41 protein-coding genes (2 of these 41 running past the window's edge) are annotated in these 57,671 nt (G+C 42.9%); 25 read left to right on the forward strand and 16 right to left on the reverse strand.

The window, feature by feature from the left end; genetic code table 11:
* Positions 1-1,065 carry the end of a hybrid sensor histidine kinase/response regulator gene (locus NOS7524_RS02660; RefSeq protein ID WP_015136920.1) on the forward strand. It extends 1,902 nt beyond the left edge of the window, so only the last 1,065 of its 2,967 coding nucleotides appear in the window; its start codon lies beyond the left edge, outside the window; its stop codon occupies positions 1,063-1,065.
* 227 nt (positions 1,066-1,292) lie between these two features.
* Positions 1,293-1,562, forward strand: coding sequence for a DUF7219 family protein (locus NOS7524_RS02665; protein WP_015136921.1), 270 nt, complete (start codon positions 1,293-1,295; stop codon positions 1,560-1,562).
* A gap of 65 nt (positions 1,563-1,627) precedes the next feature.
* Here NOS7524_RS02665 and NOS7524_RS02670 read toward each other — a convergent pair whose 3' ends face one another.
* The 3 genes from NOS7524_RS02670 to NOS7524_RS02680 all read right to left on the reverse strand — a co-directional run bounded on the left by NOS7524_RS02670 (position 1,628) and on the right by NOS7524_RS02680 (position 4,101).
* Positions 1,628-2,923, reverse strand: coding sequence for an APC family permease (locus NOS7524_RS02670; protein WP_015136922.1), 1,296 nt, complete (start codon positions 2,921-2,923; stop codon positions 1,628-1,630).
* Between the two features lie 185 nt (positions 2,924-3,108).
* On the reverse strand, positions 3,109-3,393 hold the full coding sequence (locus NOS7524_RS02675; RefSeq protein ID WP_015136923.1) for a DUF427 domain-containing protein: 285 nt from the start codon (positions 3,391-3,393) through the stop codon (positions 3,109-3,111).
* A 66-nt stretch (positions 3,394-3,459) separates the two neighbouring features.
* Positions 3,460-4,101: a Uma2 family endonuclease gene (locus NOS7524_RS02680; protein WP_015136924.1), complete on the reverse strand. Its 642-nt coding sequence runs from the start codon at positions 4,099-4,101 to the stop codon at positions 3,460-3,462.
* Between the two features lie 210 nt (positions 4,102-4,311).
* Between NOS7524_RS02680 and recQ the strand changes: the two genes are divergently transcribed.
* Positions 4,312-6,468: a DNA helicase RecQ gene (recQ, locus tag NOS7524_RS02685; RefSeq protein WP_015136925.1), complete on the forward strand. Its 2,157-nt coding sequence runs from the start codon at positions 4,312-4,314 to the stop codon at positions 6,466-6,468.
* 162 nt (positions 6,469-6,630) lie between these two features.
* Here the strand turns inward: recQ and NOS7524_RS02690 are convergent, their stop codons facing one another.
* Entirely contained in the window at positions 6,631-6,810 is a 180-nt protein-coding gene (locus NOS7524_RS02690) for a hypothetical protein (RefSeq protein WP_015136926.1), read from the reverse strand.
* 668 nt (positions 6,811-7,478) lie between these two features.
* On the opposite strand from NOS7524_RS02690, the gene NOS7524_RS02695 reads away from it, so the two are divergent.
* From NOS7524_RS02695 to NOS7524_RS02705, 3 genes are all read left to right on the forward strand, one after another.
* Positions 7,479-7,679: a hypothetical protein gene (locus NOS7524_RS02695; RefSeq protein ID WP_041555098.1), complete on the forward strand. Its 201-nt coding sequence runs from the start codon at positions 7,479-7,481 to the stop codon at positions 7,677-7,679.
* A gap of 135 nt (positions 7,680-7,814) precedes the next feature.
* On the forward strand, positions 7,815-9,791 hold the full coding sequence (locus NOS7524_RS02700) for an AMP-dependent synthetase/ligase (RefSeq protein ID WP_015136927.1): 1,977 nt from the start codon (positions 7,815-7,817) through the stop codon (positions 9,789-9,791).
* 41 nt (positions 9,792-9,832) lie between these two features.
* Positions 9,833-10,285, forward strand: coding sequence for a YlqD family protein (locus NOS7524_RS02705; RefSeq protein WP_015136928.1), 453 nt, complete (start codon positions 9,833-9,835; stop codon positions 10,283-10,285).
* 22 nt (positions 10,286-10,307) lie between these two features.
* On the opposite strand, the gene NOS7524_RS02710 is transcribed toward NOS7524_RS02705, so the two are convergent.
* On the reverse strand, positions 10,308-10,835 hold the full coding sequence (locus NOS7524_RS02710; protein ID WP_015136929.1) for a hypothetical protein: 528 nt from the start codon (positions 10,833-10,835) through the stop codon (positions 10,308-10,310).
* A 572-nt stretch (positions 10,836-11,407) separates the two neighbouring features.
* Here NOS7524_RS02710 and NOS7524_RS02715 point away from each other — a divergent pair.
* From NOS7524_RS02715 to NOS7524_RS31065, 5 genes are all read left to right on the forward strand, one after another.
* Positions 11,408-12,691: a dihydrolipoamide acetyltransferase family protein gene (locus NOS7524_RS02715; protein ID WP_015136930.1), complete on the forward strand. Its 1,284-nt coding sequence runs from the start codon at positions 11,408-11,410 to the stop codon at positions 12,689-12,691.
* Between the two features lie 426 nt (positions 12,692-13,117).
* On the forward strand, positions 13,118-14,179 hold the full coding sequence (locus NOS7524_RS02720; protein WP_015136931.1) for a serine/threonine-protein kinase: 1,062 nt from the start codon (positions 13,118-13,120) through the stop codon (positions 14,177-14,179).
* A 483-nt stretch (positions 14,180-14,662) separates the two neighbouring features.
* On the forward strand, positions 14,663-16,717 hold the full coding sequence (locus NOS7524_RS02725) for a serine/threonine-protein kinase (RefSeq protein WP_015136932.1): 2,055 nt from the start codon (positions 14,663-14,665) through the stop codon (positions 16,715-16,717).
* 720 nt (positions 16,718-17,437) lie between these two features.
* Positions 17,438-17,566: a hypothetical protein gene (locus NOS7524_RS30900; protein WP_015136933.1), complete on the forward strand. Its 129-nt coding sequence runs from the start codon at positions 17,438-17,440 to the stop codon at positions 17,564-17,566.
* A 130-nt stretch (positions 17,567-17,696) separates the two neighbouring features.
* Positions 17,697-22,748 carry a choice-of-anchor I family protein gene (locus NOS7524_RS31065; protein WP_015136934.1) on the forward strand — a complete coding sequence of 1,684 codons (5,052 nt, stop codon included), beginning with the start codon at positions 17,697-17,699 and terminating at the stop codon, positions 22,746-22,748.
* Between the two features lie 116 nt (positions 22,749-22,864).
* Here NOS7524_RS31065 and NOS7524_RS02735 read toward each other — a convergent pair whose 3' ends face one another.
* Positions 22,865-23,638, reverse strand: a complete 774-nt coding sequence (locus NOS7524_RS02735) for a phosphorylase family protein (RefSeq protein ID WP_015136935.1) — start codon at positions 23,636-23,638, stop codon at positions 22,865-22,867.
* Between the two features lie 88 nt (positions 23,639-23,726).
* Here NOS7524_RS02735 and NOS7524_RS02740 point away from each other — a divergent pair, with 88 nt between their 5' ends.
* From NOS7524_RS02740 to NOS7524_RS02755, 4 genes are all read left to right on the forward strand, one after another.
* A complete protein-coding gene (locus NOS7524_RS02740; protein ID WP_015136936.1) occupies positions 23,727-26,489 on the forward strand; it encodes an efflux RND transporter permease subunit in 2,763 nt (920 codons plus the stop codon).
* Positions 26,489-27,472 carry a hopanoid-associated sugar epimerase gene (hpnA, locus tag NOS7524_RS02745; protein WP_015136937.1) on the forward strand — a complete coding sequence of 328 codons (984 nt, stop codon included), beginning with the start codon at positions 26,489-26,491 and terminating at the stop codon, positions 27,470-27,472. The genes NOS7524_RS02740 and hpnA overlap by 1 nt, the downstream gene beginning before the upstream one ends.
* 73 nt (positions 27,473-27,545) lie before the next feature.
* Positions 27,546-28,562: an adenosyl-hopene transferase HpnH gene (hpnH, locus tag NOS7524_RS02750; RefSeq protein WP_015136938.1), complete on the forward strand. Its 1,017-nt coding sequence runs from the start codon at positions 27,546-27,548 to the stop codon at positions 28,560-28,562.
* A 227-nt stretch (positions 28,563-28,789) separates the two neighbouring features.
* Positions 28,790-29,164, forward strand: a complete 375-nt coding sequence (locus NOS7524_RS02755; RefSeq protein WP_015136939.1) for a DUF2237 family protein — start codon at positions 28,790-28,792, stop codon at positions 29,162-29,164.
* Positions 29,165-29,314: 150 nt separating this feature from the next.
* Here NOS7524_RS02755 and NOS7524_RS02760 read toward each other — a convergent pair whose 3' ends face one another.
* Positions 29,315-30,145: a squalene/phytoene synthase family protein gene (locus tag NOS7524_RS02760; protein ID WP_015136940.1), complete on the reverse strand. Its 831-nt coding sequence runs from the start codon at positions 30,143-30,145 to the stop codon at positions 29,315-29,317.
* A 245-nt stretch (positions 30,146-30,390) separates the two neighbouring features.
* Positions 30,391-31,938: an FAD-dependent oxidoreductase gene (locus tag NOS7524_RS02765; RefSeq protein WP_015136941.1), complete on the reverse strand. Its 1,548-nt coding sequence runs from the start codon at positions 31,936-31,938 to the stop codon at positions 30,391-30,393.
* A 696-nt stretch (positions 31,939-32,634) separates the two neighbouring features.
* Between NOS7524_RS02765 and NOS7524_RS02770 the strand changes: the two genes are divergently transcribed.
* A complete protein-coding gene (locus NOS7524_RS02770; RefSeq protein ID WP_015136942.1) occupies positions 32,635-36,555 on the forward strand; it encodes a hybrid sensor histidine kinase/response regulator in 3,921 nt (1,306 codons plus the stop codon).
* Positions 36,556-36,641: 86 nt separating this feature from the next.
* On the opposite strand, the gene NOS7524_RS02775 is transcribed toward NOS7524_RS02770, so the two are convergent.
* Both NOS7524_RS02775 and holA read right to left on the reverse strand, forming a co-directional pair.
* Positions 36,642-37,103, reverse strand: coding sequence for a DUF4168 domain-containing protein (locus tag NOS7524_RS02775; RefSeq protein WP_015136943.1), 462 nt, complete (start codon positions 37,101-37,103; stop codon positions 36,642-36,644).
* Between the two features lie 102 nt (positions 37,104-37,205).
* Entirely contained in the window at positions 37,206-38,195 is a 990-nt protein-coding gene (gene holA, locus NOS7524_RS02780; protein WP_015136944.1) for a DNA polymerase III subunit delta, read from the reverse strand.
* A 170-nt stretch (positions 38,196-38,365) separates the two neighbouring features.
* Between holA and NOS7524_RS02785 the strand changes: the two genes are divergently transcribed.
* A complete protein-coding gene (locus NOS7524_RS02785) occupies positions 38,366-39,151 on the forward strand; it encodes a DUF1868 domain-containing protein (RefSeq protein ID WP_083882573.1) in 786 nt (261 codons plus the stop codon).
* Between the two features lie 126 nt (positions 39,152-39,277).
* Here the strand turns inward: NOS7524_RS02785 and NOS7524_RS02790 are convergent, their stop codons facing one another.
* Both NOS7524_RS02790 and NOS7524_RS02795 read right to left on the reverse strand, forming a co-directional pair.
* On the reverse strand, positions 39,278-40,075 hold the full coding sequence (locus tag NOS7524_RS02790) for an RDD family protein (RefSeq protein ID WP_015136946.1): 798 nt from the start codon (positions 40,073-40,075) through the stop codon (positions 39,278-39,280).
* A gap of 21 nt (positions 40,076-40,096) precedes the next feature.
* Complete coding sequence (locus NOS7524_RS02795) at positions 40,097-40,951, reverse strand: DUF975 family protein (RefSeq protein ID WP_015136947.1); 855 nt, start codon at positions 40,949-40,951, stop codon at positions 40,097-40,099.
* A gap of 81 nt (positions 40,952-41,032) precedes the next feature.
* Here NOS7524_RS02795 and NOS7524_RS02800 point away from each other — a divergent pair, with 81 nt between their 5' ends.
* From NOS7524_RS02800 to NOS7524_RS02815, 5 genes are all read left to right on the forward strand, one after another.
* A complete protein-coding gene (locus NOS7524_RS02800) occupies positions 41,033-41,998 on the forward strand; it encodes a stage II sporulation protein M (protein WP_015136948.1) in 966 nt (321 codons plus the stop codon).
* Between the two features lie 221 nt (positions 41,999-42,219).
* Complete coding sequence (locus tag NOS7524_RS02805; protein WP_015136949.1) at positions 42,220-42,687, forward strand: Hsp20/alpha crystallin family protein; 468 nt, start codon at positions 42,220-42,222, stop codon at positions 42,685-42,687.
* A 167-nt stretch (positions 42,688-42,854) separates the two neighbouring features.
* Positions 42,855-44,744: a molecular chaperone DnaK gene (gene dnaK, locus NOS7524_RS02810; RefSeq protein WP_015136950.1), complete on the forward strand. Its 1,890-nt coding sequence runs from the start codon at positions 42,855-42,857 to the stop codon at positions 44,742-44,744.
* Positions 44,745-45,257: 513 nt separating this feature from the next.
* Entirely contained in the window at positions 45,258-45,503 is a 246-nt protein-coding gene (locus NOS7524_RS28155) for a hypothetical protein (protein WP_015136951.1), read from the forward strand.
* Between the two features lie 11 nt (positions 45,504-45,514).
* A complete protein-coding gene (locus NOS7524_RS02815; protein ID WP_015136952.1) occupies positions 45,515-46,534 on the forward strand; it encodes a hypothetical protein in 1,020 nt (339 codons plus the stop codon).
* Between the two features lie 182 nt (positions 46,535-46,716).
* On the opposite strand, the gene glpK is transcribed toward NOS7524_RS02815, so the two are convergent.
* The gene (glpK, locus tag NOS7524_RS02820) at positions 46,717-48,234 is read right to left on the reverse strand and encodes a glycerol kinase GlpK (RefSeq protein WP_015136953.1); all 1,518 of its coding nucleotides are present in this window, start codon (positions 48,232-48,234) and stop codon (positions 46,717-46,719) included.
* Between the two features lie 276 nt (positions 48,235-48,510).
* A complete protein-coding gene (gene cax, locus NOS7524_RS02825; protein WP_015136954.1) occupies positions 48,511-49,599 on the reverse strand; it encodes a calcium/proton exchanger in 1,089 nt (362 codons plus the stop codon).
* Between the two features lie 512 nt (positions 49,600-50,111).
* Between cax and NOS7524_RS02830 the strand changes: the two genes are divergently transcribed.
* The gene (locus tag NOS7524_RS02830) at positions 50,112-52,799 is read left to right on the forward strand and encodes a DUF3536 domain-containing protein (protein ID WP_015136955.1); all 2,688 of its coding nucleotides are present in this window, start codon (positions 50,112-50,114) and stop codon (positions 52,797-52,799) included.
* 98 nt (positions 52,800-52,897) lie between these two features.
* On the opposite strand, the gene NOS7524_RS02835 is transcribed toward NOS7524_RS02830, so the two are convergent.
* Together NOS7524_RS02835 and NOS7524_RS02840 are read right to left on the reverse strand one after the other, a co-directional pair.
* Positions 52,898-53,584 (reverse strand): response regulator transcription factor, encoded by a 687-nt coding sequence (locus NOS7524_RS02835; protein WP_015136956.1) that lies wholly within the window; start codon positions 53,582-53,584, stop codon positions 52,898-52,900.
* Between the two features lies 1 nt (position 53,585).
* Positions 53,586-54,689, reverse strand: a complete 1,104-nt coding sequence (locus NOS7524_RS02840) for a sensor histidine kinase (RefSeq protein ID WP_015136957.1) — start codon at positions 54,687-54,689, stop codon at positions 53,586-53,588.
* Between the two features lie 588 nt (positions 54,690-55,277).
* Here NOS7524_RS02840 and kdpA point away from each other — a divergent pair.
* Together kdpA and kdpB are read left to right on the forward strand one after the other, a co-directional pair.
* Positions 55,278-56,963 (forward strand): potassium-transporting ATPase subunit KdpA, encoded by a 1,686-nt coding sequence (gene kdpA / locus NOS7524_RS02850; protein WP_015136958.1) that lies wholly within the window; start codon positions 55,278-55,280, stop codon positions 56,961-56,963.
* 27 nt (positions 56,964-56,990) lie between these two features.
* Positions 56,991-57,671 carry the 5' portion of a potassium-transporting ATPase subunit KdpB gene (kdpB, locus tag NOS7524_RS02855; protein WP_015136959.1) on the forward strand. Its footprint extends 1,389 nt past the window's final position, so only the first 681 of its 2,070 coding nucleotides appear in the window; the start codon lies at positions 56,991-56,993; the stop codon falls past the right edge of the window.

Consider the following 57,671-nt stretch of genomic DNA (forward strand, 5'->3'; position numbering starts at 1 on the left):
ACCTCGGAGCAAGTCACGGCATTATCTGGGCGTGGTGTGGGGATGGACGTAGTACGCAATAACCTGAAATTGGTACGCGGCGATATCAAAGTCGATACAGAAGCAGGGGTTGGTACAACCTTTACCTTATCAGTACCCTTTACCCTCTCCATTGCCAGAGTGCTGTTAGTAGAAAGCAATAAAATGCTGCTGGCATTCCCCACAGATGTAGTCGCAGAACTATTTTTATGGGAAAACGAGGCAGTATTGGCAATGGCAGATAGCGAAGTCATCAACTGGCAAGGAAATATGCTGCCATTGATTCGCCTAGGTAACTACTTAGAATTTAACTGCCCCCGCTACGATAACCCAGAACTAGAAACGCCCCCAGCCATTAATGCCACCAGCATCTTAATCGTTAAAAGTAATCAACCAGTGGCGATACAAGTGGACAGGTGTTGGGGTGAGCAAGAAGTCGCCATTCGCCAAGTTGAGGGTAATATACCCCTACCCACAGGTTTTAGTAATTGCACTATTTTGGGAGATGGGCGAGTAGTATCCTTAGTCAACACCAACGAATTGCTCTATTGGGTTGCTACCCATCAGCGCACCCCTAAAAACAATCAACTACCATCAGCCAGATTGAAAACGCCGTTCCTGTTCTTTCACAGTGCTAAACCAGCCGCCATTGAGCAGAAAGGCACAATTTTAATTATTGATGACTCGATTAACGTCCGCCGCTTCTTGGCATTGACTCTAGAAAAAGGCGGGTATCAAGTAGAACAAGCCAAAGACGGACAAGATGCCTGGGAAAAATTAGAAACAGGTTTACAAGTCCAAGCTGTGATTTGTGATATTGAAATGCCGCGCCTTGACGGTTACGGCTTCTTAGAGAAGATTAACTCTAGCACTGCTACTAAAAATATCCCCGTAATTATGCTGACATCTAGAAGCAGCAATAGACACAAGCAGCTAGCCATGCAATTGGGAGCGCGAGCTTATTTCTCTAAACCCTATAACGAGCAAGAATTACTCCGCACGCTAGAAGAAATCATAGGGAATTTAGCAGAAAAATTAACATCGTAATTGAAATACATTATGTTTCAAGAAAATGTCATCAAAAATACATCTTTTAGCAGTCAGTTTGTTATACAGTAGTCGCCAACCTAGTTGGGAATCCCCTGAGTCTGGCTTAAAAATAACCAAAAGCCTGTACTACTATACCTCCGCTTAATTGTCATCAACTCGAATTGCAGATGGATTCAAGTTATCCATCTGCAAATTCCTTTTAAATTCAACAACTGTAAGTAGCAATGTCAGAACAATCGGATTTTCTCTCTAACCTCTCTGACTTTCTCTATCCCCGTAGTTGCTATCATGGTCAGTTCAAGCCAGAGTATTTAGTATTCAATGCTAATCTGCAAGAATTTTCCCAACGGGTGAGTTATATTACCCACCTGCAAACTAACGGTAAACTTTCACCTCAAGAAGCTTACCATGAAATCAAAAACCTGTGGAAACAGTTAAAAGCAGCTAAAAAGCAACTGGAAATTAACTCTACAAATGATGTTTCTGGTTCTTAGTGTTGGAGGAGGTAGGGGATTGGGGATTGGGATTTTTATTCAGCACTTTCAAGTCAGCCCAAACTCTAATTTTGCTGAAAGAGCGATCGCCTGAGATGATGCCAAATTAACCCTGCTACAATTAATCCTAAACCGACTTGCCAGATAGCAGACTCTACCCAAAAAGCTAGGAATAAACAAGATAACAACCCTATCCAACCAATCCACACCGGATATAGGCGTTCAGATGCAGGGAGTTTTAAAGCCGCAAAGTTGGTGATGGCGTAGTAAATTAAGACGCTAAAGGCACTAAAAGACCAGGTTGTTTTGACATTGCCTAATAATACAAGAAAGGCGATCGCTACCCCAACAACTATCACCGCCCAGTAAGGTGCTGTTTGGCCTTGATTCAGCCGGGCTAGAAATTTGGGGGCATCTGTACGTCTACCCATTGCCAGTAATACGCGTGATAAGCCCAAAATTAAATTTAACAATACTCCTAACATAGCTGCGATCGCACCAATAGCCAAAACGAAAGCCGCACCAGCACCGCCGACACTACGGGCGACAACTTCCAAAGGTGCAGCTTTTGTCTGCCCTGTAGCATCAGCTAAAGTATCTGCACCTACAGCCCCAATACCTACAGTTGCCACTGTTATGTACAGCAACATAGTCAGTACCAAGCAGACAATCATGGCTTTGGGGATAGTTTCTCTCGGAGAACGTGCTTCTTCCCCCATAGTTGCAATCCGGCCATAGCCTGTGTAAGCTACAAACATCAAAGCACTGGCATGAAGTACATCACCCCAAGAACTACTGAAAAAAGGTGTTAAATTATCTACGCCTTGCCCAACAGCATGAGGCAAACAAATCAGAATAAAAAAGCTCAAAGACAGCAACGTTACCGACACAATGACGATGTTAGCTAGATTCGAGCGTTTAATACCACTCAAGACAACTAAAGTCATAATTATGACAGCTAAGACAGCGAGAGGAATCACCCAAGTAGAACTCCCACCCCAGAGATTTAGCAAGTAACCGGCAAAACCCAAAGCAGCCGTCGCCGCCGAAGCTGTCTTAGCAACTAAAAACATCCACCCGGCGGTGAAACCAAAAGCCGGAGTGAGATACTTATAACCATATTCATAAGTGCCGCCACTAACTGGGTGATTAGCTGCCAGTTGGGCGCTGTTAAGTCCATTACAGATAGCCACTACTGCCCCAATCGCTACCGCCAAAATTACCGCCGAGCCAGCAATGCCAGCCGCAATCCCAATACTGACAAATACACCCGTACCGACAATCGAACCCAACCCCATGAGTGTCGCACCAAAAACCCCTAACTCTCGTTTCAGTTGGGGTGGTGAATTGCTGACGGACATTTGAAATATCTCCCTCTTGTAGATGATGAAGATGTAGCTTTCACTTTGAGGATACCATGACAGTTTTGAAAACCTCGTGAGCCTTCCCTTTCCTAGCTCTGCCTCACCCTCTCTCCTACGAAGAAAAGGGAAAAAGTAGAAACGTTAAATGCAACGTCTCCACTTTGTGTTTCTATAAATCAGGACTAAGCTTCGACTTTGACACCTCGCCAAAAAGCAACATAGCCCTCAATATTCTTAGCTTTTTCCTTGGTGCTGGGATAGTACCAAGCAGCATCTTTGTTGACTTGTCCATCAACAGCAATGCTGTAGTAACTGGCAACACCTTTCCACGGGCAAGTAGTGTGAGTATCACTCTCTTGGAAATATTGCTTGTTAATTGCGTCGGGGGGGAAATAATGGTTGCCTTCCACAACAACGGTTTGGTTGCTTTCAGCTACAACAGCCCCATTCCAAATAGCTTTCGCCATAAGTGCGTTTGTTAATAAAGTTTACACATATTATTATGATTTGTAATGCCAGCTTTCTGCTACCAATTAAATCTTAGATTGACCTTGTTCAAATTGATCAATGGCTTCAATATCATCGGAAATCTGGACACATTGTTCTAATAAAGCAATATTTAATTCCGGCAATAATTCACTTACAGTAATCTGTTCGTAGCCGTAAGTATCTAAAAACCTAGATGGTGTTTCTTCCCGTAAATGGTAAAGTCTGACTTTATTAACTTGCCACACCCAAACCTCAGCAACTCCTAAACGACGATAAATTTCTAGCTTGTCAATGCTACCACTGGTAATGATGACTTCAATAGCTAAGTTTGGGATATTTTTCTTCTCACCAATAGAGTAGCATTCATCTGGTTCAACCCCAGCTTGCTTGAGTTGTTTCTTAATAGTAGAACTCCCCATCGGGCTAAATCGAATTCGCTTTAAATAGAGATAGCGTTCTATCAAAATAGCTAAACGTTTTTTCAGATTTTCATGTCTGATAGATGGGGACACAATCTCTAAAATTCCATCTAAGTAGGTAACACGGTAATGAGAGTTATCTTCCAGTTTGGCTAATAATGCTTCATACATTTGCCAGTTTAAGCCACTGGTGACAAATTTTTCCTCTGGGTCATCAATACTAGCTAGTTCTGGGTCGTTTAAGATGTCTTTCAGGCTGCTGACCATTGTTTTCTATCTCCTAGTCGGGTTTGGCTGGGTTACTGAGGTCATGCCTATACACAATTTTAGCTCAGAGATTGTCTTACGCAGAAGCTAGAATTGCAGCTCACGCAAAGGTACAGAGAAAAATCCATGACTTCCAGACGTGAGATTGTTACAATCATCCTGTTATCCTCGTAAATACTTACACAGAACGCCATCAGAAAAGCGATCGCTATGCTTCAGTATCCCAATCTCGAACAGGCGCTAAAATATCACTTCGGTTATGATCAGTTCCGGCCGGGACAACGGCAAATTATCGAAGATGCGCTGCAAAATCGGGATTTATTGGTGGTGATGCCTACAGGTGGCGGTAAGTCTTTGTGCTTTCAGTTACCTGCACTGATGAAGTCAGGACTAACTGTGGTGGTATCACCGTTAATTGCTTTGATGCAAGACCAAGTAGAAGCACTACGAAATAATAATATCTCGGCTACGTTTCTCAATAGTAGTTTGAATCCTTATCAGGTGCGATCGCGTGAAGATGCCATCCTCAACGGTAAGGTAAGATTACTCTACGTCGCTCCAGAACGTTTACTCAGTGAAAGGTTTCTGCCATTCCTCGATTTAGTACACGAAAAAATCGGCATATCTATTTTTGCTATCGATGAAGCCCATTGTGTTTCTGAGTGGGGACACGATTTTCGTCCAGAATATCGTCAGTTGAAATCTTTGCGGAAACGTTATCCTAATGTCCCGATGCTTGCCCTTACCGCCACCGCTACAGATCGCGTCCGGGCTGATATTATTCAACAATTAGGATTAAAGCAGCCTAGTATTCACATCGCTAGCTTTAATCGGCAAAATCTTTATTACGAAGTCCGTGCTAAAAGTAAACAGGCTTACGCGGAATTATTAGAATTAATTCGTGATACTGAAGGTTCAGTGATTATTTATTGTTTAACTCGCAAAAAAGTCGAAGAACTGACTTTTAAACTGCAAAATGATAAGATTGCTGTCTTACCTTATCATGCCGGATTACCTGATGCCGAACGTAGCCAAAATCAAACGCGATTTATTCGGGATGATGTGCGGGTAATGGTGGCGACTATCGCCTTTGGCATGGGAATTAATAAACCCGATGTGCGGTTAGTGGTTCACTTTGATATTCCCCGGAATTTAGAAAGTTACTATCAAGAATCAGGCAGGGCTGGTAGGGATGGCGAACCTTCAAGGTGTACAATCTTTTTCAGTTTTGCTGATATTAAAACTATTGAATGGAGTATAGAACAAAAAACCGAACCTCAAGAGCAATTGATTGCTCGGCAACAACTCCGGCAGATGATAGATTATGCTGAGGGGACAGATTGCCGCCGCACAATTCAACTGGGTTATTTTGGTGAACGTTTTGCTGGTAATTGTGGTAACTGTGATAATTGCCGCTATCCCAAACCTTTAGAAGATTGGACAATTGAAGCCATGAAGTTTTTATCTTGTGTGGCGCGATGTAAAGAAAGATTTGGGATGTTACACATTATTGATGTGTTACGCGGAGCAAAAAAAGAGAAGATTACTCAATACGAACATGATAAACTTTCTACCTACGGCATAGGTAAAGATAGAAGTGTAGATGAGTGGCGAATGTTGGGGCGATCGCTTTTACATCAAGGTTTACTAGAACAAACTAGCGATGGCTATTCTGTTCTCAAATTAAATGCTTTGAGTTGGGAAGTTATGCGCCGCCAACGCCAAGTCTTATTATCTGTTCCTGTGGCGCAGAAGGTGCGGTTAGTAGAAGATCACCCCAAAGCAGAAATAGCAGAAGCATTGTTGCATAGACTGCGATCGCTACGTAAACAATTAGCTGATGAACAGTCTGTACCGCCTTACGTAGTCTTTCATGATTCTACTTTAAAACTGATGGCTCAAGTCCAGCCGAAAAACCTGGCTGAGTTCGGTAAACTTTCTGGTGTAGGTAGCCACAAACTCGCCCAATACGGGGAAAAGTTTCTGTCAGAAATTCGCGCCTACCGTCAAGAACAAAGTTCAACAGATAAACCTGTGAATTCTACACCCTCACTCAGCTTAGTTTCTGGCTCTGAATTACAGACATTACAGTTACATCAACAAGGTTTAAATATTGCTCAAATAGCCCAAAAACGCAACCTGAGTCCATCTACCATTGCTAGTCACTTAGAAAAACTCATTGAAAAAAATCAGCCTGTAGATTTAAATCAATTAGTACCTCTAGAACACCAGCAAAAAATTTGGCAAGTTTTGGAAGTGCTGGGTGATATTGCTTTGACACCAATTAAAGAACAGTTAGGCGACAGTTATACCTTTAATGAGATTCGCCTAGTTCGGGAAAAGTGGCGGCGACAAAATCGTAAGTAGATTAGAAATACTCTTTTCTAGCCTCTAATCTCTAGAATCTAGATGGCGATGATGAGCGATCGCATCAATCAATAAAGCTCACTATTTGTTCAACTTATAGCTTTTTCTCAGTATTTAGGCGATGGGCTGCGCCGCACCGGAAGCGATCGCTGGCTACTTTGATCAAGAAACTACATCTACATAACTAGGGATACTAGCACCAGTATTTTGTGATTCCCTAGCAGGCTGTGATGATACAATACTTTTGGTTTTTGTAGCTAAAACTACAGACAGTACCTTTGGCAGTACAAGACAGACAGCAGTGTTTAACAGAGTCAAGAGGATAACATCCATCGAACTCATAGACCTACCCCTCTTTGCAAATTTTTGAATCAATCTTTATATTACTGTGAATTACAAATTGCATCAGGGATAACATATTTTATTTTTCTTCTAGTATCTATAAGCTTCATCTATATATATTTTTGTTAAGCATTCATATAGTGGGCTTTGGCTACCAAGACCTAGATATAGCAGGTGACAGGTGACAGGTGACAGGTGATACAGCAGATTCGATATTTATGAGGTACAGCAAATAATTGAAAAGTAATGAGTAATAAGTAAATTTTTTACTCATTACTCATTACTCATTACTCATTACTCGTTTACGGGGCTACGGTATAAGTTTAGAAAACGGTGGCTTTACGCATCACGACTCGGAAATTATGCAGAGACTATAACCCTAAAATAGTCCATCAATTCGCAGAACATTTAGAACAGAAATGAGGGCTGAATTTACAAAACTCATTGCCCGTTAATGGGTAAGTCGTGCAGTATGGAAAACTGGTAATTCCTCTGCCTGTTTGTCGCAACTTTGCACCCTTGGGTAATCTGTAATGCCGTTTACTTTTAGGAGGGGACAGAATCAATGATAAAAGCTTGGGTAATCCCAAACAGGCAACAACATTGATCAGCGTTAGCAAGAAAGCGTCTAGTAAAGCTATGGGTAATCACCCCCAGGCAATAATTAGGTGGACACTATTGATACTTGCAAATGGGATTTAGCAGTCAGAATTCCAGCGTCAGACCTATTACCAGTATCGGAAAATTATTTCAATTATGAGTTGCTCAACGATACCAAACGCCGAGCAATCATCAGTTCCGACTTCTGTGTTCTGAATTCCTCTCTCAAAACCATTGATTTTGGTTTATATAAATTAACTTTAGCATAAGTGTAGATCAATCTAAATGTTAAAGTTGCGAAACTGACTACAAAGTGAATGATGTAGATATAGGGAAGCGATATTGTAGCGTAATAAGCAGAATCAATTTAGACATAGCCAATTTTGAAGTTGAGGTGATATGTGATGGTAACTATCCAACCAGGATCTTCTCTTTTAGCCAATATTAGTAAGCAAGAAAGTCTATCAATCCAGCGTTTGGTAGATTACACCAATGTCGAGTCACTACCAGAAATTTGGCCTTTGGCAGCTAAACAATTTGGTGACATTGTGGCACTGCACAACCCCCACGCTCAACCAGAGGTAAAAATTACTTATACTCAGCTAGCAGCAAAAATTCAGCAATTTGCGGCTGGTTTACAAGCCTTGGGAGTGCAAGCAGGCGATCGCATCTCCTTAATAGCAGATAATAGTCCACGCTGGTTTATTGCCGATCAAGGCATCATTACCGCCGGGGGAGTAGACGCAGTACGGAGTTCCCAAGCTGAACGGGAAGAATTACTGTATATTGTGGCTCATAGCGGTAGTACAGCCTTAGTAGTGGAAGATTTAAAGACTTTACACAAACTCCGGGAACGTCTCAACGACTTACCAATTAACTTTGTAGTCTTACTTTCCGAAGAAGCACCACCCGCCGCAGAAACTTTGAGAATCTTAAACTATGAGCAATTACTAGAACTGGGTGCTAATCATAAATTAGTCAAAGTCAAGCTAGCTGCTGACAACCTAGCCACCTTGATTTACACCTCCGGGACTACAGGTAAACCCAAGGGAGTGATGCTATCCCACAGCAACTTGTTGCACCAAGTCAAAACCTTGGGAACAGTGGTACAACCCCAACCAGGGGATATGGTTCTGAGTATTCTTCCCACTTGGCACAGCTACGAACGCAGTGGTGAGTATTTCTTACTTTCCCAAGGTTGTACCCAGGTTTACACTAATTTACGTTCCGTTAAAAAAGATTTAAAAGACTTTAAACCCAATTTCATGATTGCCGTTCCCCGACTGTGGGAATCGATTTATGAAGGTGTGCAGAAGCAATTTCGCGAACAACCCGCCAAAAAGCAACGCCTCATCTATTCCTTACTGGGTGCGAGTGAGAGATACATCAAAGCCAAGAGAATTGCTCAAGGCTTAAGTTTAGATCATCTCCATGTCTCATCTATGGGACGTTTAGGGGCAAGAATCATAGCATCGGCTTTATTTCCCCTCCACGCCCTAGGAGAACGCCTAGTTTATGGTAAAGTCCGGGAAGCTACGGGGGGACGGATCAAGCAAGTAATTAGCGGTGGCGGTGCCTTACCCCGACACATAGATAACTTCTTTGAAATTATTGGCGTAGAAATTTTACAAGGATACGGTTTAACAGAAACTTCTCCCGTAACTAACGCCCGTCGTCCCTGGCACAATTTACGCGGTTCATCCGGACAACCAATACCCGGTACAGAAGTTAAAATCGTAGATCCTGAGACTCGCCAGCCTTTAGCAGCAGGCAAACGAGGCTTGGTGTTATTGCGAGGGCCGCAAGTCATGCAAGGCTATTATCAAAATCCCGAAGCCACAGCCAAAGTCATTGACGCTGAAGGGTGGTTTAATAGCGGTGACTTGGGGTGGATTACACCATATAATGACCTAGTGCTGACAGGCAGGGCAAAAGATACCATTGTCTTAACCAATGGGGAAAATATCGAGCCGCAGCCCATCGAGGATGCCTGCTTGCGATCGCCCTACATTGACCAGATTATGCTAGTTGGACAAGATCAACGCTGTATCGGCGCTTTAATTGTCCCCAACCTAGAAGCTTTGGAAAAATGGGCTGAGGCTCAAAATCGCACTTTAATTACAGAGGATAATAATTTAACCTCTTCATCAGGTGAAACAATTACCCTGGAGAGTAAAATGATCCAGGATTTATTCCGGCAAGAATTGAATCGGGAAGTGCAGAACCGTCCAGGTTATCGCCCAGATGACCGTGTTGGGCCGTTTAGACTGATTCTAGAGCCGTTTTCCATTGAAAATGGCTTAATGACACAAACGCTGAAAATCCGGCGACACGTTGTCATGGAACGCTACCACGATCTCATTGCCGCCATGTTTGCCTAATAATTCCACACTACAAACTATAGAGTGAACGCGAAACTTTTATGACTGATGTCTCCAATCCTCAATTGCTTTTAAAGCGCGTCGTTAACGTCAAAGTTATTGTCACCCCCCTCTGGAAAGAGGAAGTACAACAACAACTGCAAGCACAGATCAACCAACTTGATCAGCAATTGCAACAGTTGGACATGGAAGGACAAAGAGCGATCGCAGCTGTACAAAAGCAAAGTCTCCAGCCACCAGGACCCCAAACCCTCCAACAAATCGATAACATCCAACTGCAAGTCAATCAAAAGAAAAGTGAATTCCTAGAGCAGAAAAACCAAATGCTGCAAAACCTCCAGCAAGTACAATTGCTTGAGTTGGATCAAGAAGTCAATCAATTCCAAATGGAAGGTTTTTTCCGTGTGGAGCGGGGCGATAATTTAATAAGCAAAATGCAAGTTGAAATCGTTCTCCGTGATGGAGTTGTCGAAGACATTCGTGGCGATATTTAAATAAATCAGTGTGAGCGCGTTCCTAATTTTTAATTGGGAATTTTGAATTTTCGTCAAGGGTAGGATTTCCAGTTCGACCTGGAATTTGGGAACCTACCCAAACAATTTGCCAGATTGGCGGTGAACTAACTAAAAGCGATCGCCCAAAAACAGACATCTCCAGACGATATTTAATCACCTCAGATGAATTACCCTGCTTTTGAATTACCGTCACTAAAACTTGATTCGGTTGCGGATAGATAACCTCCACCTGGCGATCGCCCTTAGTTGAAGTCAAATCATCTAAAACATTCATCGCCAGCGTTTGCGGGTCGGTACCTTGTAGAGGGTAGTTGATCTTTTCTAAAGGTATAGTTTGATATTTGGCACGTTCTGGGTGTTCTACAACTTGTTGAGAATGTTGAACTACTGATAATTGTTGTGGTTGCACGTTAGTAGTATCGTCAACAATCAATAATGGTGTCTGGTGTTGAGTCATATAAAAACCAACACTTACAGTAGTAAAGATACTCAGTATCAGAATTAAAAACAATTTCAGCTTTACTGGCATAAAACTAAACAGGTATTTTCAATTGCCCAGGGACTGGGGACTGGGGACTGGGGATTGGGAACTGGGGATTGGGCAGATGAATTCAAAATTCAATATCTTCTGTTCCTCTGTTTGCCTCCCCTAAACTCCTACACACCCCTATCCCCCACTCCCCATTCCCTACTCCCTATTCCCTACTTTCATGGTTTGATTGTGTAGACTTACTTAATTTGAAGTTTAAGGACTAATTACCCTTTATCATCTCCCTTACGAAAGCTTCTAATTTCCGATAATTAGTGATCAGCGATACAAATCTATATGAAAATTGCATCGGACTTGTGAAAAACTCAATGGTATGGAAGCATAGACCCCAAGGTTAGCTGGAGGTTCCAAGAGTTTGCCAGATAAGGGAGAGCAAAGGAACCAGAGGAGAGATTTTCTTTCCCAATCCCCAATCCCCAGTCCCCAATCCCCAATCCCCAATCCCTAACCTAAAATAGAAAAACTCAACCATAAAACCCTCTTGCCAAGATACAATTCGATCTGGCAAAAGCTGATAAAGTCCATAAACCCATTGATTCTAGAACCACCATATGAGCATTCACGAAATATTCATGCCGGCGCTTAGTTCCACCATGACTGAAGGCAAAATTGTCTCCTGGGTAAAATCGCCAGGCGACAAAGTGGAAAAAGGCGAAACAGTGGTGGTTGTCGAGTCAGATAAGGCAGATATGGATGTGGAATCCTTCTATGAGGGATATCTGGCACATATCGTAGTACAAGCCGGTGACAGTGCGCCTGTGGGGGCTGCGATCGCTTATGTTGCAGAAACTGAAGCCGAAATCGAAGCCGCCAAATCTATGGGGAACTCCGGCGGTGCAGTAGCGACTCCTACCTCTGCACCTGAACCAGTTGCAGTTGCAGCCTCAGTAGGAACACCTACCCTAGCATCTCAAAATGGGTCTAACCACAAAGAAGGCAGACTCGTAGCTTCACCAAGGGCCCGCAAATTAGCCAAAGACCTCAAAGTTGATTTGACCTCTCTTAAAGGTAGCGGCCCCTACGGTCGGATTGTCGCTGAGGATGTGGAAGCAGCTACAGGTAAAACTTCTACCCCGCCTGCTCCCATTACTGCCGTCCCAAGCATTACCCCAGTTAAACCAGCTGCACCAACACCCGCACCAGCACCCGCAGCAACTGTCCCCGGTCAAATCGCCCCATTCAATACTCTACAAAATGCCGTCATTCGGAATATGGTCGCTAGCCTAGCAGTACCAGAATTCCGTGTTAGTTACACAATCACCACTGATGGCTTAGACAAACTTTACAAACAAATTAAATCCAAGGGCGTAACAATGACAGCCCTACTGGCAAAAGCCGTAGCGGTGGCATTACAAAAACATCCACTTTTAAATGCTAGCTATTCTGATCAAGGTGTAGTTTACCACTCCGACATTAATATTGCCGTAGCCGTAGCTATGGATGATGGTGGTTTAATTACACCCGTATTAAAAAATGCCGACCAAGTAGACATTTACTCACTCTCACGCAATTGGAAATCTCTTGTAGAGCGCGCTAGAGCTAAACAACTGCAACCCGACGAGTACAACAGTGGTACTTTTACCCTGTCTAACTTGGGGATGTTTGGCGTAGATACATTTGATGCGATTCTACCACCAGGACAAGGTTCGATTTTAGCGATCGGTGCAGCCCGTCCCCAAGTTGTCGCCAGCCCAGACGGTTTGTTTGGTGTGCGTCAACAAATGCAGGTAAATATCACCTGTGACCACCGGATTATTTACGGCGCACACGCTGCGGCGTTTTTACAAGATTTGGCTAAGTTGATTGAGACTGATGCCCAATCTTTAACACTTTAATTGGCATCCGGTTGAGTTAACCATAATTTGGATCAATAAAACCCCGGTTTCTTGAAGAAATCGGGGTTCTATATTTGTAATGCAAGATGATAGCATTAGCATCTCTTCAAGAAAAACCTCGTCGGTGCGCCTTGGCTTTAGAATATTTTGTGGCTAATAGCGAAAGTCAGATATATCTGAACTGTAATCATACTGAGCTATTTGCTAAACAACAGCATGGTACTCAAAATCAATCAAACCCCTACTTTTCCAGCATCTTTTGCTAGTATCCGGATGAATTCATAAGAAATTATTAAAATTTTACGGCGGAATTTGTGGTGATTGTGTAGCAAAAATTATGATTTTGCAAAGTTCCAGTAATGGTACTAGCATAGAAAAAAAATTGTGGTTAGATTAATAACACCACAAAGTAGCGATTGTTGAGCTATGAATCGTTTTTCTGGGAACATTACAAATATTCGTGCGTACAGTTTGGAACAAAATCACCTGGCTCAAATGTGTGGTTCCAAACAGTTATTTCGCGATCGCTATGTCATCTTACGCATTATAGGTAGAGGTGGTTTTGGTATCACTTTTTTGGCGCAAGATGCGGTATTACCCGGAAATCCCTTGTGTGTGATTAAACAACTGTGTCCCAAAGTTACTAGCCCTAGAAGTTGGCAAAGCGCCTGTCAAAGATTTGAAAAGGAAGCTAAAACTTTAGCTAAACTCGGTAGTCATTCTCAAATTCCCATGCTGCTAGACTACTTTGAAGGCAATGGGGAATTATATTTAGTGCAAGAATACATCCGGGGTTGGACTTTAGCGCGAGAAGTCAGACGTAATGGGATAAAAACAGAAGCCGAAGCCAAGCAGTTTTTGCGGGAATTACTACCCGTTTTGCAATATCTTTATCAAAATCAAGTTATCCACCGAGATATTAAACCCCTGAACTTATTGCGCTGTGTAGATGATCAGCGCATAGTGTTGATAGATTTTGGTGCAGTTAAGGAAAACCTAACTGATGTTGGTGCAACCTCACTCAATCACAACATCAATACAAATTTTGTGGGGACAATGGGATTTGCACCACCAGAACAATTTTCTCTACGTCCAGTGTATGCCAGTGATATTTATGCCCTGGGGATGACTTGTATTTATTTATTAACTGGCAAAGGGCCATTAGAAATGGAACATGACAGCCAGACTGGTGAAGTGTGCTGGTATAACTATGTCAATGTTAGCGACAGCTTTACACGCATTTTAAGCAAAATGGTAAAGATTTCCCTCAATGAACGCTTCCAAAAACCTAGTGATGTCATGAGGGCTTTGAACGCAGAAAATGATTTTCCCCATTTGGCACACTGTTTAGCCACCCAACCACTCAACATTCATCCCCCTGCACCAGTAGAAGCTACTGAGGAATATATATCACCCACAGCCAGAACTGCGATCGCTATCCGTCAATGGCAAGCTAAACTCAAAGCTAAACAGTCACATTTATCTTAAGACAGGGGGCAGGAGGCAAATCTTCAGTAGTGGCGTGGCGTGGCAAGGCTAAAATAGTGTATTAGATATAGGTTGGGTTTCGCCTTGCTCAACCCAACCTACAAATTTTTTGCATCATTTTAGTTGTGTCACGCCACTACATTTATTTAGTGCATAAATCCTTTTACCTGATCCTCTAGCCCCTAGACTCTACACCACGGCATTTTCCTGCGGAATATTCTATAATCAAGAGAATAATTAACGAGGTAGAGAGAAATCCATTCAGGAACGTGCTTTTACTTTGTCTCCTACCTCCTTTGCAAATGGCTCTCCTAGTTTTCCATGATTCAGGAAAACTAACTAGCATTTACCAAGATTTACCATCATCAAACCCCACATCCCAACTCAGTGTTATCTACTATAAATACATGAGAGCCACTCTTCATTAAGGGAACGTTGGGGTGAATTTAACATTATTTGTCATGCAGACACGCCTATCAAAAAATGATCTGCTGCTTAAATCCAGACTGTCCAAATCCACTAAATCCCAATGGTAAAAAAGTGTGTCAAACTTGTGGCACTACCTTAATACCATTGTTGAGAAATCGCTTCCGCGTCATCCGAGTGCTTTCCGATGAAGGCGGATTTGGTAGAACCTATTTATCAGAAGATAAAGATAAACTCAATGAACATTGTGTCATCAAACAACTAGCACCGAAATTTCAAGGAACTTGGTCACAAAAAAAAGCGGTGGAATTGTTTGCTGAAGAAGCTAAACGATTACAAGAACTGGGAGAACATCCGCAAATTCCCACATTGTTAGCTTACTTTGAACAAGATAACTGCCTGTATTTAGTGCAGCAGTTTATTAACGGGCATAACTTGTTAAAAGAGTTACAACAGCGTAAAACTTATAGACCAGGGGAAATACAAGCAATCCTACTGGATATAGTACCTGTTCTCAAATTTATTCACGATCGCGGTGTCATTCATCGTGATATCAAACCAGAAAATATTATCCGTTGTCGCAGTAATGGGCGATTAAATCTCATCGATTTTGGCTCTTCTAAGCAATTAACCGCCAAAGCCCAAAATTTTGGCACATCGATTGGTTCACATGGTTACTCTCCACTAGAACAAATCCGCGATGGTAAAGCTTATCCAGCCAGTGATTTGTTTGCTTTGGGGGCTACTTGTTTTCATTTATTAACCGGTGTTTCCCCCTTTCAATTGTGGATGGAACATGGTTATGGTTGGGCAACAAATTGGCGGCAATATCTGCGTAGTCCCTTAACTCCAGAATTGGATTTTGTTCTGGACAAGTTGTTACAAAAAGACTTAAAGCACCGTTACCAATCGGCGGATGATGTCCTCAAAGATATCACCCCCAAACCCACACTCGCACTACCAGCCGCCGGACAGACATCGGGAAAAATTCCCGCAACTCAAATAAATCAGGTAAATCAGCAATGGCATTTACCTATCATCCACGGGCTAATGCGGACTGGGGTTTTAGTGTGTGCTTTGGTCTTATTATTTGGGTTTAGTGAATCTTGGTATAACCAATATCGGCGGATTTACAGCAGTTTATCCTCAAGACTAATTCAGAATCACAAGAGTTCAGCACCTGGGGAAGTAGTTCTAGCACAACCCCAAAGGACAACTTTGGGGGATATGTCCCTAGTTAATACCCTCGCTGGTGATGCCAACACTATTGTTAGTGTTGCTATCAGTCCTGATGGCCAGACTATAGCCAGCAGTGGGGACGATCGCACTGTTAAAATATGGAACATGACCACAGGTGAAGAAATCGCCACCTTAAAAGGACATTTCCGCAAAGTGAATGCAGTAGCCATTAGTCCTGATGGTAAAACTTTAGTCAGTGGTAGCGACGACAACACCATCAAAGTCTGGAACTTCAAAACCCGTCAAGCCCTCAAAACCCTCAGAGGGCATAGTGACGCAGTTCATGCCCTAGCCATTAGTCCTGATGGTAAAACTTTAGTTAGTGGTAGTGATGATCAAACTCTCAAAGTTTGGCATCTCCCAAGTGGTAGACTAATCACCACCCTTACAGGTCATCAATTCTGGGTGCGTTCAGTCGCAATTAGTCCTGATGGTACAACTATCGCCAGTGGTAGTTTTGACAAAACCCTCAAAATTTGGGATTTACAAAATCAATCTCTCATCCGCACCATAGCCAGTAATGGCGAAACAGTCACAGCTATAGCCTTTAGTCCAGATGGTAACACTCTGGCCAGTGCCAGCCGCGATCGCACCATCAAACTCTGGAATTTAGCCAAAGGTACAAGACTGCGGACATTAAGAGGTAGTACCGAAACAGTGACAGCGATCGCCTTTAGTCCAGATGGTAACACTCTGGCTAGTGCCAGTCGCGACCAAACTATCAAACTTTGGCAGCTAGAAACAGGTGAAGAACTGCGTACCCTTACAGGACATGAAAACACTGTCACATCTGTCACTTTTACACCAGACGGTCAAACTCTAGTTAGTGGTGGTGAAGATAACACCATTAGAATTTGGCGCGTTGGTAATTGAGTCGAAAACATATCAAGTTTTGGGACACAACATTGTTATGTCCCTACTTTTGTATGTTGAACAATTGTGTATGGCTATATTGATACGTATTTCAACCGTAAATTAACTATAAATCAAGATATTCAAAATAAATACATCTAATTGCATAAGGGTAATTACTGGTAATTTTTATTATAAAAACTCACTTGCCATTTTTAGATACGCAAGATTATAACTAAGTGGGATTAGTCAAATAACACAAAAGCTTTGATACAAAATCACTTTGTAGGTTAGCATTTGTAAGTTTTTGATTAAATTAACGAGTAAAAAAGGCAGAAGTAATACCAATTCACAATTCGCAATGGAATAACGTCCCGCTTCGCTAACGCAATGGACTAACGTCCCGCTCCGCTAACGCAATGGACTAACGCCCCGCTCCGCTAACGCAATGGGCTAACGCCCCGCTCCGCTCTAAGCGCAGCTATGCCGTAGGCTTTACGCAATTAAAAAAATTAGATGCAGCAAAGCTTTCATGGTTTACATCTGTATCAAGTTTTTCGTGAAATGATATAAAGATAATTTTTTTTGCAAATAGATAGTTATTTCTATCACTTGAAAGCACAGGTTATTTGCCGCTTATCATGATTGATAAGCCGATAACCATAGATTGCTATGCCCAAGCATTAAATTATCTATTTGTATTGATAAAAACTTTTTCAATCAATTGCAATAACTACATCTATGGCATCTATCAATTTGAGTCTAGGCAAGATGGCGATCGCATCAAACACCCAAGTAATTATAGTTCATCCGTTAGCGATCATACTTGAATCACAAGTCATTCAACTTAAATTAGTAGTAATTAATTAGTTAATTATTTATTGATGCAGCACTTTTACGTAACTGATTATCCTTACCGAGTGCTGGATTATTTGTGAGCTAAGTGGCAGTTTGGCTAGTTTTTCAAGAATCTAAAACACACTAAAAAGGTTAAATTTATATGGCTTTAGCAGCAGGTGATATTGCAATCATTGCCTACAACTCTGATGGTATTGATGACTTTGCTTGGGTAACACTGGTAGACATCCCAGCAAACACAACCCTTAATTTTACAGATTCGTCTTGGCAAGATAATGGCTTCCGCACCAGTGAACATTTGGATGCAACTGGGGGAGGTCCTCTCACTTGGAGTCATAGCAACACCGTAACCGCAGGAACAGTGATTAAATGGAGTGGTTCAGCTTGGGATCTGGGTACAAGTAGCGGAACTACCTTAACTTTATCAGCATCAGGCGATCAGATATTTATATATACCGGAACAGTAGCTAATCCAGTTTTTATTTATGGCGCACATTTTGCCACTGCAACAAATTGGTTGTCGAGTGGTAGCAATTCTACTAATACCAGTAATATTCCTCCCGGTCTTTCCACAGCAGTAGGAACAGCGTTTTATGTGGGCAATTTTGATAATGGTTATTACACTGGAACCACAACAGGAACTAAGGCAGAATTACTAGCAGCTATTTCCAATACAACCAACTGGCAAAGAAATGATACAGGACCTTTGTCTCAGTCAAACTGGAAAACTGCTTTTACTCTTGCGGGTGGATTACCCACAGTTAACCTATTAGTTAGTTCCAATACAGGAACAGAAGCAGGACAAACAGCAATCACTGTCACGGCTACTGCTTCTAGTGGAGTTTCTGGCAACCAAACTGTTAACTTAGATATAACTGGAACTGGTATCTTCGTAGAAGATTATACTCTCAGCAATACTACAATTACCATTCCTAATGGACAAACCGAAGGTTCTGTCACCTTCAACATTGTTGATGATGCTTTAATTGAGGGGACAGAAACCGCCACATTAACTATCAGTAATCCTTCTGCTGGAATTACATTAGGCGGTACTACCACCCAAAACATCACTATCACAGATAATGATGTCGCACCTATAGTTAACTTGTCTGTCAGTTCTAACACTGGCACAGAAGCCGAGACAACGGTAATTACTGTTACTGCTACTGCTTCTAGTACGGTTTCCGGTAATCAGACAGTTAACTTAGGTGTATCGGGAACAGGTATTACTACTAGCGATTACTACCTCAGTAATATCACAATTACTATTCCCAACGGACAAACCTCTGGTTCTGTTACCTTCATTGTTGCCGACGATGCCATAGTTGAAGGAACGGAAACCGCTATATTAACTATTTCTAATCCCTCCGCAGGTATTAGTTTAGGTGCTACGACTTCCCAAAACATAACTATCTCTAACAACGACTCCAGTTTTCTAACGAAAATTGGAGGTATCACCAGTGCTAATGGGGCGGAAATACCCGCCTTTGATCCAGAGAGCGATCGCCTGTTTGTAGTAGCTGGCAATACTGTTGAAATTTATACCGTCAGCAATACAGGTTCTCTCGCTGCATCTGGTAGTTTAACTCCCGGAATCACTTCTTCTGCTAATACAGTATTAATTCCCAACAGTGTGGCAGTGAAAAATGGTGTGGTGGCTGTGGCTTATGCAGTGCAAGACACTACAACCAACGCCCAACTAACGGGTAAAGTCGCTTTCTTCAATGCCGCAGATGGTAGCTTTATCAGTGCAGTAGATGTGGGTGCATTGCCTGATATGCTCACTTTTACTCCCGACAGCACAAAGATATTAGTAGCCAACGAAGGCGAACCCAACAGTTACAGCCAAGCCAACTCAGTTGATCCAGAAGGTTCTGTTAGCATCATTAACATTACTAATGGTGTTGCTAATGCCACAGTGCAAACTGCCACCTTCACCAGCTTTAACAGCCAAATTAACTCGCTCAAAGCTGCTGGTGTGAGAATTATCGGGCTGGGTGCGACAGTTGCCCAGGATTTAGAACCAGAATATATTACGGTATCTGGCGATGGTTTAACAGCGCGTATTACTCTACAAGAAAATAATGCGATCGCTATTCTAGATATTGCCAGCGCCACCATTACCCAAATTTTGCCCCTCGGTAGGAAAAATCATAATCTTCCTGGCAATGGCATAGATCCCAGCGATCAGGATGGGGGCATCAATATTCGCAATATGCCTGTGTTTGGACTATATCAACCAGATGCGATCGCTAGTTTTACAGTTAACGGCCAAACCTACTACATCACTGCTAACGAAGGCGATTCACGCAACTATACAGGATTTAATGAAGAAGTTCGGGTTGGTAATAGCAGCTATATTTTAGATCCAACAGTTTTCCCCAATGCCACAACCCTGAAGCAAGATGCTAACCTGGGAAGATTTCAACTAACCAACGCCACAGGTGATACAGACGGAGATGGAGACTTTGATAGCATAGAAGCCTTTGGGGCGCGTTCCTTCTCCATTTGGGATACCAATGGTACTCAGGTATTTGATAGCGGCGATCAACTCGAACAAATCACCGCAACCAAAACTCCAACCCTATTTAACTCTGATGGTAATGCCGTTAGCTTTGACGCTCGCAGCGATAACAAAGGCCCAGAACCTGAAGGCGTTGTAGTCGGTGTGATCAACAACCGTACTTATGTCTTTATTGGTTTAGAACGCACAGGCGATGTCATCGTCTATGATGTCAGCAATCCCAACCAGCCAACATTCGTTCAGTATATCAACACACCCGAAGATATAAGTCCCGAAGGACTAACCTTTATTTCCGCAACAGACAGTCCTACAGGTAAGCCCCTGCTAGTTATCGCCAACGAAGTCAGCAAAACAGTGGCTGTGTTTGAAATCAATCCACCAATTCCCATCAGTTACATTCAAGGTACACCAGGAGTGGACAAACTTCATGGTACTGCTGATGATGATGTCATTGATGGCTTAGATGGCAATGACTACCTCTTTGGCAGAGCAGGTAATGATACCCTTAACGGTGGTAGTGGTACTGATTATGGTTTTGGCGGTGATGGCGATGATAGCATCAGTGGTGGTGATGGCTCCGACTTCCTCTATGGCAACACCGGAAATGATCACCTCTTAGGTGGAGAAGGTGGTGATAACCTCGACGGTGGAGAAGGTGATGATAGTCTTGAGGGTGGAGCAGGTAATGATATTTATACTTTAGATAGTCTAGGCGACCAAGTAATTGAGGTAGCTGATGGGGGTATAGATAAAGTCAACGCTTCAATTAGTTGGGATTTAGGAAATAATGATCATGTAGAAAATCTTACCCTGATGGGTAATATCACCATTAACGGTATTGGGAACACTCTCAATAATCACATCATCGGTAACAATGCAGCTAATACCTTAGATGGTGGTGAAGGTGATGATTGGTTGATGGGTACAGGCGGTGACGACAACCTGATTGGTGGTAATGGCAACGATAGGTTAGATGGTGGTACGGGTTCTGATAGATTAGAGGGTGGAGCAGGTAACGATATTTATGAAGTAGACAGCCTCCAAGATCAGATCATTGAAGCCCCAGATGCAGGTACAGATACGGTAATCTCGATCATTACTTGGACTTTAGATGATAACTTAGAAAACCTGACTTTGGTAGGCAATCAAGCTATTGATGGTACGGGTAATGCTGCTGATAACCGATTGATGGGTAATAGTGCTGATAATATTTTGCAGGGTTTAGAAGGTAATGACCAACTGTTTGGCAATGCAGGCATTGACATACTCAGAGGTGGTCTAGGTAGTGATAGGTTAGAAGGTGGTCGTGGTGCAGATATCTTTGACTTAACTGGTGTTCTTAATGGTGGCTTTGATACGGTGGTTGATTTCAAACCGGGTGAAGATATTATTCATATATCTGCATCTGAGTTTGGATTGAGTGCAGGGACATTAAACCCTGGTTTGTTTGTACTCGGAACAAGTGCGAATACAGATAGCCAACGCTTCATCTACAATCAAGTAAAGGGTGAACTGTTCTTTGATGCTGATGGTAGTGGTAGCAATGCACAGGTGCAAATTGCGCTGTTCTCTAATCGCGTAGCTTTAACATCTGATAGTTTTTTACTCAGTAGCACTGCTGTTCCCCTAGCTAGGGCAGGAAACAGTGATGTGTTTACTATCAGCAGCAGCAATCAGAAAGCAAATTTGACAGTAACTCTAGTAAATACTAACGCGTTCAATGCCAATGGATCTGCTTTTTCTGTCAACGAATTAGGATTGTTTATCGTTGATGATGCTCAAGGTAGAGTTAATGGTTTGCTTCCTGGTGAGGCTGGTTACACCCAAGCCGCTTTAGGTCGCGCTCAGGTACTTTTGTCTGGTGTGCCTAACTTTCCTGGGCAAATGAGTGGCGATCGCCAAAGACTGTTAGAATTAAACTCTGGAGAAAACTTCCGATTCTATCTAGTCCGCAACACTTCATTGGATAACGTTAATCAAGGAACTACTCCTGTTTCTGAGGTGTTATTTGGAACTCCCAGCCATCTACAGATTACAGATTTGGGTTCTAGTGTCTTTTCCATAGCTTGGGAAGATGGTATTGGTGCTAATGACTTCCAAGATTTAGTAGTCACAATTGAGAGTACCAATCAACCTCTAACCCCAGGTACAGAGTTGCAAACCAAACCTCAAGGAGAAGTATTAGATTTACGTGCATTTACTGGAGCAGTAGGGGCTGAATTTACTGTCACCCGTGATAGTCTTTATAATAACTACGTTGGTTTCTATCGAGTAGCTAATGAAAATGGTGGTATTGATACTAATGGGGATGGCGTAGCAGATATATATCCAGGTAGTGCTAACTACATCACAGAAGCAATCAGTAGAAGAGTTTCTGGGATTGATTTAACTTTAGGTGCTACACCAAGTATAGCAATATATCAAGGATCTTTCTTAGGAGATGCAATGTATGCACCGTTTATCATAGCTGATGGTAGACCTAGTGATCTCTTAAATGGGGTTTCTATCGATGATCCGGCGGTTTACTTCCCATATTTGGGAGCTAATGTAGACGGACGAGATCATTTGCGCTTACTAGGTGATAATTACTTTGGTTTTGAAGACTTACCTCTCGGTAATACTGATTTTGACTTCAATGATTTTACCATCAAAGCTAATTTGTTGATTTGATGCAATTATTTACAATTGATAATCTTATCAAAAGAAATGGGACTATTTTGATTTCTGACTAAAATCACGCTACTGTCCACACCAGAGGCGATCAGATCGCTTCTGGTAAGTTAGTTTCACAATGCAACATTACCGTCAGAAAACAGTGATTGTGTCACTTGCTCTAAAACTTTTAATCCTTGTAAAGAACCGCGAATTAGGCGAGTAGCAGCAATAGGTTGAAGCATGAATCTGAGTGCTAAAGATAAAGGTTGGAGTGAACCATCGGGATTGATGGCTGCGGAGATGTCGGGGATATCATGGTGACAATCATCGCTGACTACCCGCAACATGGCTACTTCTACCCCAATTTGATTAAAAAATTCTAGGGCAGCAAAGCCCTCCATATCAACCACATCAACCCCCATCGTTTCACCAAGATAGCGTTTTTCGGTGGCAGAACAAATTACGCGATCGCTTGTCAATGATCTGACACAATAGAGCGGGGCGTTTAGCCAGTGATGTGTTACCGAACTTCTGAGCGGAGGCTTCCTCCGCTCAGAGTTCTCGCTGAGTGCTGAGTGGATCTTTGCGGTGAGTGGATGATTGCATTCTTGTACTTGTTGCTGATAGAGACACTCTTGATACAGCACAATATCCCCAACTTTGTACTGTTGGTTTAAACTACCGCATAAACCCATGACTAAAATCTTGGGTGAAATATGCTGACGAAAGTCCTCTGCCTTTGACCATTGTTGCAAATATTCTTTGACAGGCTGAATACCTATGGGTATCGGCTGCACAATTGGCTGTTTAGCGTTGACTCGCTTTAAGCCACGACACACAGCCATATACTCAGAACCTTGTGGTACTAGAATTTTATCCACCAGTGCCAGATTAGACATTAACATTTATTCCCAATCCCCAATCCCCATTTCCCCATCCCCATTTGTAGTAGCATGACAAATAATTATGTCTTCCGCGTGATGATTTTCCAAGATGGCAAAGCTTAGTGGCTCAAAATCTGCACGAGAGCGTTTTAATATTTCTCGATTAGCCATTGAGTTTTCATGGCTAACGGTGAGTTTCTGGATAGCGGTGGCTGTAGCTGGGTTTCTGGCTTTCAGTTCACTCAAGTATGCTTTGTTTCCAGATATTACCTTTCCGGTAGTAGTAGTAAATGCTACTGCACCCCTGCCAAATGCTGTTGATACTGAAGCGAAGCTAGCCATCCCGATAGAAGAACGCCTGCGTTCTCTAGAAGGATTGGAGGATATTCGCTCATCTAGTTATCCTGGACAAGCGGCTGTGAGTTTGTCGTTTGCTGTGGGTACGAATCTAGAAACATCAACTGGCAATGTTGAAACTGCACTCAAGCAGCTGACTTTACCCCAGGGAGCAAATTATAAAATTATTCCCTTGAACTTAAATGAATCAGCAGCCGTGAGTTATGCCATTGAAAGTTCTACCAAGAATCTCAATGATTTAACGAAACTGGCAAACGACAAGATTATACCAGCGATCGCTAAATTACCAGGAGTTCTGAAAGTCTCACTATTAGGCGCTCCTAGTCCATCGTCTCCCATCAACCCCACAAGTACCACGACGGCTTTGCCTCAAGGGGGAGCGACTTTAGTCAGATTTAATGGTCAAAACGCATTAGCATTTCAAGTCATCAAGCGTGGTGATGCTAATACCTTGGAAGTAGTCAGTCGAGTTGAAAAGGAAGTCCAAACACTCCGCAATAACCTGAAAGATATTAAACTCACCCTAGCGGCTACCCAAGCTGAATATATCCGTGATGCTACCCAGTCAACCATAGATGCGTTGATAGAAGCTATAGTATTGGCAATTGTGGTGATTTTTCCGTTTTTATGGAATTGGCGCGCCACTCTCATTTCTGCCTTAGCAATTCCGACATCTTTGTTGGCGACGTTTATCGTCATGGCGATGTTTGGCTTTAACCTAGAAACGATTACCTTATTAGCTTTAGCCTTAGTTATTGGTAGTGTCATTGATGATGCAATTATTGATGTCGAAAACATCTTGCGGCACATCGAAGAAGGGCAAAGCCCTCGCCAAGCCGCACACCTAGCTACAGATGAAATCGGCTTAACAGTCGTCGCCACCACCGCCACAGCCATAGCGGTTTTCTTACCTATTGGTTTGATGGGTGGAGTCGTTGGACAGTTCTTCAAACCATTCGGGATCACTGTTTCCGCCTCCTATATCGCTTCTACATTGGTGGCTCGGACTTTATCACCAGTCCTATCTATTTACTGGCTAAAACCACCTGCGACAACTTCCCAACGCAGAGAACTAAACATTGGGGCATATTTTACCGAAGCTTATCGCAACTTACTGGCTTGGTCTTTGAACCACCGCACAATAGTTATTGCTTTAGCCGTCCTCAGTTTTGTTGCTGGAATTGCCATAATTCCCTTCATTCCCAAAGGCTTTATCCCTAAATTAGATCGCGGCGAATTCAACATTACCTACACTGCGCCTCTGCCTAAAATTCCTGATTTGGTGGACTTGCAGCAGTTAGCAAGACAAGGGAGCAAGGGAGCAGGGGAGCAAGGGAGCAGGGGAGAAAAAGTTCTGCCCAATCCCCAATCCCCAATCCCCAATCCCCAATCCCCAGTCCCCAATCCCCAATCCCCAATCCCAATCCCCAACCCTCTCAACGAATCCCTGGAGGTGGCGAAAAAACTAGAAGCGGTAGTGAAAACATACCCAGATGTGGAAACGGTGTTTACTACCGTTGGTTCTCGTGAGGGTGAGCCAAATAAAGGGACGCTCTATGTCAAGCTGAAGGAAGACCGCACAATTAAAACGGCGGAATTACAAGACCAATTACGCCAAAATTTACCTAAACTCCCTGGTGTAACTACCAGCGTGGAAGATATTCAATTTGTGGACACTGGCGGACAAAAACCTTTACAGGTAGCACTGCGGGGTAATGACCTGAAAGCTTTAAACGAAACCGCTAAGACCATTAAAGACCGAATTACCAAAATCCCAGGATTTGTGGATGTCACAGTTACAGGCGATACCAATACATCAGACCAAGTTTTTCAGATTGAACGGCTGAATAACGAACGGGTAGCATACATCAGTGCCAATTTAGGTAAGGATTTAACTTTGGGTGATGCTACAGATCAAATCGTCGCGGAAGCAAAATCTGTGTTACCTGCTGGTGTCACTTTAGACTTAGGAGGAGATTCTGCCCGTCAAAATGAAGTTTTTGGGAGTTTTGCTTCAACTTTGGTCTTATCGGCGTTGTGTATCATCGTTGTGTTGATACTACTGTTCAAAAGCTGGGTAGATCCCATAGTCATCGGTGTTTCTCTCCCCTTAGCGGTGGTGGGAGCAATGCTGGCGTTACTCTTTACTAAAAGTGATTTCGGGATGATTTCACTGATTGGCTTTGTGTTCTTATTGGGACTGGCAAACAAAAACGCCATTGTGTTGGTAGATTACATTAATCAATTACGCCAAGCTGGGTTAACACGTACAGAAGCCATCTTGAAAGCGGGGCCAGTCAGACTCAGACCAATTATGATGACCACTGTTTCCACTATCTTAGGGATGCTACCCATTGCTTTGGGTTTTGGTGCGGGTTCAGAATTGCGATCGCCTATGGCTGTAGCTATTGCCGGTGGTTTGGTCACATCTACCATTCTCAGCTTGATTGTTATCCCGGTAGTCTACGCCATTCTAGATGATTGGTTCCCCCGATTTAAAAAGGTGAAAAACTAATGCAAGTATTTGTCACAGGGGGGACTGGTTTCGTTGGCTCTCATGTGGTGCGCTTATTGTTGCAACAGGGATACCAAGTCAAAGCACTGGTACGCCCTAACAGTAACTTGGGCAACCTGCAAGGGTTAAACGTGGAAATTGTCAAGGGTAATCTCAATCATCCTGAATTGTGGCGACAGATGCTTGATTGCAACTATCTATTTCATGTCGCCGCCCATTATTCTCTGTGGCAAAAAGACCGGGATTTACTCTATCGTCACAACGTGGAAGGTACAGAAAATGTGCTAAATGCCGCCCAAAAAGCGGGGATTGAACGCACTGTCTACACCAGTTCCGTTGCAGCGATTGGCGTAGGTGCATCCGGTCAAGCAGTTGATGAGACGCACCAAAGCCCTGTAGAAAAGCTGATGGGGGATTACAAAAAATCTAAATTTCTGGCTGAACAAGTAGCTATCAAAGCCGTAGCCAATGGTCAAGATATCGTGATTGTTAATCCCAGTAGTCCAATTGGTTCATTGGATATCAAACCCACACCCACCGGTGAAATTATCTTGCGGTTTTTGCGACGACAAATGCCCGCCTACGTCAATACAGGACTCAACTTCATTGATGTAAGAGATGTAGCCTGGGGACACTTATTAGCGTTGCAAAAAGGAAAAACAGGCGATCGCTATATTTTAGGTCATCAAAACCTCTCTCTCAAACAATTACTAGAACAACTCGCAGACATCACAGGTATGCCAGCACCCCAAAGGACAGTCCCCTATTGGCTACCTTTCGGTGTCGCTTGGATTGACGAAAAGATCCTCGCTCCCCTAGGCAAAACTCCCTCAGTCCCCTTAGATGGTGTACGGATGGCACAGCAAACTATGTATTACGATGCCTCCAAAGCAGTCAAAGAATTAGGTTTACCCCAATCCCCAATCAATGTTGCCCTCAAAGAAGCGGTGAATTGGTTTGTAGCAAATGGCTATGTCGATTAAAGTTCGTAGTCAGGACTTTAGTCCTGACTACAAACTGTGGTTTGATCTATACAGAGAGGAGTAATTAACACAAATGGCGATTAATCTACAACAAGCTATAGACATTGGTAAGTATCTAGTAACTCAACGTCTTTTAGGACGTAAAAAGTTTCCTTTAGTATTAATGTTAGAACCACTATTTCGCTGTAATTTGGCCTGTTCTGGTTGTGGTAAGATTCAGCATCCAACAGAGATCCTCAAGCAAAACTTAACCCCAGAACAGTGTTTCGCCGCCGTGGAAGAATGCGGCGCACCGGTGGTATCAATTCCAGGAGGCGAACCGCTATTACATCCCCAAATTGACGAAATTGTCAAGGGATTAGTAGAACGCAAAAAGTATGTTTATTTGTGTACCAATGGTTTGTTGTTAGAAAAAAGCCTTGATAAGTTTCAGCCTTCCCCCTACTTAACTTTCAGTGTGCATCTCGATGGGATGCGGGAATGGCATGATCAATGTGTAGACCGTCAAGGGGTTTTTGATATTGCTGTCAAAGCCATCAAAGCCGCTAAAGCCAGAGGTTTTCGCGTCACCACCAACACAACTATTTTTGAAGGTTGTGACCCCAAAGAAATGCAGGAGTTTTTCGACTTTCTGGAAACCCTAAATACAGATGGGATGATGATTTCTCCTGGTTATAGCTATGAATGGGCCCCAGATCAAGACCATTTCCTCAAGCGGGAACAAACTCGCGCTTTGTTCAGAGAAATCCTTGCACCCTACAAATCAGGTCAGAAAAACTGGAATTTCAACCACAACCCCCTATTTATAGACTTTCTCGTTGGGGAAAAAGATTATGAATGTACACCTTGGGGTAGTCCTAGTTACAGTGTTTTAGGTTGGCAAAAACCCTGTTATCTATTAAATGAAGGACATTACACCACCTTTAAGGAATTACTAGAAGCCACCGACTGGAGTCAATACGGTCGCGCCAGTGGTAATCCCAAATGTGCTGATTGTATGGTTCACTGCGGCTATGAACCAACAGCCGCAATGGATGCGATGCAGCCGCAAAACATAGCCCGTTCTCTAGGGACTGTGTTTGGGAAGTAGTGCTGAGTAGGGAATGGGGCATTGGGCATTGGGAATTTTCTAGCTTGTCTGCCTTGTCCCCATTTCCCTGACTTGAAAGAGCAGGGGGAGCAGGGGTAGCAGGGGTAGCAGGGGAGGCAGGGGGAGAAAGACATCTTTCATGTTTGACTGTGAAACTTGCTTCATCGGGACTACCTTGATAAATGAAGAAATAGCAAACAATACCAAGAAAATATAGGTAATTACAAATGGCAGAGGCTAAAAATGTACTCGGTACAGACTTAGAGGTTTGCTGTACTTCTCCGATGACTGGGTTTTACCGTGATGGGTTTTGTTCCACAGGTGCTTATGATATGGGAATGCACGTTGTTTGCGCTCAAGTCACCGCCGAGTTTTTAGAGTTTACCAAATCACGAGGCAACGACCTCAGCACACCTTTTCCTGAGTATAATTTTCCTGGATTAAAGCCGGGCGATCGCTGGTGTTTATGCGCTTCCCGTTGGCAAGAAGCTCTAGAAGCTGGTGTTGCTCCCCCTGTAGTGCTGACTGCTACCCACGCTAGAGCTTTGGAAGTTTGTAATTTAGAGGATTTGAAAAAACACGCCTTCAGTGCTGAGTGCTAAGTGCTGTTAGGAGAAGCGGGGCGTGAGCAGTGTGCTGAGTGGGTAGAAATTCTCCTCTGCTCCTCTAATCCCCCTGCCTCATTGAGGAATGCGTTGGTGAGCTGTAACACTACACCATACGCCTGATAACTGATTACTGATTTAAGTACATCACCCAGCTGTCAAGTTGACAGTGTTGAGTTGCTTCAGTAGTGCTTCTACATCATTGCGACTGAGTTTTTCTTTACCGTTAGCTAAAGCTTCCAAAGTGCCATGTGCTAAAGCTAGGGGAATTTGGCAAAATTGCAACGCTGGGCCATTTGGTAAATTGCTGGTATAAGCATCTGCTAAAGCTAAATTACGCAGGGCATACTCTTGCATATTGGCTACACTCCAACCATCAGGAAAGAAACTTACCCCACGCCCTAAATCTTCAACATGGTTACGGAGAATGTTGACTGCTTGTAAGCCGCGACCAAAGCCAATGGCTTGAGTCCGGTTGGTTTGCGTGCCATCGTACCAAGTCCACAAATCGGAGAGTAATAATCCTACTGCACCCGCCACCCCAAAGGTATAACGGTCTAAGTCAGACTCTGTATGAACTTTCCAGTTAATTTCTGCCCAGTGAGCCATCCGGTCTGACATCGCCGCCGTTGCATCCCAAATGCGTGGTGCGATCGTCTCTGGTGCTAGTAGCGACCATTCTCTAATTCTCAAGGTGACTTCTTCTAAAATATCCTCGTAGCCGCTAAACCCTGCCGTAAAAGCATCTACGGGAAACCCATCCACCCCTGTCTGTAATGTCAAGCTAATCATGTTTAATAGCTTGGCTTTCGTAGAATTGTCTAATTCTGGATGATCCTCAATTTCATCTATGGCACGCATACACAAGTATGCTGATGCAACTGCCTCTTGTAATCCTGGCGGTAAAATACTAATGGGAATATAAAAAGTTCTGCTAGTCTGTTCGAGGATTTGCAAAGCATCACTACGTAAATCCATGTTTTCGCTCCTCTGTTGATTTTTACACCACACACAATTCACACAATTGGCAGTTTTTTTGATGATACTGGATATTGTTTTTACTAAACCTAAAAAAATGTATGTGTATTAGTATTACTTGGCAATTTTAATCTATTTTGGTATCAAAATTAACAAATTATCCAATCATCAAAAAAAGGCAGTCCCAATGAAACAAGTTTCATTGGGACTGCCTTCCGCCTTCTTCAAGCCAGATGCCAGATGCCCTATGTCCTATTGCCTCTCTCCACTACTGACATATCTGCAAGAGCATTAATAGCTGGCCCGTTGATGACTTTACCTTGGGCATCAAAGCGAGAACCGTGACAGGGACAATCCCATGTTTGCTCTGAAGAATTCCAACTCACAATACAATTGAGATGGGTACAAACTGCGGAATGTTGGTGCAATTTACCGCTTTCATCACGATAGGCAGCCATTTTAGTTAAACCACTCCGCACTACTGCGCCTGTACCTGGGGCAATTTTTTCCACAGAATCTACTTCTCCTGGTGTCACCCAATCTAAATATTGAGAAGCAACGTTGATATTTTCCGAGATAAAATCACCAACTGCACCGACTCTAGCCCGTGATGGTTCGTAAACTTCTGCCCAGGTGTTTTTTCTCCCCAAAATCATATCTGATAACAGGATGCCGGCAATTGTACCGTGGGTCATCCCTAAACCAGAATCACCTGTAGCGATGTAGATATTGTCTGCATCAAAAGGATTTTTACCAATATAAGCAATCCCATCATCAGCATTCATTACCTGACCTGACCAGCGAAATAAAATTTCTCCTGCCATTGGGAAGCGTTCTTGTGTCCACTTCTGGAGTTTGGCATAACGTGCATCAGCATCGTCAGCTTGACCTGTTTTGTGGTCTTCACCACCGACAATTAAGACATCATGTTGCTCATCTAAATTTTGCAGGCGCACATAATGATAAGGGTCAAGGGTATCCCAATATAATGCTTGAGTAACGGAACCACGAGGCACTTCTGCACCAATGACAAAGGTAATGTAAGCAGCCTGCTTAAAGTGCATAGTAGCCAAATTACTAATAGGAGAGTTGGTTGCTACGACTACAGCATCAGCAGTTACTACTTGACCATTGCTAGTTTCCACACGGGCAGTTGCACCACCCTGAATTTTTTCGACATGAGTATTGGTATAAATTCTGCCGCCACGACGTTCTATAGCTGCAATCAATCCCGTGAGATACTTCAATGGGTCAAATTGCCCTTGCTGGGGAAAGCGTAGACATACACCTGTGTCAAACCCTTCTAGGGGTGCTTGTTTAACAAGTTCGACACTACTAAGTCCAGCGCGATGGGCAGCTGCTAATTCTTTTTCCATCTCATCCAAGGATTGCAGGTCAGGGGGAAAAAGATAGCCATTTAATCGGGTAAAGTCACAGTCAATATTTTCTTGGGTAGCGATCGCCTCTATAGTATTAATTGCTGTAGTATGACTTTCGGCAATTAATTTGGCACGTTCTTCACCGTGTATTTGTTCTAGTTCATAGTAACGATAACTCAAAACGTTTGATAAATGTGCTGTGGTGCGTTCTGTTTGACCTCCGCCGACAGGGCCATCATCTAGCACTACCACAGATTTACCTGCACGAGATAGCATATAGGCCGTTGACATTCCCGCCATCCCCGCACCAACAATACACACATCTGCATGAGTATTTTCTACCAGCGCAGGTTGGGCTGGTACTGTTGCCGTAGTCATCCAAATTGATATAGTTTTTCCCGAATTACTTTGCATAATTTTTATGATTTTTATAGCGTTTCAATTATTAAGAAAGGCAGAAGGCAGTTTGCAAAAGCGTTGCCACAGGCTAGGAAAAAGGGGTTTAGTTCTAAATTTCCTACTAGGAATGCTCAAGTTTTTCGCCTTTATGCACTTATCACTAGCAAGGTTAAGCCAGACTTAATACTATTTATTTACTGTCACATTTTAGACTGTTATTTTTATTGAATATATCTACAGTTCGATAGAATTAAACAATCTACTTTAATGAAGATGAAAAAGAATTTTGCGCCGCGTGGTGCGCTTCACGCAGCGAAAATGCTATGGGTAGGCACGAACTTGATATTAGGGACTTCCAAGTAAAAAATATTCCATCAGTGTGTCAGCAGAGGAGCAGAGGGAGAAAGTATCTGAAAATTTTCTTCTTTAAACACATACTACAAAATTGCTATTTTAAATTTAAAATTTTATTGGTTTGAAACCGAGATTGTGAATAATTTATAAAGGTTGCCAGAATGCAAACTCGATACTACCAACATTGTAGTGACGAACTTTATTAAAATCAGACTGAGTTATCAACAGAAGTATATATATCGATAGATATAATTTTGCTTAAATAGTAGTATTTTAAAATACGAAAAAACGTATGTTAAATCTAAAACATACTGCCTAACTATTAAAATTTAAACAAATGCGGTTTTAGAGATATCAATGTTAGAGGTCAACCGCTTGCGACTACAAGTAGCACGTAATTCACTGGTGGCAAAAGTTGCGAGTGCGATCGCGGTTTTGGTTGGTAGTTTGGTATTGATTGGCTGGTGGCTTGATATCGAGGCGCTGAAGCTTGTTTTCCTGAATATCCCAGCAACAATGAAACCGAACACGGCACTATGCTTTTTGCTATCAGGAGTTGCATTATGGTTTCTGTCCTGGAGACAAGTACGGGCTGCTTTCAGGAACTTAGAACCAGAAGCAACAACTAAGAATCATAAAGTTAACTACTTACGTCTGTCAGAAGTTTGTGCTGTAGCTGTTATCGTCATTGCCACCCTTACCCTCAGTCAATATATCTTTGGTGGGAATTTAGGTATTGATGAGTTACTTGTGGGTAAATCGTCGATGCCATTGACGACATTGCATCCGGCAAGAATGGGATGGAATACAGCCCTCAATTTTCTCTTGGTAGGTACTGCCCTGGAAATATTAGTTTATGAACAAAATAAACGTAGCTACTGGTATGCTCAACTGCTGAGTTTGATTGCGGCTGTGATTGCTCTACAGGTAATCATTGCCTATGTGTATAAAGTACAAGTTTTTTATAGTCTGACTACCTCTAATATTCCATGTATGAGTTTGTACACAGCAATATTATTTATGGTGCTGTGTATGGGACTTTTGTGGGGATGGGCAGAACAGGGATTGATGAAGATAGTCATCAGCGATACCTACGGCGGCTTAATGGCTAGGCGCTTATTAGTAGGCGCGATCGCTGGGCCTTTGCTGCTAGGGTGGTTGATTGTGGAAGGACAACGAGCCGGACAATATGGCCCGGCTTATGCAGTTTCTATATTTGCAGTGATTTTAATCGTCATTTTTGCCGTTTTGGTATGGCAAAGTGCTGTAATTATAGAACTATTGAGTCAACAACGCGATCGCGCTCAAGCCACAGTCAAAGCCTCTGAACAAAAACTCAGAAGTTTTGTAGATGCCAACGTCATAGGGATTCTCTTTGGCGACATATACGGCGGTATTCAACAGGCAAACGACGCATTTTTAGAGATGGTGGGTTATACCCAAGAAGATTTATTGGCAGGGCGCTTAAAGTGGAATCATATCACACCACCAGAATATCTGACCTTAGATGAGCAAGGTATCGCCGAAGCCCGTGCTAATCCCAAGGGTGCTTGTACACCCTATGAAAAAGAATACATCTGCAAAGATGGTAGTCGTATTCCTGTGTTAGTAGGTTACGTGCTACTGGGAGAATACAAAGAAGAGTCAGTAGTCTTTATTATCAACTTGCAGGAATCGAAACAAGCCCAAGAAAAAATCCTCCAACTCAATAAAGATTTACAGCGTCGCGTTGTAGAGTTACAAACTTTGCTAGAAGTCATCCCCATTGGGATTGGCATAGCGGAAGATCCCCAATGTCACACCATCAAAGTTAATCCCGCCTTTGCCAAGCAATTAGGTATATCACCACAGATAAATGCCTCCCTCAGCGCCCCCCTTGACGAAAAACCGACACAATTCAAAGTTTACCGTCAAGGGAGAGAACTTTTACCAGAAGAACTACCCATGCAGTATGCTGCGGCTCATGGCGTGGAAGTTTTAGATTTTGAAGTCGATGTAGTTCATAAAAATGGGCAAATTACCAAGCTGCTGGAGTATGTAGCCCCATTATTTGACGAAGAAGGTAAGACTAGAGGCTGTATCGGCGCTTTTTTAGATATTACAGAGCGCAAATACACAGAAGAACTGCTAAGAAATCAGCAACAATGGCTAGAAGCAGTGTTAAATTTAATGCCCAGACCATTGTTATTGATTGAACCAGGAACAGCGAGGGTAACTTTTGCCAATCGTGCGGCTGACGAATTAGCTGGGGGCGAATTTCCTAAAGGTGTACCAGCCGCAGAGTATCACACAGCCTATTACTACACAGATGCAGCAGGTAATCGTATTCCTGACGAGCAAATGCCAGGGGTAAGGGTTGCCCGTGGAGAAAGTTTGCATGGACTAGAGATGGACTGGCATACCAAAAATGGTATTCGTTCTTTACTGATATTTGCTGATACCCTGCCGGCTATGCACGACTATCCAGCTACCTGTGTATTAGTATTTCAAGATATTACTAATCTCAAGCAAGCAGAAAAAGCCCGGTTACTCAACTATCAAAGGCTGCAATTACTATTTAGTACCGCTAGTGACTTGTTATCTAGCCAAGAACCTTTGGCACTTATCGATAGTTGCTTTGATAAACTGGCAGAGCAGATCGGATTGGATGTTTACTTCAACTATTTAATAGAACCAGCAAATACTCAGGTAATGCGATTAGCCTCATATAGAGGTTTATCTCCAGAACTAGCAAAAGAAATTGAGTGGTTGTCTTTAGGACAAGCAGTATGCGGTATTGTCGCTCAACAGCGTCAGTCAATCTGTGTAGAAAGTGTACAGCAATTAACTGATACTACAACAGAATTACTGCGCTTAGTCGGTCTAACGGCTTATTACTGTTACCCATTAAAAGCCCAAGGGAAAATTTTAGGAACTTTGGGTTTTGGTAGTCGCACGCGGACTTCCTTCACCGAAAATCAAAAGGGCATGATGCAGGCGGTATGTGATCAAATTGCCATTGCGATGGAACGAGCTGAATTAATTGCTTCCTTGCAACAGCAAACTGAACAGCTCACAGAAGCCAATCGCATGAAAGATGAATTTTTGGCTATCCTATCTCATGAATTGCGATCGCCTCTCAATGCTATCTTAGGCTGGGCGCAGTTATTAAAGTCCCGCAAACTCAATGAAATTCAGACAGCTAAAGGCTTAGAAACTATCGAGCGCAACGCTAAAGCCCAAACCCAGCTAATTGAAGACTTACTTGATATCTCCCGAATGATTAGAGGTAAGTTGCGTCTCAATGTTTGCAGTTGCAATCTGGTATCTATCGTTAAATCAACCATTGAGAATATCAACCTAGCTGCTCAAGCCAAAGATATTGATGTGCAGTTTTCCTTATGCTCTAACTTGGAATCACCGCAACCCCCTTCAGAAAATCTCCAATTCCTAGTTTCCGGTGATCCAGAGCGTTTACAGCAAGTTATCTGGAATTTACTGACAAATGCCATCAAGTTCACACCTAGAGGGGGCAAAGTAGAAATCAAGCTCTCGGAAATCATTGAGAGAGAACCAACGAAACATCACAACAAGGAACTACCAATTACCTACTATGCTCAAATTCAAGTGATGGATACAGGTATTGGTATTAGTCCCAGTTTCTTACCTTACGTGTTTGATCGATTTCGCCAAGCTGATAGTTCCAGTACCAGATCCCACGGTGGCTTGGGTTTAGGTTTAGCAATTGTCAGGCATTTAGTAGAGTTGCATGGTGGTACAGTCCATGTAGACAGCCCAGGCGAAGGGCAAGGAGCAACTTTTACCGTCAAGCTACCACTTCTAGATTGTTGTAAAACAGCTATTGAACCAGCCATGACAACAGCAGACAATTCTACCCCTTTACCAGCTTTTCCCACATTATCAGGAGTGCGGGTGCTGGTGGTAGACGATGAAGCAGATTCTCGTGATTTTGTCAGCACAGTTTTACAACAATGTCAAGCTGAAGTCCGAACTGTGGAGTCAGCACAAGCAGCATTACAGATGATGATCAAGTGGCAACCAGATGTATTAGTCAGTGATATTGGGATGCCCCAGGAAGATGGTTATGCCTTAATTCGTCAAGTGCGATCGCTACCTCCAGAACAAGGAGGCCAAATCCCCGCCGCCGCCCTAACAGCCTATGCTAGAGCCGACGATCGCACACGAGCCATACAAGAAGGGTATCAACTACATTTGCCTAAGCCGATTGAGCCGACTGAGTTGGCTACAGTTGTTGCGAGTTTAATAGGCAATAGGTAATAGGTAATAGGCAATAGGCAATAGGCAATAGGCATTTCTTCTCAATCCCCAATCCCCAGTCCCCAGTACCCAACCCCCAGTCCCTACTAAGAACCTGGTTTCTTCTGTAGCCGGATTAATGTATTGTAAACTTGTCTTTTTAAATTGTTATTACTTTGCAGTTCCATCGTGATCTTATTAAATGTATCAATACTTAGACCATGCTCTTCGACAATTTGCTGAGATTGGTTACAGTAATTAACGGCAATATCTCTAGCCTGACTTGGCAACCCATTCATACTTTTGGGGTCATTACAAACTATCTTGGGAATATCAGCGTTACCAATAACTTTTTTTATTTCCCCAAAAGCTTGCTGACGTGCTGGCTCCATTGCTAACACGGCTTTGGCGTAGTTAGTAATTTCAATATTGTTAACTGAGGTAACTTGAGCATCAACTTTTAAAGTGCTAAAAACCAAACTAGCACTTGTAATCATGCCCACAAATAAAGTTTTGGTAAGTATCTCTTGCATTCTAGTTTGGTAGAACAAATTAGCAATCTTCTTCATAAGGTGTGACACAGCGCGACAGCAGGGATATTGTAATAACTGAGAATTATTTTTGGAGTGAGAAGTTCCAGAGAAACTTACCATCAGTTGTGGTAATTACTGTCAATTGCGTCGGCATACTTGACATAATTCTATGACTTTAGTTTGAAGTGTTGATATTTCCCCAAAGCCTTGTTTGAGACTAAACTCTAACTCTAGTAATAGTGGTAAACAAGACAGAAGTTGCCGTAAAGAAAGAGATTGAACTTCTTGCTGTAAAAAGTAGATCCGCTTAGGATTGCCAACTTCAGCCGCTTGAGCGATCGCCTGGGAATTGCGTTCACCACTTTCCATCATCAGTTTCACCCATAACCAAGTGCGAAATTGACCAATCAAAGTAGCAACTATCCGTAATCCTGGCTCGGCGGCATTGATTAAATCAGCCAAGACAGTCAAAGCTTTTGCCGTGTCCCCAGTTCTAATAGCTGCGGCTAGTTGCAGACTATTCTGGGTATTATTCCTGACTAAAAGTGTAACAGTATCTACTTCGATAGGTTGATTACCATCTTCAGCATAAAGACGTAACTTCTCGATTTCATTGTAAAGTAGTCGTGTATCATTACCTACAGCTTCCGCTAAAACTTCCGCCGCCTTAGCTGTCAGTCTCACCCCCACAGTTTGAGCAGCTTGGTTAACAGCTTGTATGAGTAACTCCGTCTTCCAAGGTGGAATCAGGGGAAACTCCCGGTACTCAGTAGCCAATTGTTTGAACAACTTCGTAGATTTCAAGCGTTCATCTGGTTTGTTGCGGGAAGTCAGTAATAAAACCGAATTTTCAGGGATTACTGACAAAGTACGCGTTAATTCTGCCAACAGATGATCAGGACACTGCTGAAAAACAGTAGTATTATTCAGCCATACCAAACGCCCTCCAGCACCAAAGGGTGGAGTCATAGCTTGATTTAAAGCCGCAATCACCGCATCGCTTTGTTCGGGTGGAAAACCAGTATAGTTAAAACTAATCCAGAGGGGATCGAGGATGCGATCTCGCAACAGCGTCACCGCTTTTTCCAGGGCAAAATCATCCTCACCCCAGTAAACGTAGATGGGCATCGAATAACCTCGGTGGGGAGCAGGGGAGCAGGGGAGCAGGGGAGAATAACTATTGCCTATTGCCCATTGACTATTTTCCGCCTTCTTCCTGTACCCTTAATTTAAACTAACTGTTAACATACTTAAATTTTCCCTAAAATCTATCAAGTGAGAGCGCGAGGCAACGAAGATTGGACGACAATTACCAAACCTATTTAAATCGGGTAGCAAGAATGACGCTACCAGAAGCTTACAGATCCCAAGTTCAACATATCCAAGAATCTTATAAATTTCAGCCGTCTTCAGGATCTAGAAAAGCAGTACCTTTTCCTGGCTATACCCTAATTACTCCAAGTGCAGCAGAAGATGTAGATAACTCAACCTTCTACGCTACTTTAGCAGCTTATCAGCAGGAGCTTTTGCAGTTACCGTTAGGTAAAGATTTGATTGTCCCTGTACCTGCGGCAAGTTTTCATCTGACTTTAGCAGACTTGATTTGGGACAGTGCTTATCGAGATGCTTCTGAGAATAATCCTGACTTTGAGCAACAATTACACTCTTGCATTGCAGAAACATTTCAACAGTATCAACAATCCCTGACACAAGAAAGTCATGGAATTTCTTGGCAAACTTTGGGACTGATAGTAATGCCAAGGGCTATTGGTGTGTGTTTAGTACCTAAAGACGAACGTTGCTATGAGCAGATTATTAAATTCCGTCGCACAGTGTATCAAAATCCCAAACTAATCGCTTTAGGAATTGAACAACATTATCATTTTACAGCCCATGTCACATTGGGTTATTTCGGGGATGTCACACCGGAACTAGACAGAACAAATCTCGGTAATTTACTGACTGAGTTGAATCAAAAATGGCTAGATATGCCAGAAATCCTCATCCGTCGTGTTGAACTGCGGAAGTTCGACGATATGACGCGCTATTATCGTCAAACAGACTGGCCGAGTTTAGAGTTTTAGTTGGGATTGGGGACTGGGGATTGGGGACTGGGGATTGGGGATTGGGCTAGATAAATATCAGTATTCTCCTCTGCTCCTCTGTTCCCCTGCTCCCCTGCTCCCTTGCTCCTCTGCTCCCTTGCTCCCCTACTCCCCACTCCCTACTCCCCACTCCCTATTTCGATATGCCAGATAAACTGCTTCTAAAAGTACATCGGGAGAAACCTTTTCTGGTAGTTGTTGGATGTTGAGAATGGCTTGGAGTTGTTGGGCTAATTTCAAAGCTAGTGCGTTTCTAGCTTTGTGTGACATTGCACTACGTCGTTTTAAATACTCACTAATTACAGCAAAATCATCAGGTAATAGTATTGATAAATCAGTAATTTGTGACAGTTCCTCATAAAATGACTTTGCTTGCTCAGAAATTATAAAGTTTGCTGATGTTGTGGGTATTTCAGCTTGAATGACAATTGTACCGGCAGCTAAATCACCAAGGCGTTTTTCTTGGCGACTAAAAATTATTAAACAAGCTCCAATAAATAAAAATTCGTCAAATGGGCGTAGTAAAGCTCTCAGGGTTGCTTGTTGCAATCCAATTGGTCTACCATCATCACGAACTACGCGAATGTTTGCTGCTCGTTTACCTGGGGTTTGCCCTTGCCATAAAGTTTCAAAAAAGACAAAATAACCAGCATAAATGACAAAGCTAACAATAAATGTAATGGCTATTAACCACAAGCCAACTGTAGAGCCAAAGACTTGCTGCCAAAAATCTGATAACTGTCCGGCAATAATAATCCAGGCAATTAAGAAAATGACCAAAATAGCAGCTAATGCTAAATAATCAATCAATAAAGCCCAAGCACGATTACCAATGCCAGCCAGGGTGAATTCTAACTCTACACTTTCTGGTGTGTGGTATTTAACGCGGTTAAACAGGTGCATAATTTCAAGTAATGCTGGCGGTTAAATTTCGCGATCGCGTAGTTTTAAGCCTAACCCTTCCCGACGACTCCGCAAGTCATAGTAAACCACGGCTTTGATAGTTTGCAACAATGGCACAATCACCGCACCACTACTAAAACTGATAGCGAAGACTAATACAAGATAAGGCAAAAGATATACAGTACCCCCCTCTTGTATCAGGGGTAAGAAAACAAGTTGTAAAATCCTAGTCAAAATTTGCACCACAATTTGGATTGGAATGGTGATTAAAAATCCGACAAAGGAAATCAATAGTATTCGCCAGACGTAACCTTTAGTTAATTCCCAACTGCGACTGATCGCACTCGCACCATCAATGTTATCTTCCACAGCCAAGGGTAAATCTACTAAGTAAAATCTTGTCACTAGCCACAAAACAGCTAACAAAGCGACAATCCCCACCACAAAGGCAATCAAACCTATCACTAGAAACGTAGCAGGATTTCCTTGCTGTCCTATTCCTCCCACTAGCGCCGCCGATAACAACCCTAGTATGGCAAATATAATTACCATCCCTATGACAATACCTATACCCACGAGAAACAATAACAGCATCGCCAACAAAAACTGCCACAGCCGTGAATTGACGAAACGTTTACCCGATGAGATGCTTTCTGGTTGATTCACCAATTCACCAAAAGCCAAGCGGGAAATTAAGGATGTGAGAGCATAAAATTTAGCCCACCCATATACAGGCACCAGTATCCATAGGTAAGCTTGGAGAGCTAGTAAAAAATATTCCTTCAGATGAGAACGATACAATCGCATTCCAGCACTGACAACGTTACCTACACTCAGTGGTTGTATAGGATCAGGAGAACCAAGATTGCCTGCCATAAGGTAGAACTTTCCTTGAAATTACGGGTATGAATTTGAAGCTATCTTAAGCTACGTTAATTGCTAATATGCCCAAAATTTATGAATATTCAACGTTGGATTGCACGACGAGAAGCAAACTGGCAGCGTTTAGATGCTTTGTTAAGGCAAGCAGAGACAAAAGGGTTAAAGTCCCTGAAAGCTGCGGAAATTAGAGAATTAGCAAGTTTATATCGTTCCGTAGCGGCAGATTTAGCCCGCGCCCGCACGCAACAAGTTGGTAATATTTTGATACAAAACTTGCAATTATTGACCACTCGTGCATATACACAAATTTACCAAGGTTCACGACGGCAGGAATGGCAAGCTGTGGTGGAGTTTTACCGATGGGGACTACCAGAGGTGATACAGCAAACATTTCCATATACTGCTACGGCTACAGCTTTGTTTTGTTTGGGAGTGATAGTTGCTTGGTGGTATGCGTGGCAAGATCCGACATTTATGTCCCTCATAGTTCCAGAACAATTAATTTCCCAAGTGCGAGATGAAAATAAATTGTGGATGGGTTCGATTGTGGGGATTGAACCTTTGGCTTCTAGCGGCATTATGATTAACAACATCAAAGTGTCCTTTGGTGCGGTGGCTGGAGGGATGACAGTTGGAGCTTTTACGACCTATATCATGGTATTTAATGGCTTATTAATTGGTGCGATCGCTACTTTGGTAGGTCAAAACAATTTAGCTTATCCTTTTTGGGCTTTTGTCTTTCCCCACGGTGCTTTAGAATTACCCGCTATCTTTTTCGCTGGGGGGGCTGGGTTTTTATTAGCAAAAGCAATTTTATTTCCTGGTCAATATCGCCGGGGAGATGCCTTAAAATTTTATGGTTCTCAAGCAGTACAATTAGTATTTGGCATTGTGCCAATGTTAGTAATTGCCGGGATAATTGAGGGCTTTTTCTCTCCTAATCCTATAGTTCCAGACCCATTAAAGTATCTATTTGGTTTAGGATTATTCATAATTTTAGTCATATACTGTAACCGCAAACGTACATCCGTCAAAAGTTAGAATTTTAAAGATTGAATTTCTCTGTACGGTTATTGCGATCGCCCCTGTTCATAAAACCGAACCTACAGCTATTTAACAGTGATCTAGTGTGTTAGTGAGGAAGCTTGAGATTGAGTTTTTCACCACTAAAGATTAATCGGAAAAATATACTGTCCACCTAGCACTAAAAAGCGTGAAATTAGGCTTCCTAAACCCAAATAGTGGATTGTAGAGGTGATATTATGGCACTCATTAGATGGGAACCATTCCGGGATATTGAACGCTTAGAACCATTCCGAGAAATTGATACTTTGCAACGGCAAATGAACCGTCTGCTGGAAAGATTAATGCCAACAGATGGTGGTGAAAGAACCGGATTGGCATTCATACCTGCGGCTGAACTCGAAGAAACAGATGATGCCGTTCATCTGAGACTAGAAGTACCCGGTTTAGAATCTAAAGATATTAACGTCGAAGCCACTCCTGAATTTATTGTGATTAACGGTGAACGCAAAACTGAAACTAAGACTGAAGAAGGTGGCATGACTCGTTCTGAATTTCGGTACGGTAGATTCCACAGAGAAATACCATTGCCTTGTCAAATTCAAAACGACAAAGTACAAGCTGAATACAAAAACGGCATTCTCCGTCTTACCATGCCGAAAGCAGAATCTGAAAGACAAAAAGTTGTGAAAGTTAATCTCGGTTAATTTGAGGGACTGGGAATTAGGGACTCTAAGGGACTTACAACTAAAAAAATATACAATCGCGAGGGGGAGCAGAGGAGCAGATGGGAAAATCCAATCCCCAATCCCCAGTCCCCAGTCCCCAGTCCCCAGTCCCCAATCCCCTACACCCCTAAACAGAGGAAATTCTTATGGCAAAAGTAGTTGGCATTGATTTAGGGACGACGAACTCTTGTGTTGCTGTTATGGAAGGGGGACAACCAAGCGTCATTGCCAATGCAGAGGGACAACGGATTACTCCCTCTGTTGTTGCATATACCAAAACAGGTGAACGCTTGGTGGGACAGATTGCCAGACGGCAAGCTGTGATGAACCCAGAAAACACTTTTTATTCTGTCAAACGCTTCATTGGACGCAAATTTGATGAAGTTACCCATGAAGCCACAGAGGTTTCTTATCGAATCATCCGTGACAGTAATGAGAATGTCAAATTGGACTGTCCCGCAGTTGGTAAACAATTTGCCCCTGAAGAAATTTCTGCCCAAGTGCTGCGGAAATTGGTAGATGATGCCAGCAAATATTTAGGAGAAAAAGTTACCCAAGCAGTAATTACAGTTCCGGCATACTTTAATGACTCCCAACGTCAAGCTACCAAAGATGCTGGAAAAATTGCTGGTATAGAAGTTCTCCGCATCATCAACGAACCAACAGCCGCCGCCCTCGCCTACGGTTTGGATAAAAAGCAAAATGAAACTATCTTAGTGTTTGACCTTGGGGGTGGAACCTTTGATGTTTCTATTTTGGAAGTAGGTGATGGTGTATTTGAAGTTAAATCCACCAGTGGCGACACCCATTTAGGTGGTGATGATTTTGATAAAAAGATTGTCGATTGGCTAGCTAATGAGTTTCAACACAACGAAGGTGTAGACTTGCGAAAAGATAAGCAAGCACTGCAACGATTAACAGAAGCCGCCGAAAAAGCCAAAATTGAACTTTCCAGTGCGACGCAAACTAATATCAATCTCCCCTTTATCACCGCCACCCAAGCAGGGCCAAAACACCTGGATATGACCCTGACACGGGTGAAATTTGAGGAGATGTGCGCCGATTTATTTGACCGTTGTCGTAAGCCTGTCCAACAAGCATTACAAGACGCTAGACTTTCTAACGCTGAACTGGATGAAGTTGTCTTAGTTGGTGGTTCAACGCGCATTCCTGCGGTGCAAGCATTAGTCCGGCAACTAACAGGGAAAGACCCATGTCAAGGAGTGAACCCAGATGAAGTGGTAGCGGTAGGTGCAGCCATTCAAGCGGGTGTGTTATCAGGCGAAGTCAAAGATATCCTGCTGTTGGATGTCACACCGTTGTCCTTGGGTGTGGAAACTCTGGGTGGTGTGATGACTAAGATTATTGAACGCAACACCACCATCCCGGTGAAGAAATCAGAAACCTTCTCTACCGCCGCCGATGGACAATCAAATGTCGAAATTCACGTCCTCCAAGGAGAACGAGAATTAGCTCAAGATAACAAAAGTTTGGGTAATTTCCGTTTAGATGGCATTCCCCCAGCACCTAGGGGTGTACCACAAATTGAAGTCACCTTTGATATTGATGCTAATGGTATTCTCTCGGTGACGGCAAAAGACCGGGCAACCAGCAAACAGCAATCGATTTCGATTACAGGTGCTTCTACACTGGATAAACGTGATGTGGAACGCATGGTGAGGGATGCAGAAGCCCACGCCGCCGAAGATCGTCAGCGCCGTGAACAAATTGATGCCAAGAACATAGCAGACTCTCTGGTATATCAAGCAGAAAAACAAATGCGTGATTTGGGCGATAAAGTCAACGCCAGCGACAGGAGTCGAGTGGAAGGATTAGTCAACGATTTACGGGAAGCGATTAATCAAGATCATAGCGATCGCATTAAGTCTTTAACCAATGAATTACAACAAGCCCTGATGCAAGTTGGTAGTGCCGTTTATGCCCAAGCCGCAGGAACTACGGGAAGTACAACCCCAGGTGAAGAAAGAGGCGGCGGTGACGATGTGATTGATGCTGATTTTGTCGAAAGTAAATAGTGGCGAGTGCTGTTAGCGGAAGCGGGGCGATGAGCTGCGTAATGAGTGCTGAGTAAAGTATTTTTACTCAGCACTTTCAGTAGATAAACATCGAAAATGTAAACTCCTTACTATTTTGGCAGATGAACAAGTCCACTAAATATAGATCATATTTGATTGCATCCTGCTAAGAGCATAAAACTTGAGTAGCAAAAGTACAATGTGGACACTCTCATTGGTTTGTTATAAATCTTTGTAAAGAAACCCGGAAAATAGTGATTTCCTAAATTGTTCTACTTTTTGTATTTAATACTTCAGAGATATGGAAGTAAATAGTACCTAGATGTTGATAATGAACTATATGCTAAGAAGATGACTAATTTATGACTCCCGGTTTCTACTATGCCAACTTGACATTTATTGTTCTGCACAAAATTGCTGATTAGAATCGAGTAGATAAGTAAACACACACTGATCCCTGTTTGTTTGCTTGAATAGCTATATTGATAGGATTGAAATTCAACATTCTTGATTATGGCCAGTAAAGTAATTAATGTTAGAGAATATACTGTCAAAGCCCATCAAAGGCTAATTCACACACGCGTTTTTAACTTCGTCTGTAAAGAGTGCAACGAAACTACAAAACGCGAGACTTTTGGGCCTCGTCCTTTATATTGCGAGAGATGTCGCCCACCACAACCACCCAAAAAATCGCCGCAGCCAACTCACAAGGCTAAACCTCGTCCAATGACTTACCAAAGTGATACTGATTTGGGTTGATTTGAAACTACATGATGAATCCTCAATTGCATTTAGAACCCCCTCCCCAAGACTTTCTCTCTCCCTTGTTAGAACTTAGAGACTACTATGCAGGTTTGGTAGAAGAGTACGAAAGTTTATATACACAGGCGCGATCGCAGCTGGATCATGTACAAGCTTTATTATCTAGCTGGTCTTCTGATTCAGACCCAAAAAACCAAATTCCCGCAGTTAAAGTAACGCCGCAATTATCCCCATCTCCTCAAGATGACTCTGTGCTATCTACATCTGATAGTGCTTCTTTCTCACAGATTGATGCGTCAGAGTTGCGCCAATCTGACATCGAAAGCGCAGACTCCTTGGAAATAGAGGATTCTGCTACTACGGTTATAGATACCGACGAGCCTTCCACACCCGATTTATCCGAGATCACGCCGGAAACTATTAAAGGCGTTGACATTCCGATGTTACCCCAGTATCAATCTCTGTCTCGGATGGATGCGATCGCTCGGTTATTGCGAGAACATATTGGTGTTGTCTGCCATATAGATTTCATTGTGCGATCGCTGTATGGTGAGTTAGAACCATTTGTTTTCAAAGTCGTCAAAGGCAGAGTTCAGTCTTCTCTCACCCAAGGTAGAGAAAGACAAGCTTGGTTTGGCATCCCTGACGAACCCGGTTGTTACACCTTAGATTTAAGTTTGGTAACTTCTAATCGTACTCATAGGTACTCTCAACACGGCAGAAGTAAGAAGAAGAAATCTGTAGTAGTGCCGAGTACGAATGTCATACCCATGCTCGAAGCTTATGAAGGGCAATTTTTGATTGATGCGTTGACTGTCTTCTTTAAACAAAATCCAGGCACAGTCTTTAGCGTTGCTGAAGTGATCACTGGACTTTATGGAGAACTAGATGAAGAAGAAGTCAAAGAAGTCAAGAGCAAGGTACTCAATGAATTATCTCGTGGCTATCGTATAGGGAGATTCGCCAGAATCCCAAACAAAGTTGGCTTTTATACCTTGGATTTGAAGTTAGCAGCTAAATCGGGGTAGGGGATTGGGGACTGGGGATTGGGGACTAGGCAAAAACTTCTACCTTGTCTCCCTTGTCTACCTTGTCTCCCTTGTCTCCCCTCACTCCCACCCTGCGGGTAGGCTTACGCCATCGTAAGAGAAGCTGATGCTACATCCTCCCCTGCTTCCTCTGCCCCTCTGCCCCTCTGCCCCCCTACTCCCTACTCCTCCCACGCCAGAGAGCGTTTAACGGCTTTCTGCCAGGTGGTGAAGTTGGCTGTGGCGCGATCGCTTTCTTTTCCTGGCTCAAATATGCGATCAATTTGGCGTTGGTTTACCAGTTGTGGATAACTATCCCAAAATCCGATGGCAATACCTGCGGCAAAGGCTGCACCTTGTACGGTTGTATCGCGCATGGTAGGGCGTTCTACGGGAATGCCTAAGACATCGGCTTGCAACTGCATGAGAAAATTGTTCTCACAAGCGCCACCGTCTACAATTAAACGCTGCATGGGATTGCTACTAGAAGTGTTGATTGCTTGTACTATTTCTCTGACTTGATAGGCGATCGCTTCTAATACAGCCCTGACTAGATGCTGGGGTTGCACACCAGCCGTAATCCCAAAAAATGCTCCTCTGGCGCTCATGTCCCAATAAGGTGCGCCTAGTCCGCTCAAGGCAGGGACAAAGTAGACTCCACCATTATCAGGAACTTGCTCGGCCATGGTTTCAGTTTCCGCCGCAGTTTTGATTAACTTGATGCCATCACGCAACCATTGGATACAAGCGCCACTGGTAAACATACTGCCTTCTAGGGCATAGCCAACATCTAAGTTATTGCTGTCATTGGCTTGTGTCCATGCCACTGTAGAAATCAGTTGATTTTGGGAACGCACAATATTACTACCAGTATGAGCCACCAAAAAGCTACCAGTGCCGTAAGTACATTTCATCAAACCGGGGCGATCGCAGCCGTGACCAAATAAAGCCGCTTGCTGATCACCTAAAATAGCTGTAATGGGGATAGCCGCACCGATTAACTCGGTATCAGTAACGCCAAATTCTCCTAAACTGGGTTGAATTGTCGGTAAGATATGCGCCGGAATTTGGAAAATATCTAATAATCTCTCATCCCACTTGCAGGTTGTGAGATTCATTAACATGGTGCGGCTAGCGTTGCTGTGGTCGGTGGCGTGGACTTTTCCGCCTGTGAGTTGCCACAGCACCCAAGTATCAATTGTACCAGCGAGGATATTGTTTAAATCAACGCCTGTAATCTTGTCTAAAAGCCATCTGAGTTTAGTTGCAGAAAAATAAGCATCGATTACTAACCCAGTGCGATCGTATATTTCCTGAGCGTAACCTTGCTGTTGTAATTGGTGACACAGGGGAGCAGTGCGGCGGTCTTGCCAGACAATAGCATTATGTAATGGCTTACCTGTGGTTTTATCCCAGAGTAGACAGGTTTCTCGTTGTACAGTTAAACCAATGGCTGCAATTTCCGATGGGTTGATTTGGGCGTTAGACATGGCAGTTTGCATCACCCAACAGGTATCCTGCCAAATAACTTCCGGGTCATGTTCCAACCATCCGGGCTGGGGATAGTATTGTGTGAGTTCTTTATATGCCTGCCCGATAATCTTACCATCGGCGTTAAAGATAAAAGCGCGGTTGCCTGTTGTACCTAAATCTAACGCTAGGATATAGCCGGATGATTTTGTGCTACCCAATGTCTGCATAAACCCTGATTAACATCACAATAAAATCTTAGTTTGTAGTCAGCAATAAATTCGCTTATAGACGGGATGAACAGGACTAAAGTCCTTACTACAAACTGGAAGTTACGAAGCGTGATGCGTAAAGCCCCCAAGTATGAGGTACAAAACCAATAAGTTTTGTACCTCATACGTCTTTTAACCTCCTAAGATTTGGGAGGTTGATAGTAATATCGCATTTTTTGTAGGGTGTGGGGGTGCGATCGCTAATTGATGCTCTCCCTACACCCTTGTACTAAACTAACCAATACCATCGATAACTGGGTGAAAGTAAAAGGCAAAACCTAATACTGTATAGGCAGCTAATAGCAAAGTGCCTTCTAACCAATTGGACTTACCATCAGAACTAATACTATTAGCAATTAACACCGCTACAACTACAGCTACTAATTCAAAAGGCTGGAAATCTAAATCCATTGGTTGACCGAATATCCACCCAGCAATGACTAACACGGGGGCGACAAATAAGGCAATCTGCATACTTGAACCCACAGCCACAGACAAAGAAAGATCCATTTTATCTTTCATGGCTACAGTGACGGCTGTGGCGTGTTCGGCTGCATTGCCAATAATGGGAACCAAGATTACCCCGGTAAACAGTGCGGTCAAACCTAGCTGGGAGGTAGCCACTTCTAAAGAATCAACCAATAATTCTGACTCTAACGCCACAAACAGGGTACATACTAACAGTACACCACTCCATAACCAAATATTGGGCTTGGTATGAGTTTCGTCTGCTTCGGTTTCTGCTATACCCACATCATATAAATAGGCGTGGGTTTTCATGGAAAATAGTAGCGTTAGGGCGTAAACCAAAATTAATACCACTGCCACAGCCAGGGATAAATATTGTAAAACTTCTTCTCCGATTCCCTTAGCGGTATAGTTCATGGCTGTGGGTAGCAAAATCGCAATTACCGCTAAATTCATCACAGAAGCATTTACCCGCGCCACAATCGGCTGAAATGTCTGTTCTTTATAGCGCAGTCCCCCCAAAAGCATAGCAAGACCCATTACCAGCAGTAAGTTACCGATAATCGAGCCGGTAATACTGGCCTTGACGACATTCACTAGCCCACCTTTCAAAGCTACTAAAGCAATGATCAGTTCTGTCGCATTGCCAAAGGTGGCGTTTAACAATCCCCCTAAGCTTGGCCCTACCACCACAGCAATTTCTTCTGTCGCGGTACCCATCCACGCCGCTAGGGGCAGAATAGCTAAACCGGCGGTGATGAAAACGACTAACTCTCCCCACTCTAGAAAATGGGCGGCTAAGGAAATGGGGATAAAGAGTAACAGAAACAGAAAAAGAATGTTTTTGCCTGACATTTGTAACTTTTAGTTGAGAATATGATTCACAGATATCTGTGCCGAATCAAAATATACAAACAATGTACAACTAGACTCTAAAATACTCTTAACTTTCCATAAACTTACTCAGGAATTATACTGTTCATAGCTTTAATGACAATTATGTAAAGTATGATTGCAATTTGTTTACCTTTCGCAATTTTTTGTAGCAAAACTATCAATTAGAAATGCAATTTTAGCGTAAAAATGGGGTTTAATAATTAAAAGATAATTAAATCTTTGATTGGCTCTGCCAACTAAAGAAGCTAACTGAGGCGTTGTTTAATGGCTGATGGTTTCGTGAGCTTTGGGAAACAGCTGTGCAATAACGCAGATTTACTATCATAATAAAACTACTGGCTTTGTAATTGAGCTGTCACCCATCACCATCGTTTTTGTTTATACCGGATGTTGCTTTTAAACTTCTGTAGAAAGTTGTAAATTCGATGTTTCCGGCATAAGTGTAAGTTTTTGTTTTTGGATAAATATACATGACTTCTGCTGCTGAACTGCCAGCTAGTTCTGGCTCAACATCAACATCACATTTAACTGTCAAAGAGACTCATCAAAGTGATTCCCTGAGTAAAGCTACAGGGGTATATGTCACCGTGCATGGTCACTTTTACCAACCACCACGAGAAAATCCCTATTTGGATGCGATAGAACGTCAACCGAGTGCTGCACCTTTCCATGATTGGAATGAGCGCATTCACTGGGAATGCTATCGTCCGAATGCTTTCGCCAGAATCTTAAATGACCAAGGCGAAGTCATGGGGATCGTGAATAATTACGAATATATGAGCTTTAACATCGGCCCCACGCTGATGTCATGGCTAGAACGCTACGATGTCGAGGTTTATCAACGAATTTTGGAGGCGGACGCGAAAAGTTGTCAGCGTTTGCATGGTCATGGGAATGCGATCGCGCAAGTATATAATCACATCATCATGCCTCTGGCTAACGAACGTGATCAACACACCCAAATTCGCTGGGGTAAGGAAGACTTCCGCAGGCGTTTTGGTCGTGATCCCGAAGGAATGTGGTTGGCGGAAACGGCTGTAGATGCTGCCACTCTCAAGGCTTTGGTGGCTGAGGGCATTCGGTTTATTGTCTTAGCACCATCTCAAGCCCAGCGTTGCCGTCCTTTGCCAAATTCAGATGATCCCCAACCGGAATGGCACGAAGTTGGCGGTAGTCAGATTGATCCCACCCGTCCCTATCGTTGCTATTTGAAGTCCACCCTCAACACTGCATCTTCCCCACTCAGTAGCATTAAAGATGGCGCGATCGCAGACACCGATCCTGTATCCTTGCAAGCATTACCCTATATTGATATCTTCTTTTACGACGGCCCCATTTCACGAGACATGGGCTTTAGTGATGTGGTTTATAATTCCCACCACTTTGCAGGACGCATAGGTTCAGCTGTACGCGGGGATCACCGTCAGTCACAATTAATTTCTGTGGCTACAGATGGGGAAACCTTCGGACACCATAAGAAGGGAACAGAAAAAACCCTCGCCTACGCCTTTATCAAAGAGTTTCCCCACCATGATTGGACGGTGACAAACTTTGCTCACTACCTCAGCTTAAGTCCTCCAGCTTGGGAAGTAGAGTTAAAACCTGTGACAGCCTGGAGTTGCGCCCACGGTGTAGACAGATGGCAAGATGACTGTGGTTGCGGTGGCGAAGGTGGGGTATGGCATCAAAAATGGCGGCGGCCATTGCGAAATGCTTTAAATTGGCTAAGGGATCAATTGGTGACAGTTTATGAAGAATATGGTCAACAGTTGTTTCGTGATCCCTGGCTAGCACGGGATGAGTATATTCAAATCATAGGCGATCGCTCCTCTGCCAATGTCAGCCGTTTTCTATCTCGGCATCAAAACCACAAACTCACCGCCGCCGAACAGGTAGACGCTTTGCGCTTGTTGGAAATGCAGCGTCATAGTTTGTTGATGTTTACCAGTTGCGGTTGGTTTTTTGAAGAACTTTCCCGCCCAGAGGGTACACAGATTCTCCGTTACGCCGCCCGTGCTTTGGAACTAGCGGGAGATGTGGCGGGTGTGCAACTAGAAAAAAGTTTCCTCAAACGCTTGGGTTTAGCCCCCAGTAATGTTGAGACTTTTAAACATGGCGCAGAAGTTTATCGCCAACTGGTGCAAACTGCCCAGATTAGTTTTAAACAAGTGGCTGCCCATTATGCGATTTCTTCCTTATTTCATGGGCAGGGATCAGCCCCCGGTAAGCATCACAAGCAGATTTATTGCTATACCGTCAATGACATTGATTACCAATTGCAACGGATGGGAGCATTAACCCTGGCAGTGGGAAATTTAAAGCTAGTGTCTGATATTACTTGGGAAAGTGAGAATTTAGTGTTTGCAGTGCTGCATTTAGGTGGCTGGGATTTCCACTGCGGCATTCAACTATTTACAGGTAGACGCGATTACAGCCAATTGAAAGACAAGTTGTTTACTTCGCTGCAACAGGCTAGTGCCGCCCAAACTATCTTAGCGATGACACAACTCTTTAGTGGGGAAGCTTATAACTTACAAACTCTGTTTGCTGAGGAACGCCACCGCATCATGCGGTTACTTAGTCATGAAACCCTAACACGGTTAGACCAACTCTATACCCAAGCCTACCGCGATAATTATGGCGTAATCATGGCGTTTCACCGCGATGAATTACCAGTACCGCAGGAGTTGCAAGTAGCAGCCGAGATTGCTTTAGGGTATCGGTGTATGACAACATTGCGATCGCTAGAGCAAGATATTACCGAGCCGTCATTGATTTGGAATGACATAGTAGAATTGGAGGCGATCGCCACTGAAGCTAAACATCTGCGTTGTCGCTTAAATATTCCTGAAGGTAAGCAAATACTAGAACAGGTAATTTTGCGCTTACTGTGGAGATTGCTGCACGATAGTAATGGTAGTTTTGCTACAGATATTCAATGTCTAGAACGATTAATTGATGTGACATATCAGCTAGATATTAGTGTTTCCTTACACCAGTCTCAGGAACTATACTTTAGCTGTTTATACAGTCAAATCATGCCCTTGTGTCTGACTACTCAAGCTCATCAAGAGGGTACTAATCAGTGCCTTCAGTTGCTGAAATTGGGGCAGAAGTTGAAGGTTGATGTAAGTAAGATTTTGAGTCAAATCGGGTAGCAGTTTTATATACCTAGCTTCAGCCAGACGTTTGATTGGTAAAACGTCTGGCTTTTGATTGAAATTATTAGTATATCAATTTAGTGCGATCGCAGATGCTACTCTTCTACAATCAAGTCGCTTTTAATTAGGCGTTTTTGTAAAGCAACAACGACAGCTTGAGCGCGATCGCCTACTCCTAATTTCTGCAAAATTGCATGGACATGCACTCGGACTGTTCCTGGTGTAATGTAGAGTGCGAGGGCAATTTCTTGGTTAGTTTTTCCGGCTGCTAGCAATGACAAAATTTCTTGTTCACGTTCGGTGAGTGGATGGGAGGGTTTTGAGAGATTTTTTGAGTCAAATTGGCCAGAATTAGATACAAAAGTGGCACGAATTTCTTTAGTTGCCGTTTCATCCCACCAGGAGGCTCCAGCTGCTACGGAACGAAGTGCTAATACCAATTTTTCCGCCGCCACTCCTTTGAGACAATAGCCCTGAGCGCCTGCTTCAATTAACCGTGCAATTAAAGATGTTTGCGAATGGGAAGTCAAAACTAAGATGGGCAACTGGGGATTTTGCTGCTTAATTTGTTTACAAGTCTCAATGCCTCCAATTCCTGGCAATCCTACATCTAACAGCACTACATCGAGAGGATTTTGATTGACTAATTCAATAGCTGTTTCACCATCTTCAGCTTCAGCAATAATCTCTAATCCCGTCTCTTGTTGCAATCGCACACGCAAGCCTAAGCGGAAGAGTTCATCATCCTCAACTAGAAGAATTTTAATCGGGGTAGATGGCATCTCACGCAGTTAGAGAAGATGAAAACGGGTAAACAGGGAGCTTGAAAGCAAACATGGCACCGATGGGTAATTTGTTCTCTGCCCAAATTATACCGCCGTGGGCTTCAATAATTTGCCGAGACAGGTAAAGCCCTAATCCAGAGCCTTTGGCTTGGCGGTTGCTATGCCCCTGGTAAAATCGTTCAAATAAATGGGAAAATTGTTCGGGCTGAATACCTGCACCGGTATCTAAAATTTTCACCACTTGAAAGTCAGCTTGTGTTCCTAATACCACTTCCACACGTTCACCACGCCGGGAATGATAAATAGCATTAACCACAAGATTAGTAAAAACTCGTTGAAGTTGTAGTGCATCACCTTTAACCCACAGCGTGCGCTGCCAATCAGAATCACCATAATTAAGTGAAAGATAAACGCGACGGCTGGCTGCTAACTCCCTGAGAGTTCCAGTTGCTTCTTCGGCTAAGGTAGCTAAATTTACAGGTGCTAAGTCTAGTTTCAAGCCTTCCGTATCATTACGATAAATATCTAACAATGTGTCTAGCAATTGTAGGGAAGTTTGATGACTACGCATCATTGTAGCTATAACTTTTTGCTGTGTTGGTAAGACAGCACCAAATTTTTCTTGTTCAAAAGCTTTGAGAGTTTCAATTGCTCCTAAAAGGGGCGTTTTCAAATCATGGGTGATGGTAGAAGCAAAGTCTTCGCGCACCCTGGACAATTCCTCTTGAGCTGCCAGTTTAGCACGGGTGGTGGCGATCGCTTCTTGGGAACGACGCAGGCGATCGCTCAAAACCCCAGTAACAATCAAGGCGATCGCAGCGATTACTCTACTAGCAACTGTAGAAAACTTAATCACCTCACCTCCTGGAAGTATAAGATTCAGCATGATTAAGCAAACAGCAACGAATGTAGCTTGAAAGGTGGCACGCCTACCTAACCAGGAGTTTGTTAATAGAATTGGACCCGTGTAAAGATAGCCAAACACATATTCAGTTGGTGTAGAGTATTCCAAAAATAATAAAACTATAAATAGACTGACAATCAGCAAAGAACTGCCTCTTGGTGTTTTTTTATTAGGTAATCTGCCTGGGGAATCTACCATTTAAGATGTAACGGCTATTCAGCATTAAGTCAGTTAATATAGATATTCTCTTAATTTAGCATAATCTTCAATTATTCTAAAGTGTTTATCCGCAAATAAATGTTTGATATAGATAGTTTATAAACATGATAAACACGCATATATATTAATAGTTTAATATTAATATCAAAAACAAACCCTTATTTATATCCTTCTGATACTTGTTTTTTCTGATAAATTAATTCACTATAAAAGTTATTACTCAAAAACAAGAATTTTTGGCTTTAAATTGCAGAAATTCATTTATGAAATTCGGTTTAACCAGTGTGCGAATATCCAGTTGTAGCTGCCATTGTGGCAAAGCTTTAACTAGCTTACAATTACCAGAAAAATGCGTAATTATCGGCATTCTCAGAGAGCAGCAAGTCATACTAGTCAGCGCAGAACCCACCATTTGGCATGGGGATTATATACTAGCTGTTGCTCTAAATTCAGCCTTAGTCCCTATGCTCAATTTTGCCCTAAATAAAAGGCATTCAGTTCATTATTCACCACCAAAATGTTTGATTAAAAAATCAACAAATATATATTAGGAGTTTTTTGAAATTCATGTTACAAGGATGGATACAAATTGCTTTAACGCTACTCATCGTCATAGCAACTACACCCTTACTAGGTAAATATATATTTCGTGTTTTCATGGGAGAAAAAACATTATTGGATGCAGTAATTAATCCCCTAGAAAGAGTTATTTATGCCTTTAGTGGCATACGTTATCAAGAGGAAATGACAGGTTGGCAGTATGCCAAAGCAGTGCTGTATAGCAACCTGATTATGGTGATTTTAGTTTATTTCATCCTGATGGTTCAGGGATGGCTACCACTTAATCCCACAAACTTAAATGCGCCTAGTTGGGATTTAGCCCTACACACCACTATTTCCTTTGTTACCAATACAAACCAACAGCACTACTCTGGTGAGACAACTTTTAGCTATGCCAGTCAAGTTTTCGCCCTTGGTTTTTTGATGTTTACCTCAGCAGCCACGGGTTTGGCAGTAGGAATCGCCTTTATTCGCGGTTTAACTGGTAGACCATTGGGCAACTTTTACACTGACTTGATTAGGTCAATCACACGAATTTTGCTACCCATATCTATTATTGGGGGATTGTTGTTAATTTTGGCAGGTGTACCAGAAACCTTAGCAAGCCCAGCCACAGCCACCACCCTAGAAGGTGCAACTCAAGTAATTGCCCGTGGCCCAGTTGCCCATTTTGAAATTATTAAACAACTAGGAGAAAACGGGGGTGGCTTTTTTGGCATTAACTCAGCCCATCCCTATGAAAATCCCAATGGTTTCTCGAACTTATTAGAAATGTGGGCAATGATTTCTATTCCTGCGGCATTGATTTATGCCTATGGGATGTTTGCTAATAACCGTAAACAAGCATGGTTAGTGTTTTGGATGGTCTTTGTCATCTTTGTCTTTTTAGTAGGTGTTGCCGCAGTAGGGGAGTTTCAGGGTAATCCCTTGGTTAATTCTTTATTAGGGGAACAGGAACCCAATTTAGAAGGCAAAGAAGTGCGATTTGGTTGGGCGCAAACAGCACTATGGGCAGTTATGACTACTGCAACCATGTGTGGTGCTGTTAATGGAATGCACGATTCCTTAATGCCACCAGGAGGGTTTGCCACTCTGTTTAATATGTTTTTGCAAATTATTTGGGGAGGACAAGGAACTGGTACAGCCTATCTATTTATCTATTTAATTTTGGCAGTGTTTTTAACTGGGTTGATGGTGGGACGCACACCAGAATTTTTAGGACGCAAAATTGAGAAAAAAGAAATTGTCCTCGCTAGCGTCATTCTATTAGTTCATCCCTTTGCTATTCTGATTCCTTGGGCAATAGTCTTTGGTTTTCCCGATACACTCTCAGGCATTACTAACCCAGGTTTTCATGGAGTTTCCCAGGTAGTTTACGAATACGCTTCAGCTGCTGCCAACAATGGTTCTGGTTTTGAAGGACTAAACGATAACACCCTATGGTGGAATCTCAGCACCAGTATCAGCATTTTGGCAGGGCGTTATATCCCCATTACTGCCCTACTGCTACTGGCAGATAGTATGTCCCGCAAGCAGCTTGTTCCTACAACCACAGGAACTTTAAGAACTGATACCAGACTCTTCACGGGAGTTACAGGAGGGGTGATTTTGATTCTGGGTGCGCTCACCTTCTTTCCTGTACTTGTCTTAGGCCCTATAGCAGAAGCATTCCTGATTGCCAGAGTGGGATAAATCAGCAATTCACAGTTATAACTACCAATGAAACTATCTACCAAACCACGACAAGAACGCAAACATACACCTAAAGTCAAACAAGCCGGACTCTACAGACGTGCGTTTCAACAAGCATTCGTTAAATTGTACCCACGTCATACGCTCAAAAATCCGGTGATGTTTGTCGTCTGGTTAGGCACAATGATTACAGCATTAGTGACCATTGCTCCTAACCTGTTTGGCCCAACTCCTGGTGACAATCCCAGATTATTTAATGGTCTAATTACCTTAATTCTGTTCTTAACCGTTCTGTTTGCCAATTTTGCTGAAGCTGTGGCTGAAGGACGAGGTAAAGCTCAGGCAGATGCTTTACGCTCTACAAAATCCGATGCCAAGGCCAAAAAACTCCTTCCCGATGGTTCTATTCAAGAAGTTAGTTCTACAGCCTTACGACGTGGCGACCAAATCAAGGTAATCGCTGGTGATATTATTCCCGCCGATGGTGAGGTGATTAAAGGTGTTGCTTCTGTGGATGAATCTGCCATTACGGGAGAATCTGCACCAGTATTGAAAGAACCAGGGACAGATATTGCTAGTTCCGTGACTGGAGGAACGCGGATTATCTCCGATGAACTGACTATTCGCGTTACCACTGACCCCGGACAAGGCTTTCTCGATCGCATGATTAACTTAGTAGAAGGAGCGTCCCGCAGTAAAACTCCCAAT

Origin of the sequence: Nostoc sp. PCC 7524 (genome assembly GCF_000316645.1) — a bacterium.
Lineage (GTDB): Bacteria > Cyanobacteriota > Cyanobacteriia > Cyanobacteriales > Nostocaceae > Trichormus.

What these genes read in the sequence shown, in the direction of transcription:
- NOS7524_RS02665 (WP_015136921.1), top strand. Translation starts at nt 1,293, where the DNA reads ATGTCAGAACAATCGGATTTTCTCTCTAACCTCTCTGACTTTCTCTAT.
- NOS7524_RS02670 (WP_015136922.1), bottom strand. Translation starts at nt 2,923, where the DNA reads ATGTCCGTCAGCAATTCACCACCCCAACTGAAACGAGAGTTAGGGGTT.
- NOS7524_RS02675 (WP_015136923.1), bottom strand. Translation starts at nt 3,393, where the DNA reads ATGGCGAAAGCTATTTGGAATGGGGCTGTTGTAGCTGAAAGCAACCAA.
- NOS7524_RS02680 (WP_015136924.1), bottom strand. Translation starts at nt 4,101, where the DNA reads ATGGTCAGCAGCCTGAAAGACATCTTAAACGACCCAGAACTAGCTAGT.
- recQ (WP_015136925.1), top strand. Translation starts at nt 4,312, where the DNA reads ATGCTTCAGTATCCCAATCTCGAACAGGCGCTAAAATATCACTTCGGT.
- NOS7524_RS02690 (WP_015136926.1), bottom strand. Translation starts at nt 6,810, where the DNA reads ATGAGTTCGATGGATGTTATCCTCTTGACTCTGTTAAACACTGCTGTC.
- NOS7524_RS02700 (WP_015136927.1), top strand. Translation starts at nt 7,815, where the DNA reads ATGGTAACTATCCAACCAGGATCTTCTCTTTTAGCCAATATTAGTAAG.
- NOS7524_RS02705 (WP_015136928.1), top strand. Translation starts at nt 9,833, where the DNA reads ATGACTGATGTCTCCAATCCTCAATTGCTTTTAAAGCGCGTCGTTAAC.
- NOS7524_RS02710 (WP_015136929.1), bottom strand. Translation starts at nt 10,835, where the DNA reads ATGCCAGTAAAGCTGAAATTGTTTTTAATTCTGATACTGAGTATCTTT.
- NOS7524_RS02715 (WP_015136930.1), top strand. Translation starts at nt 11,408, where the DNA reads ATGAGCATTCACGAAATATTCATGCCGGCGCTTAGTTCCACCATGACT.
- NOS7524_RS02720 (WP_015136931.1), top strand. Translation starts at nt 13,118, where the DNA reads ATGAATCGTTTTTCTGGGAACATTACAAATATTCGTGCGTACAGTTTG.
- NOS7524_RS02725 (WP_015136932.1), top strand. Translation starts at nt 14,663, where the DNA reads ATGATCTGCTGCTTAAATCCAGACTGTCCAAATCCACTAAATCCCAAT.
- NOS7524_RS30900 (WP_015136933.1), top strand. Translation starts at nt 17,438, where the DNA reads ATGGCATCTATCAATTTGAGTCTAGGCAAGATGGCGATCGCATCAAAC.
- NOS7524_RS31065 (WP_015136934.1), top strand. Translation starts at nt 17,697, where the DNA reads ATGGCTTTAGCAGCAGGTGATATTGCAATCATTGCCTACAACTCTGAT.
- NOS7524_RS02735 (WP_015136935.1), bottom strand. Translation starts at nt 23,638, where the DNA reads ATGTTAATGTCTAATCTGGCACTGGTGGATAAAATTCTAGTACCACAA.
- NOS7524_RS02740 (WP_015136936.1), top strand. Translation starts at nt 23,727, where the DNA reads ATGGCAAAGCTTAGTGGCTCAAAATCTGCACGAGAGCGTTTTAATATT.
- hpnA (WP_015136937.1), top strand. Translation starts at nt 26,489, where the DNA reads ATGCAAGTATTTGTCACAGGGGGGACTGGTTTCGTTGGCTCTCATGTG.
- hpnH (WP_015136938.1), top strand. Translation starts at nt 27,546, where the DNA reads ATGGCGATTAATCTACAACAAGCTATAGACATTGGTAAGTATCTAGTA.
- NOS7524_RS02755 (WP_015136939.1), top strand. Translation starts at nt 28,790, where the DNA reads ATGGCAGAGGCTAAAAATGTACTCGGTACAGACTTAGAGGTTTGCTGT.
- NOS7524_RS02760 (WP_015136940.1), bottom strand. Translation starts at nt 30,145, where the DNA reads ATGGATTTACGTAGTGATGCTTTGCAAATCCTCGAACAGACTAGCAGA.
- NOS7524_RS02765 (WP_015136941.1), bottom strand. Translation starts at nt 31,938, where the DNA reads ATGCAAAGTAATTCGGGAAAAACTATATCAATTTGGATGACTACGGCA.
- NOS7524_RS02770 (WP_015136942.1), top strand. Translation starts at nt 32,635, where the DNA reads ATGTTAGAGGTCAACCGCTTGCGACTACAAGTAGCACGTAATTCACTG.
- NOS7524_RS02775 (WP_015136943.1), bottom strand. Translation starts at nt 37,103, where the DNA reads ATGAAGAAGATTGCTAATTTGTTCTACCAAACTAGAATGCAAGAGATA.
- holA (WP_015136944.1), bottom strand. Translation starts at nt 38,195, where the DNA reads ATGCCCATCTACGTTTACTGGGGTGAGGATGATTTTGCCCTGGAAAAA.
- NOS7524_RS02790 (WP_015136946.1), bottom strand. Translation starts at nt 40,075, where the DNA reads ATGCACCTGTTTAACCGCGTTAAATACCACACACCAGAAAGTGTAGAG.
- NOS7524_RS02795 (WP_015136947.1), bottom strand. Translation starts at nt 40,951, where the DNA reads ATGGCAGGCAATCTTGGTTCTCCTGATCCTATACAACCACTGAGTGTA.
- NOS7524_RS02800 (WP_015136948.1), top strand. Translation starts at nt 41,033, where the DNA reads ATGAATATTCAACGTTGGATTGCACGACGAGAAGCAAACTGGCAGCGT.
- NOS7524_RS02805 (WP_015136949.1), top strand. Translation starts at nt 42,220, where the DNA reads ATGGCACTCATTAGATGGGAACCATTCCGGGATATTGAACGCTTAGAA.
- dnaK (WP_015136950.1), top strand. Translation starts at nt 42,855, where the DNA reads ATGGCAAAAGTAGTTGGCATTGATTTAGGGACGACGAACTCTTGTGTT.
- NOS7524_RS28155 (WP_015136951.1), top strand. Translation starts at nt 45,258, where the DNA reads ATGGCCAGTAAAGTAATTAATGTTAGAGAATATACTGTCAAAGCCCAT.
- NOS7524_RS02815 (WP_015136952.1), top strand. Translation starts at nt 45,515, where the DNA reads ATGATGAATCCTCAATTGCATTTAGAACCCCCTCCCCAAGACTTTCTC.
- glpK (WP_015136953.1), bottom strand. Translation starts at nt 48,234, where the DNA reads ATGCAGACATTGGGTAGCACAAAATCATCCGGCTATATCCTAGCGTTA.
- cax (WP_015136954.1), bottom strand. Translation starts at nt 49,599, where the DNA reads ATGTCAGGCAAAAACATTCTTTTTCTGTTTCTGTTACTCTTTATCCCC.
- NOS7524_RS02830 (WP_015136955.1), top strand. Translation starts at nt 50,112, where the DNA reads ATGACTTCTGCTGCTGAACTGCCAGCTAGTTCTGGCTCAACATCAACA.
- NOS7524_RS02835 (WP_015136956.1), bottom strand. Translation starts at nt 53,584, where the DNA reads ATGCCATCTACCCCGATTAAAATTCTTCTAGTTGAGGATGATGAACTC.
- NOS7524_RS02840 (WP_015136957.1), bottom strand. Translation starts at nt 54,689, where the DNA reads ATGGTAGATTCCCCAGGCAGATTACCTAATAAAAAAACACCAAGAGGC.
- kdpA (WP_015136958.1), top strand. Translation starts at nt 55,278, where the DNA reads ATGTTACAAGGATGGATACAAATTGCTTTAACGCTACTCATCGTCATA.